The following is a 53226-nucleotide window of genomic DNA, read 5'->3' on the forward strand; positions in this document are numbered from 1 at the left end:
CCACATGTTGTGGCGGCTGCGCGGGTCCAGGCCGGTGGTGGGCTCGTCGAGGAAGATGATCCGCGGGTTGCCGACCAGGGTCATGGCGATGTCCAGGCGGCGCTTCATGCCGCCGGAGTAGGTCGAGGCGGGCTTCTTCGCGGCCTCGGTGAGGTCGAGGCGCGCCAGCAACTCGGCGGTGCTGCGGCGGCCCTCGCGCTTGGGGAGGTGGTGCAGGTCGGCCATGAGGAGCATGTTCTCCTCGCCGGTGATCAGCCCGTCGACGGCGGAGAACTGCCCGGTGACGCCGATCGCGGCGCGGACTCCGTCGGGTGAGGCGGCGACGTCGTGACCCGCGACCTGGGCCTGTCCGCCGTCGGCCCGGATGAGCGTGGAGAGGATCTTGACCGCGGTGGTCTTGCCGGCGCCGTTCGGGCCGAGCAGGGAGAAGACGGTGCCGGTCGGCACGGCCAGGTCGATGCCGTCGAGGACCGTCCTGCCCCCGTATGCCTTGCGCAGGCCCTCGGCCGCGATGGCGGGCGAGGGCGATGTCGTTGTCGTCATGCCGCAGAGGTTGCGGCAGGACGCATTCAGCCTGGTTTCACGACGGTTTCAGCACCTGGAATCGGGCGACGGGGGGTTGCTTCGACGCCCCGTTCTCGCACTGCGCCGGTCCGCCGCACCGAGCCGCCCACGCACCCTCGTGGTTGACGACCATCCGACATGAAGGCGTTTGTGCGGGCCGATGTCGAGGGTCTCGAGCGGCTGCTCACGGAGGACGTGATCGTGGAGATGCCGCCGATGCTCAACTCGTTCGCCGGCCCCGCGCTGTGGCGCGTCGTCCGCTCGCGACGGGAGAGGGTTTCCACCTCCGATGAAGCTCGAAAATCTATCGCGGCGGGAGTAGACATCGTGGAAGTCGGTGGGTATGTTTTCTCTCGTAGCCAAGCGAATCAGTGAGGCGCGACAGAGACGAACTGGCGCGCGTTGTTGAGGGTTCGACAGCAGAGTCCCGGGGCCGTGTGTTGTTCGGTGAAGGGTTCCGGAGGCTGGTTGTCGGGCCGAGGAGAAACTGAGGGCGGCCCACCGGGCCGCCGTGCGGGACGAGCAGTAACCCGGCAGTACCTGCAGTTCGGTTGTACCCGCGGTGGCATTACACGTTGCACGAGGTAGGAAGGAAGGAGTGAACGCCATCCGGATCGCCCGCTCGGTGCGGTGAGGTTGTTCGGCCGAGCGGGATCCGTTGAGACACCGGTACGAAAGGTGGTCCGCGGTCACGCAATTGCGATCCCCGCAGCCCCGCCACGTGAGGCGGGTGCGGAACAGGTAGACCGACACGTCGGTGTCGGTGGATGGTGTGGATTTCTTTCGGGGCCCTGGTGCCGTAACGGCGCCAGGGCCCCTCGACGCGTTTCCCTGTCGACTTTGACCAACGTGAACCCGGACCAACGTGAACCCGGACGAATGTGAACCCAAGACAGGCACCGATGGCTTCAGAAAATCTGTCATGTTCATGGTAGACATTCGCATACAACGTAGCTAACGTTCTCTGTGTCGGAATCGAAGGAAACGTCAAACGGACGTGGCAGATGACGAACTGCCCGTGCAGCGGCACAAGTTGGTTGAGGGATCGTCGGGGCCGGTGTGTGCGAAGGGCTCCGACGGCCGAAGGAAGCAGGACCCGTCGGCAGGTCGGGACCGAGCGGTAGTAGGGGTTTCGGCCGACGACGGGAGCAGGCAGAGGCAGGCAATCGCAGTAGATCGCAGTGCAGTTGTCGGTCAGAGGAGAAAGGGAAGGGTCCAGGCGCCATCGGGTCGCCCGCAGGCGGTGACTTCCGCCGAACGGGCACCGCGGTCCATCCGAACGGAAGGTGGTCTTCGGTCACGCATCAGCGATCCCCGCACACCCCCCTGCCGCGTGCGGCAGCCGTGCGGATACGACACCGGGCTCGGCAAGCCGGTGGATGGTGAGACAAACCCCAACCCGGACCCCGGTGCCACGGCACCGGGGTCCTCGTCATGAGCGTCGACCCGCATCCCGAACCCGGCGGAGCCCGCGAGACGGACCCCCGGGCCGTGGACCCGGTCGACGATCGGAGGCAGGCGATGGAGCAAGACGCGGGGGACATGGCCGCCCTGGCGAAGCGATTGGCCGCGGCGGCGGAGCAGTTGCTCCTGGCCGTCAAGGGCATGGACGACCTCGGTTGGTCGACGGACTCGTACAGCAGGTCCCACCTGCGCGACGTCGCGAGTTGCCTCAGCAGCAGCGCTACGCGGATCGCCGCTCTCCAGGGCCGACCCGGTTCCCGCAACGACGCGGGCGGCCCCGCGCGCTGACATACGGCAGGACCCCTGCGACAGGAATCGCCTTCGGGACCTACCGGTCGACTCGACATGTCGGGTGCTGTACGGGCAAGCGCCGGCCGGGCCACCCGACCGAGCCGGGTGTGGGCTCCGTGACAGTCCCGGAGGCCGTTTCTGTTACCTTCGGATGTTGCCGGAGCGGAGCGAGTCGACCGACGTCGTCGTGATCGACCGTTGGAGACGCGGGTCTCGAATCAGGACAGGATGCCGTGTGAAGCCTCTCTCGAACGGTGCGGCCACGACGGTCGGTCTGCTCCGGGCAAGTCGCCACGCCGTCCTGGAGGATCTTCCGGACCTGATCGCCGCGCATGCCCGACCGCTGGGTCTGGCCCGCCCGCTGGTCTACCTAGTGGACGTGCAACAACAACTGCTCCGCCTGGTCCCCGGCAGAGGGGAGCACACGCGGGCAGCGGACGTGGTCCCCGAGGCGGAGCTGCGCATCGATGCCACGCTCGCCGGCCGCGCCTTCCAGAGCGTCGAACTCGTCGAGTCGCCGGCAGGCGCCGACGACGTCGACTCCGGCGAAGCGCCCACCAGGCGTTTGTGGCTGCCCCTCGTGGACGGCGCCGAACGCCTGGGCGTCCTGGGCCTGGAAACCGACGAGACCGACGACACCGTCCTCGACAGGGCGCTCGACCTCGCGCTCCTGGTGGGCTTGCTCCTGGTGAGCAAACGCGCCTACAGCGACACCTACGAACGCCTGGTGCGCACCCGCCCGATGGGCCTGGCCGCCGAGATGCAGTGGACCCTGATGCCGCCCGGTTCCTTCGCCGGCGCACAGGCCACCGTCAGCGCGGCCATGGAACCGGCGTACGAGATGGGCGGCGACGCGTACGAGTACGCCGTCGACGGCGACACCGCCCACCTGGCCGTCTTCGACGCCATGGGCCACGACACCTCCGCCGGCCTCACCGTCGCCCTCGCCCTGGCCGGCTGCCGCAGCAGCCGCCGCCACGGCGTGGGCCTGGTCGAAACCAGCGAGGCGATCGAGACCGCGCTCGTGGAACAGTTCGGCCGCAGCCGCTACGCCACCGCGATCATCGCCGAACTCGACCTGCTCACCGGCGCCTTGACCTGGGTCAACCGCGGCCACCACCCACCGATCGTGATCCGCAACGGCCAATGGGTCGCCACCCTGGAACGCCCGCCCGCTCACCCGATGGGCACGGACATGGGCCTGCCCGTCACGTTGTACGACGAGCAGCTCGAACCCGGCGACTGGCTCCTGCTCTACACCGACGGCGTCACCGACGCCCGCAATCCCCAGGGCGAGATCTTCGGACTGGACCGCTTCGTCGACTTCGTCATCCGCCACATAGCTGACGGCCTCCCCGCCCCCGAAACCCTGCGCCGGCTCATCCGAGCGATCCGCGAATACCACCACGACCGTCTCCGGGACGATGCCACCATCCTGCTCCTGCAATGGCACGGCGCCGGCTCCTGATCGCGGCGAGCCGGGGAACATCCCGCTCCCGGCCCGTCCGGCTCATGCCGCGGGTCGGACCACGGCGAGGACATCCCATCCGTGGGCACCAGGCGCGGACTCCCGCGCCACAACCGTTGCATCCGTTGCGTCACCGATGGTGCCCAGCCGCGCGCCGACCCGCCGATCGAGCCGGCCCGCCGCCACACCCGCACCGCCGATCGAGACAGTCGCGCTCCTCGGAGGGCGGCCGCCGGGCCCGCTTGGCGTAGCGGGCGAAGGGCCGCTCGGACCCAGGCGGCGCTCGTTCGTGCGGCACGCACCGGTCCCGGGCGCCGTTTCGCCTCAGGGCGGTGGGCGTCGAGGTCGGCCCAGACGGTCTTGCCGGCCCGGTGTGTCCGAACGCCCCAGTCGGTGGTGATGGTGTCGAGGATGTGCAGTCCGAAGCCGCCTTCGTGTTCGGCACCGGTGTCGCGGCGCGTCGGCGTTCGGGGATCGGTGTCGGAGACGGACAACCGTACGCCGCGCCGGGTCCGGCGCAGGGCCAGTCGCACGTCCCCATCGGTGTGCAGTTGCGCGTTCGTCAGCAATTCCGAGGCGACCAGGACGACCGCCGCGACGCGGTCCTTGTCCCAGCCCCAGTCGGTGAGAGTGGTCCGCATCGCTTTCCGGGCTCGACCGCAAGCCCCGGTCTGTCGTGGCACGCGCCATCGGACGAGGGAACGTCGGAGTCGAGGCATGACCTTCCTCACAGGCACGTGGTGGACAGCGGACGATACTCCGGGTCGACTTTCGGCATACGGGCCCGCCGAGACCGGGAGTCCTGCCGCTGCTCTCGTCCGGACGGCCGATGAGCGCGGCATTCGAACGGGAGAGCGCGAACCCTCCCGGAATGAGGTGACCTGCCCGCTCGTACCCATCGGCGATCCTTCCCCGCGGTCGACGCCGTCGTGTCGCACGCCTGCCCGGCGACCCGGCGGCTACGCGTCACCCGATCGAATGGTTCGTCAGGTCGACAACACGGTCCACACGATTGCGGTCGTGTGGACGCGACAGCTTGGGCTCGACAGCCGGGCTCGCCGCGACCGGATCGGCGAGTACGGCTCCGACGTCGCGGTTCGTCGACGTCATGGTTCGGCCCGGCGGAGCGGACCGCGGACCATGGCGTCAACCTGGTGATCCACCGCCGCCGAGCCCACCCGGGGGCCGCGTGTGCTCCTCGGGTCAGGGTGAAACGCACGAGACGGGAATCCGCTGCACCGCGTTGTTCCCGAATCCGCCGCGATTCCAGGACTGGGTGAGCGGCTGGTCGTTACCCAGCGCATCCGTCGCCCGCACACTCAGTACGTGGCAGCCGACCGTGGCCTGCCACCTCGCGCTCCACCCCCGCCAGGCCCACCGATGATGGTCTGCCGGGGCGAGGTCCGCCATTGTCCAGGTGCGCCCGTCATCCGCGCTGACCTCGACCCGGGCAACCGCTCCGAACCCGGACCATGCCCGCCCCTCCAACAGCACCGGGCCTGGCCGTACCACCCGCGCCCTCGACATGAAGTCCGGAAAACCGGGCGGAATCATCAACGCCCGCGGGGCGATCCGCGTCACCGGCTCACCCGGTTCGTCCTGCCTTTGTCGGTACCGATAGGCCACCGCCTGTTGGAAGCCCGCGAAAGGCGCGTCGACCAGTGTGATCTCGCGTAGCCATTTCACCTGCGCCATCCCGTACCAGCCCGGCACCACCAGGCGTAGCGGGCAGCCGTGTTGCGGGGGCAGCGGCATTCCGTTCATGTCGTAGGCCACCAGCACTTCCGGCTCCGGATCGCTTCCGGTGCACACCGCCGTGGGCAGACTGCGCCGGTAATCCTGCTCGACGCCGCGCTCCACGCCGTGGTCGACCCCGCGGAAGACCGCCTCGACGGCGTCCGCCTCCACCCCGGCTTCGGCAAGCAGCAGGCGCAGCGGGACCCCGGTCCACTCGGCGGTGCCGACCGCCTCGACCAGCCACGGCTGACTGACCGGTCGGGGCGTCAGCCGTGCCCGGCCGTTGCCGGCACACTCCATCGTCACGCGATGGGTCACGGCCGGGAAGGATCGCAGCGTCCGCATGTCCAGGGTCAGTGGTGTGCGCACCCGACCACCCACCACGAGCCGCCAGTCGTCGACGCGGGCCGCGGGGATGTCGTAGTGGGTGAGCAGGTAGTGCAATCCGGGTGGGGTCACATCGTGGCGCAGAGCCTCCAGGGGCAGGCCGTGGTTGCGCGCCGCGAGCGCCAGTTCCTCCGGGCTGATCTCCTCGTCAGGACCGGCGATTCGTCCCGGGGAGCTGATGTCGCCCATGCGATGGTTCATTGATTCCATGGTGCGCTTCGGCCCGAGCCCGGGCATCCGCTGCGGAGCCACGCCGGCCCCGGATCGGGGCCGGCTCGCTCGGATGGTTCGCCGGTACAACCGACTGATCGACGAACAACCTCGGCCCGGCCCGGACTGTCAGGGCCGGGCCGGGTGTGTGCGTGCCAAGCGATGCCAAGGGCGGTGCGCGCATCGGCCCGGGCGCCGATGCCGGCGGGCGCGTCGGCCGGTGCCGTGAGGCCGCGAGTGAGCGCACCGGCGCCCGGGTGGTGTGCCGACTGTCGTGCCGGTCAGTCGGTGCCCGACTCCATGGCGGCACGGTCGAGCATGAGATCGCCGTCGCTCTCGACCCTGCCGCGGGAGGCGATGACCTCGGCGCCGCCCTGCGGCATCGCACCGATCAGCTCGGTGGAGGTGTCCTGGGCGGCACTGATGAGGGCCGCATGGGTGTGACCGACGATGCCGAGCAGGGCGTACTGCTCCAGTTTGGCGCGGGAGTCGGCGATGTCGAGGTTGCGCATGGTGAGTTGGCCGATCCGGTCCACCGGGCCGAACGCCGAGTCTTCGGTGCGTTCCATGGACAGCTTGTCCGGGTGGTAGCTGAACGTCGGGCCGGAGGTGTCCATGACCGAGTAGTCCTCGCCGCGCCGCAGCCGCAGCGTCACTTCACCGGTGACCGCCGTACCCACCCAGCGCTGCAGGGACTCCCGGATCATCAGCGCCTGGGGGTCGAGCCAGCGGCCTTCGTACATGAGGCGACCGAGGCGCCGGCCTTCGTTGTGGTACTGCGCGAGGGTGTCCTCGTTGTGGATCGCGTTGACCAGGCGCTCGTACGCGGCGTGCAGCAGCGCCATGCCCGGGGCCTCGTAGATGCCGCGGCTCTTGGCCTCGATGATCCGGTTCTCGATCTGGTCGGACATGCCCATGCCGTGGCGTCCGCCGATGGTGTTCGCCTCCATCACCAGGTCGACCGGGGTGGCGAACTCCTTGCCGTTGATCGCCACCGGGCGGCCTTGGGCGAAGGTGATCGTCACGTCCTCGGTCGTGATCTCGACCTCGGGGTCCCAGAACCGCACGCCCATGATCGGGTCGACGGTCTCGACGCCGGTGTCGAGGCGTTCCAGGGTCTTGGCCTCGTGGGTGGCGCCCCAGATGTTGGCGTCGGTGGAGTAGGCCTTCTCGGTGCTGTCGCGGTAGGGGAGGTCGTGGGCGAGTAGCCACTCCGACATCTCCTTGCGTCCGCCGAGTTCGGAGACGAAGTCCGCGTCGAGCCATGGCTTGTAGATGCGCAGGTTCGGGTTGGTGAGCAGACCGTAACGGTAGAACCGCTCGATGTCGTTGCCCTTGAACGTCGAGCCGTCGCCCCAGATCTGCACGTCGTCGGCGAGCATCGCCCGGACCAGCAGGGTCCCGGTGACGGCGCGGCCGAGCGGCGTCGTGTTGAAGTAGGCCCGCCCGCCCGAGCGGATGTGGAACGCGCCGCAGGCGAGTGCGGCCAAGCCCTCCTCGACCAGCGCCGCACGGCAGTCGACCAGGCGCGCGATCTCGGCGCCGTACGCCGACGCGCGGCTGGGCACCGAGGCGATGTCCGGCTCGTCGTACTGGCCGATGTCAGCGGTGTAGGTGCACGGGACGGCCCCCTTGTCGCGCATCCACGCGACCGCGACGGAGGTGTCGAGCCCACCGGAGAAGGCGATGCCGACACGTTCGCCGATGGGCAGAGAGGTAAGAACCTTGGACATGGAAAGAGTATGCTGCACTCCGCATGAATATGCAACGAGGGGAGTGGGGAACCGGAACTTATGGCTCAGGTCGCCGACTTGAGCTCTCGGAGACGGCCCGGCGTGCCCGGCCCGCCTCGCGCCCTCGTGACGGATCAACCGCCGGCGGGGCGTCGTCATCGAGCACTCGGCGCGGCACGCGACGACGCTCGGACGAAGCCGGCGACGCGGGCGCGCGCTCCGGGCGGGAGTTCGGTTCCGTCGTGCGGGTGTGTATGGCGAGGGGTCGACATCCCTGCGGATACTGCCGCGTCGGGTGGAGGCGGATGAGGAACGGTGGCTCCTTCGTCGCCCGGTTGGTCACCAGCCGGAGACGCGTTCCCAGAAGGTCTGAATCGTCGGTGCCGTGTTCGTGGTCAGTGCGCCGTCGACGACGTGATAGCCGCGGTGTTGGGCGGCGGTGGCGCAGGCGTGGTTGGGCAGGATGCGCAGTCGGGTGCCGACGGGCAGGTCGGGCAGGTGGGCGCCGTCGCGGGCGGTGAGGGTGCCGTGTTCCTGGCTTGCGGCCGTCATGAGCAGGCCCGATATGAGGTTGCCGTCCAGGTCGGTGACCAGGCCGTAGCCCTGGTCCTGCGACTGGGCGGCGGTGCCTCGGTCGCGGGACATGGCCATCCAGCCGCCGTCGGTGACGATCCACCCGTACTCGCGGCGGTGGCCGATGACGGTGACGACGACCGACAGGGCGAGATCCTCGATCCGGCAGATGCCGATGCCGGCCATCACCAGGTCGAAGAAGACGTAGTTCCCCGCGCGCAGTTCGGTGACTCCGTCGAGGTTCTCGGCCGCGTGGGCCGTGGGGGTGGAGCCGACACTGACGGTGGCCACGGGCATTCCGGCCGCGCGCAGCCGCTCGGCCGCGGCGACGGCGGTGTCGCGTTCGTTCTTCGCCGCCAGGCGCCGTTCCTCGGCGGTGTAGGCGAAGTAGGACTCACCCGCGTGGGCCAGTACGCCGTCCAGACATCCCGCGTCGTGCAGGACGCGGCCGATCTCGGTGAGCGCGGGGGCGTCGGGCTCGACGCCGCCTCGGTGGCCGTCGCAGTCGATCTCGATCTGAGTGGGGATGGGAACGCCGGCCCGGCGAGAGGCTTCGGCGACGAATGCCGCCTGCTCGACACTGTCCAGCAGGATCCGCAGAGTGACACCGCGGCGCAGCAGCGCGAGGACGCGCGTGAGTTTGTGGGGGTCGATCCCGACGGCGTAGGTGATGTCGATGTAACCGCCGTCGGCGAACGCCTCGGCCTCGGCCAGGGTGGAGACGGTGACCGGACAGGGCGTGTCGTGCGTGAGGCCGGCGACGTCGAGGCTCTTGGCCGTCTTCACGTGGGGGCGTAGGGCGACCCCGAGCCGGTCGGCCCGCGCCGCCAGTCGTTCGATGTTGCGCCGGGCCTTGTGGACGTCGACGACGGCGAACGGGGTGTCGGGGTCGGCCAGCGTCCGGGTGGCCTCGGGGCCGGTGGCGCTTGCGGGGGTGCTCACAGGGAGATGTCCGTCTTCTTCAGGAGGGCCAGGCCCGGATACAGGTCCTGCACTCCGATTCCGGAGCTGTCGAAGGCCGTGATGTCGTTGTCGTCGATGCGTCCCGTGGGGTGACCGGTGAGGACCTCGCCGAGCGGGGTGAGGACCGTCCGCGCGGGGGAGTGCCGGCTTTCGCCCAGGCGGCGCGCGGTCGGTGGCCGGCCGGAGGCGGATGCCGGAACGGGGCGAGTGGTCGAGCCGGCGGCGGTCACGAGGCGCCCTTCACTTGGTGTAGTTGTAGACGGTCGCCCGGGACACGCCGAGCAGGTCCGCGATGGTCTGCGCGGCATCGCGCGAGTCGAAGTGGCCCTCCTGGTGCAGTTGCCGCACGAGGGCCCTCTTGCTCTCCCTGCTCAGCGACCGAGGGGCCGCCGCGCGCTCCGCGGCCAGTTCCTCCACCGCCCGGCGCAGCTCGCGGGCGTTGCGGTCCCGGAGGGATTCCAGGGACTGGTCGCGGTGCTCGGTGTCGGTGGCCACGAGGTTCGACAGCGCGAGGGTCACCGGCGACAGCACCGACACGTCCAGGTTCAGGCAGAGGGCGGCGACGTACTCGCCGGTGGCGTTCCTGATCCCGATGGACGTGCTCTTGACCGGGCGGCCGTCGGGGAATTGATTGGGGTAGTTCTGGATGACACTGGGGTAGCTCGGGTCCTCGATCCGGGCCAGGCCCAGCTCTGTGACCGAATCCCCGACCTTGCGGCCGGAAAGGTTGTTCTCGATCGCCCGGATCGCATGCCGCGGATTCCGCAGATCGTGCAGAACCACTTCGCACAGTCCCGGAAACATCCGGCCCAGCGCGACAGCGATCCTTTCGACCTCACGGATGAGATGCTCGTCCGCCTCGGTGGGGGCCGCGGCGACCATGTCCGTGCGCTCGCCCGTCTCCGGACCGTCGATGGGTTCCATGAGGTCCTCCCAGCTTGATTATATTTATTGTCTACTGTTGGACAGCAAGTCTAAGTAGCTCGCTCGGTGGTTGTCCAGCGGGCCGTCGGTCCGCGAGGCGACCCGAGGGCGGGGGCTCTTACGTGGTGAGGTGCTGCTTGGTGTCGGAGTCGCAGGTGGTGGCCTCGGGGGTGACGCCGTGCTGCTCCTCCTCGGGGCGGCCCTTCCTGGGGAGGAGGAAGGTGATGGCGAAAAAGGCCGCCAGCAGGCACGCCTGGACGATCAGCGCGCGATGGAAGCCGCCGGTGAAGTCACCGGTCTCGGCCTGGGCGAAGAACACCGATCCGAAGATCGCGACGCCGATGGAACCGCCGACCGCTTGGACCGCCGACAGGACGCCGGAGGCGGAACCGATCTCGTCGTCGTCGACCGCGGCCAGGATGAAGCTGAACAGGGCGGCGATCACCATGCCGGCGCCGATGCCCGCCACCGCCACACCGGGAGCGATGTCCCAGATCGAGAACGAGGCGGTGTCGAGGCCGTCGAGTTCGAACCACAACACGGTGGTTCCGAGCAACTGGACCAGTGGACCGATCTGCAGCACCCTGCGCCCGATCCGGTCCGCGAGGAAGGCGCCGCTGACGGCTCCCCCGATCGCGGTGCCCACCGCGAGCGGCAGGTTGCCGAGTCCCGCGTCACCGGCGGTGAAGTGCCGGCCGATCTGGAGGTAGAGGGTCAGCACGAGTTGCGTGCCGATCAGCCCGCCGAAGAACAAGGCGATGCCGCCGAGCCCGACGGTGAAGGCGGACTTGCGCAGCAGGCCCGCCCTCACCAACGGCTCACGACCTGCGGCGGCCGTACGGCGCTGCTGCACGGCGAACAGGGCGAACCCGATCACCGAGGCGGACATGCACAGCCATGTCCACAGTGGCCAGTCGTCCTCCTGTCCCTGGTTCAGCGGCAGCACCAGGAGGGCGCAGGAGGCTGCCACCAGGACCGCGCCGACCGTGTCGATCCGCACCGCGCGGTCGCCCGCCTTCCTGGGCACGAACTTCGCGGCGATGATCAACGCCGCGAGGCCGACGGGCAGGTTGATCAGGAACACCGAGCGCCAGCCCAGGCCGAAGAAGTCGCCCTCGATGAGGAAGCCGCCCAGGATCGGGCCGATGATGCCGCCCAGACCGAGGACGGGACCGAAGATCGCGAAGACCTTGGTGAGTTCCGGGCCGGAGAAGTTCTCCCGCAGCAGGCCCAGGCCCTGCGGAAGCAGCATCGCCCCGGCGGTGCCCTGCAGCAGACGGAAGACGATCAACGACTCGATGGTCGGCGCGATCGCGCACAGCAGCGAGCATGCGGTGAAGGCCGCCAGGCCGATCAGGAACATCCGGCGCCGCCCGTAACGGTCGCCGAGCCGGCCACCCAGAACGAGACCGGCGCCCAGGGTCAGAGCGTAGCCGCCGATCACCCACTGCAGTCCGACGGAACCGGCGCCGAGAGACTCCTCCAGCGCGGGTCCGGCGACGTTGACGATCGAGGCGTCCAGGAGATCCATGATCTCCGCGGCGATCATCACCACCAGGATCAGCCACCGCCAACGGTAGGGCGCGGTGGTCTCCTCGGGGGCAAGAGGCGGATTGCGCACGCGTAATACCTCCATGGTGAAGTAATTCCACCATGAAGGTAAAGTGGCGACGGTAGGTTGTCAAAGCGGGCCGCCGGCGTGGACCGCACGGCAGGAGAGAAAGGTGGAGGGGTTCCATGGAGGAAGCGACCCGCGACGGTGTCGCGGCGCAGCGTGAGCGGCTGATGGAATCGCTGAGGATCTACGGCGGCCACTACGCCGAGCTCAGCCGGCGCTTCGCCGCCTGGCTGGGCCTGCACTCCACGGACGCGACCGCGGTACTGGAGATCGCCGCTGCCGAAGAGCGCGGCACCCCCTTGTCACCGGCACGGCTGAGCGAGCGGATCTCCCTGTCCACGGGGGCGACCACCGCACTCCTGAACCGTCTCGAAGCGGCCGGGCACATCACCCGCTTCCGCGAACACTCCGACCGGCGCATCATCACCCTGCGCAGCGGCGGGCACATCCAGGAACGGGCGGACGAGTTCTTCGGCCCGCTCGCCCGCCGCCTCGACACCGCGATGTCGCACTACCCGCCGCAACTCCTGGAACAGATCGAGTCGTTCATGACCGACCTCAACTCCACCATGGACACCCACCTCGCGGAACAGGGCACGGCGACCCCGCGTTCCCCCGACGGCCCCGGTGACCGGACTCCCTAGCCGGGGCGGCGTGGACACGGCGTCGTTTGGACCTCTGAGCCTGGCGGGAGCCGGCGGCGGTGCTCATTTCCTCGTGCTGTCGTCATCGTCATCGGGCCCGGCGGCGTTCGGGTCGCGCGGTGGTCGCAGGCTGCCGGCGGCCGGGGTGGAGGTGCCGAAGCCGGACCGGCCGAGCACGTTGAGGTTGCGGTGCTCGATCGGGGATCGCAGGTCGGGGGGTCGGCCATGGTGCGGGCCGCGATCGCGGCGCCGGGTGGTGTGGGCGGCAGACGGGACGGACGGGTTGCGTGGGCGCAGGGTGGTGAGGGCGAGGAGTCCGGTGAGGAGGTACAGGCCGGCTTGGGCGTCGAGCAGCGCGAGGGTGCCGTAGCGGTCGGCGAGGGTGCCCGCGATCAGGACGCCGACCAACTGCGCGGCGCCGGCCGAGGCGTTCCCGGCGGCGAGAACGCGGCCGATGTGGGTCGGCGGCGTATGGGTCTGAGTGATTGTGAGCAGGCCGGCCGAGGCCGCCACGCCGGGGACTCCCGCGGCGACGAACAGCCCGGCGTACAGGCCGATCGCGGTGCTCACGGTGGGCGCGGTCCAGGTGGTCAGGGAGATGAGGCCGAACGCGATGAGGCCGGAGCCGACGAGGATGTGCGGGCGCATCCGACCGCCGAGTGCGCCGAGTACGAGGCCGCCCAGTACGCCGCCGATCGCCTGGACACCGCGCAGCAGACCCACGTCGGTGCCGTCGCCGTGCAGGTGGTCCAGGACGAAGACGACGAACAGCACCATGAAGATGCCCTGGGCGAGTTGTCCGAGCGCGGCGATCGCGATCGCGGCGGGCAGCGGGCGGTTTCGTCGGACCACCCGGAGCCCGTCGAGCCATTCGCCGAGCATTCCCGGGCGTGCGACGGGGGGAAGCTCGGGACGGGCGCGGCCGCGGATGCCGGCCGTGAGCGCGGCGGCGAGCACGAACGTCACCGCGTCGACGGCGACCACTCCGGGCAGGCCCAGGAGTTGGATCGCCACACCGCCCAGGGGCGCGCCGACCAGCCGGGCGAGGTTGTCGCTGACGGCGTTCAGCGAGTTGGCGGCGGCGATGCGGTCCCGGCCGACGAGCATCGGGACCAGGGCGGCCTTGGCCGGCGTGCCCAGTCCGGCCAGGCACGATTGCGCTGCGGCGACCGCGTACACGATCCACAGCCGGTCGGCGCCGCCGGCCGCGAGCAGGGGCAGGAGCAGGAGCGCTTGGAGCAGTCCCAGCCGGACCAGGAGCCGCCGTCGGTCCCAACGGTCGACCAGGACGCCGGCGAACGGGGCGACAAGCAGGGCGGGGAGCAATTCGGCGAGGAAGACCGTGGAGGTCGCGGTCGCCGAACCGGTTTGCGTGTACACGTGCACCGGCAGGCTCGCCAACAACATCCAGTCGCCGAGATCGCCGATCAGACCGCCGCTCCACAGCAGCGCGAAGTCCCTTTCGCGCAGCGGCGATCGGGCGCTCACGTCGGTGGTTCCGGGGTGCGCAGCGCGGTCAGGCCCAGATGAACGACCCGGGCGTCCTCGGGCGCGTCCTCTCGGGTGGGCGCGATGTAGGGGCGGAGCAGGGCGTCGATCGCCGCGGTGAGTTCGGCCAGTTCGGCCGCGGTGACGCGCAGACCGTAGCCGGCCATGGTCTCCGCGTCCCGCCAGTGCGGCGGGAGTTCCTCGTGCCGGTCGACGGCCGCGTGGGCGAGTGCCGCGTCGTTGTCGATCCGTACGTGGGCGACCTCCCGTCGGGCCAGCGCGACCACCGGATCGGCGTCGGCGTCGGCCGGTGGATCGTAGATCAATCCGGTCACGGTCGCCCGCCACAGCCGTTCGCGGGCGTCTCCCGCGCTTGCCTCGACCCGCTCGACCAGACCGTATCTGGCGAGTTCCCGGAGGTGGTAGCTGCAGTTGGAGGGGGTCGCCTCGACCACGCTCGCGCACTGGGTCGCGGTCTGCGGGCCGAAGGTCATCAGGTGGGTCAGCAGGCGTTGCCGGACCGGGCCGGCCAGTGCCCGAAGGGTGTCCGCGTCCCCGATCCGCCTGCGTGCTTCCGGTGCCATCGTGGCTCCCGCCGAATTTATGAAGGATTCCCTTGATAGTTGTCGACGCATCGGGAGATGTCAACGGAAGCCGGAAGGCGGAAGCCGGAAGGCGGAAGCATCGGGAACGAGGACGTGCCACGGCCGTCCTGGGACCCCAGGGCCGGGTGACGAGCAGTGACCGACGGGACGCGGAAGCCGCCGGAAAGCAGCTTGTCGAGTCCGCGGGTGTGTTCAGTCGAGAGTCGGCATCAGCGGTGGGCCGCCCGACTCCGCCATCAAGGTGATCTTTCGCAGCAGTGCCACAAGTTGCTCCCGTTCCGCTTCGCTCAGCGGAGCCAGTAGCGCGTTCTCGGTCGCCATCTGATCGCCGATCGTGGACGACCACGCCTCGTGTCCCTTGTCGGTCAGCGTCACGAGCAGGCTCCGGCGGTCTTCCGGGGTGTGCTCCCGGGTCACGTAGCCGGACTTTGCCAGGCGGTCCAGCCGGCTCGTGAGTGTCGCCGGATGGATGTCCAGACCTTCGGCGAGCCGTGTCGGCGTCATCCGGTACGGCTCGCCGGCGGAGCGCAGCCGCCAGAGGATCTCGTATTCCCACATCTTCAACTCGCGTTGGGTGAGCCCGGCTTCCTTTCGACGCTGGAGATGGCGCACCAGCATCTGCATCCGGGTGACGACGCCCTCGACCATCGGGTCCAGATCGGGCACCTCGTGCTTCCAGTGAGCGATGTGCCGGTCGACCGAGTCGGCGGAGGGGACCTGGCCGTGCGTCGTGTCCATGGCGCCAGCATAAGGCAAGTACTACCGATTCATATAATTTGAAATCGTAGTAACGTCGAAGCCCCCGCCCCGAGGAGGTTCCGATGACCCCATGGCCCACCCCGCTCACAGGCCGCATCGACGAGCACGTCATCGACAGCGTCCTGTTGCGCGGCAATCCCCTGGGAGACGCCACACAGAGGCCGTTGTGGGTCTACACCCCACCCGGCTACGACGCCGATGCCGGGCGCCGCTACCCCGTCACCTATCTGCTGCTCGGCTACGCCGGCACCCTCCCGGTATGGCGCAACCACACCCCCTACCGCCGGCCGGTGCCCGAACTCATCGACGGGATCTTCGCCCGCGGCGAGGCACCGCCGATGATTCTGGTGTTCGTCGACGCCTGGACCACCTACGGCGGCAGCCAGTACATCGACTCGCCGGGGACCGGCCGCTACCACTCGTATCTGTGCGAGGAGATCGTGCCGTGGGTCGATGCCCACTACCGGTCGCTCGCCGACCGCGATCACCGGGCGCTGGCAGGGAAGTCGAGCGGCGGGCTCGGCGCGATGATCACATCGATGCTCCGGCCCGACCTCTTCGGCGCGTTCGCGACACACTCGGGCGATTCGTTGTCGGAGGCCCAGTACATCCCTCATTTCCTCATGGCGGCACGCCAGTTGAGAACGTACGACGGCGACATCCTCCGCTGGTGGGACGACTTCCGCGCGCGAGTGGCCTTCACCAAGGACGAGGACCTGAGGCTGCTCGAACTGCTCGGCGTCTCGGCCTGCTTCTCGCCCGCTCCGGACGGCACGCCACAGTTGCCCTTCGACCCGCGCACAGGCGCACTCCGGCCGGAGATCTGGCAGCGCTGGCTGGACTGGGACCCGGTGAGGATGGCGCCACTGCACGGCGAGGCACTGCGATCCCAGCGGGCGATCTGGATCGACGCGGGCACCCGCGACGAATGGTTCCTCGACTTGGGGGCACAGGCGTTCCGCGATGCCCTCGCCGAGGCCGGAGTGGATGGGGACGTCATACGCTTCGAGTTGTTCGACGCGGGACACCACGCCGTGGAGTACCGGATGCCGCCCGCACTCGCATGGCTCTCCCATCGGATCGCCCACCCGCGATAAAGGCTCGGGGAGCGCGCACATCCCCGTCCCCGTAGGCGCTGTTCGCCGACCGGGTCGGGGCGCGCTCGAACCGCGTCATCGGTCGGACCCGGGGCGAAGCGCGTCGCTCGGCACAACGGTCGCGACGACGCCTCGTGCGGCCGTTCCGTTCGGCCGGGTCCATCCGGCGACCAGGTGTCCGGACGAGCTCCGCGTGGCCTCGACGGGGCGCGGGACGCGGTCGACCCGAACGTCGAACCCGTCGTCCGGGCCGGTTCCGTGCACGGTGACGGTCGGATCGGGGGTGTCACTGTCGCTCTGGTGCTGCGCCGTCGCCTCGCCGCGCAGGAGCGCGCGCAACTGCGCCGTCACCACGGGGTCGTGGAAGCCGTCGTAGATCCACCGCGTGCCGAGCACCCCGTGCTCGGCAATCCCGATCAGCGCCTCGTCGGGGACGCCTTCCAGGGCCGCGCCGCGGTAGCCCATCGGCACCGCGTACGCCACCGGATCCTGCGCGGTCGTGTCCACCACGATCATGAACTCGATCCCGACCGCGCCCTGCGGATCGTCCAGACGGAACCCACCGGCATTGACCAGTTCCGGCGTTCGTCCGTCGCCCACGTACCAGCTCTGCCTCGGCAGCCAGGCGGTGAGCAGATCCAGCTTGCCGGGCGTCATGGTGGTGTGGTGGATCGAGGCCATGCGAACTCCCTCACGCGTGGGTCCGAGCCCGTCCTCCGACGGGAGATGATCGAACCTATAGGAACCTCTATCCGACGCGTGGTTGTCGAGCGCGAGCAGACGGATCCGGGGTTCCGGATCCTGAGCGAAGCGGAGTCGACCCGGTTCGCCGGGGCGACTGATCGTCGGATTTTCGGGCAGGACAGCGATGTTGGTGTGGGCTGTGCCCGGCGCATCCGAGGTGGAATCCGGACAGCCCACGACGCCCCAGCGAGATCCTGGAGTGTGAGCGATGGACAGCCCGGCACGCCGGACACCACCGGAACGCCGAACGTCGGCGGCTCAACGCCGGCAGGACCAAGCGGAACGACGCCGGAGGCGGGCGGTATTCCTACGCGAACTGGCCGAAGCCCGTGCGCTGCGGGCACGTGTGCGACCTCGACGCACACGCAACGAGCGCCTGCGGCAGATGATGCGGGCCCGCACCTTCCGCTATTGACGCCTGCCCTCCGTCGAGCGCGCGCCGGGCCGCCCACGCTCCGCGGGCGGTCGACCGTATGTCCCAGTCCACACGCCCCCTGTCTTGGACCGCACGGGACGGCATGCCGGCTGCGTTCTCGCCGACCCGCGGGTATCGGTATCGCCGTACGTGTGGGGTGCCGTTCAGGCCTCCGGGCTCGGGACCGTCGTTTCGGCGGACAGGCCGTGGGCCGTGACGAGTCGGGCGCTGCCGTCGGCCAGTCGGTAGGACAGGCCCACCACGGCCGTCTGCCCGGCGGCGACGCGCTCGGCGAGCACCCGGGAGCGATCCATGAGGAGGTCGACGCTGTGCCGTATGTGCTCGGCGATGATGTCGTCGTCACGGGTGAGCCCGGCCGCGCGGGCGGCCAGGATGCTGGGGGTGACGCGTTCGATGACGTCGCGTACGTACCCGGTGGCGGCGACACCGTCGGTCACGGCGGCACGGGCGGCCGCGACGGCGCCGCACGAGTCGTGTCCGAGGACCACGACCAGCGGGCAGTCCAGGACGCTCACACCGTATTCGATGCTGCCCAGGACCTCCGGGCCCGCCACGTGGCCCGCGGTGCGTACGACGAACAGGTCACCCAGGCCTCGGTCGAAGATGATCTCGGCGGCCAGGCGCGAGTCGGAACAGCCGAAGAGCACCGCGAACGGTCGCTGGCCGGGTGCGGTCTGCGCACGGCGCGCGGCGTCCTGGTTCGGATGCTGCGGAGTGCCGTCCACGAAGCGCCGGTTGCCGGCCAGCAGCAGCTCGACGGCTTCGGACGGGGTCAAAGCGGCGACGTCGATCATGGAGACAGGCTACGACGAGCCGGCCCGTCGGTGTGCTGGTGTCCGCCATGAGGACAGTGAGGGACGGCGGCCGCGCTCCGCTCGAGACGTGCATCCTTCCCGAAGCGGCTGCGCTGCCGCTCCCGAGCCCGGCCGCTCGGACGCTTTGCAAGCCCCGGAACTGCCGGAGCTGCTGGACCTGCCACCGGAGGCTCGGTTGCTCATCATCGGAGCAACCGGCGCGGTCGGCGCCAAGGTCCAGCGCCTCCCTGCCGTGATTACCCGGAGATGTCAACCCGCAGGCGTGTGGTGGTTCCGGTCTCGGTCGAGCGGATCTGGAACAGGTCGCAGATCTGGTTGGCGATCCACAGTCCGCGTCCGCCGTCCTGGTCGGCGGTGGGGCGATGCCGCCCCGCGAGTGGGTCGAGGACGTGGCCCTTGTCCTGGACGTCGCAGATCACGAACGTGTCCTGCCGCCACAGGGTGAGGCTGCCGCCGCCCCCTCCGTGCACGATGCTGTTGCCCGCGATCTCGCCGATCGCCAACAGCGCCTGGTTGACCAGCGGACGGGGGACATCCGACAGTTCCCGGCGGACCAGCGTTCGGACGGCGGCGAGTTCACCGGAACGGAACGCGAGCCTTTGCGCGTGGTCGGGCGCCGGGGGCAGGGCGGGACCGAGCAGGGTGGCGGCGTAGTGATCGGGCCCGGGGTGGGGGTGGTCGATGCGGGACGCGCCGTCCAGGACCTGCGGGTGGGAGTGACGAACCGCCTCGATGGTGTCCGGTTCGAGCGTGGTGGTGTCGTAGGGGCAAAGGAGTTGCCAGGGCACGCCGTCGAAGGCGAGGTTGAGGAGGGTCTCGTGGTGGCGGCATTCGACGAGTTCGGCTTCGTCGCGGCCGGCCCAGATCGGCTCGCCGATTCCGCGGAAGGTCCGAGTCCCCTGTTCCCGGGTCCACTGTTGCCAGGTCGGGATGATGCGCGCCGGGTTGCGGCCGACGCGTTCCATGTCGATCCAGGTGACCTGAATCGCGTCGCCGGCCAGTTCTTCGCGCAAGGCGCCCGCTCGGGGGTGGATCACCGCGACCGCGACCGCCTCGTCCGCGGCCAACCCCTCGCGTACGAATCCCGCCGTGCGCTCGACGAAGTCGTCCAAACCCGCGTAGAGCAGGGCGTCATGACGGAATTCTGTGACCGCGTTCATCCGGTCGTCACCCTCTCCAATGCCAGACCGGGCAGGTGTCCCCACCCCGCGAGCTCCACCAGGTCGCACAACTCCTCCGAGGCGCGGTGCAGGACCAGCCGCCGCCCCTCTTCCAGGGCGCGGGCGGTCTCTACGAGGGTGCGGACGCCGGCGATGTCGATGAACCCCAATGCCGACACGTCGACCAGGACGTCCCCCGGCTCGGCGCCCCGTTGCGCTTCCAGCGCGGACCGCACGTGCGCGCAGTTGTCGAGATCGACCTCCCCCAGGAGTCGAACTCCGGGCTGCGGCGAGCTCCGTTCGACACGAAGCACACCGTCGTCGTAGTCAACACCCACGTCTGTGTCCCTCGCTCGCCGGACGCTTGGGCGGAGCGTACCCGGGATCGGAGGATGTCGACGGCGTGGGGCCGGAAATGCAACCGAACGGGTCGACGCTGTCGCGACGATCCCACGCAGCCTCGCGTCTCGGGCCTGTGAGTGGAGACGTTCCACGAACGCGGGGCGGGGATCCCCGGGGGCGGGAGCGCGGGCCGGCCATTTCGCACGGAACCGGACTGCTTTCGTCCAAGGGAATGGCTCGGCAAACGGCGCCACTCGGGGCCTGTGCCCGGCGGGGTCGGGCACTAGAACGGGTCGGATGACCGTCGTCACCCGGGGCGACTCGGCGGCTCGGCGAGGACTTCCGAGCGCTCGGGTGTTCGGGCACGCGGGTACTCGGGCGCTCGCTCGCGAGCGGGTCGGGACGCCGGGGTTGGCTCGACCGTTTCACGGTGGGGTCAGCGGAGGCGGAGGCGGAGGCGGGGGTGGCGTGCGTCCTGTTCCACGGTCATGTGCGCGAACGAGTCGCCGGCGCCCTGGTGGCGTGCACGGACCCGGTGGCGTTCGCGGAGGGGTGCAACCGCGGTTGTCGGCGTCGACGCGGCCGGCGGCGCTCTCGTTCCGGGGCTTCTCGGCAGGTTTCTCGTGCGCGGTCATGGCGGTGTACGGCCAACACCGTCTCCGAGATTCCGCCGGTGTGGACGGGCACTCCAGGCTCAGCCGCTACGTCGGTGTTTCCTGGCAGACGACCGACGCCGGTACTTCGGCCACGTTGCGTGCCCAGGGCGTGGCGACTCGGGCCATGGCCCGCGCCGTGCCCGGGGAATTGCTCGTCCGGATGGATGGATGGATGGGTGGTTCGGATTCGAGGTTGTCCGCGTCGGGTCGGGTCCTCGGCTCGCGGACGCGTTCGTTCCCGGAACTCCGGCCCTCGCGGGATGCAGGCGCGAGGGCCGGAGGTGCCACGCGATTCGGTCCGTGGAGGAGTCGGCCGAATCGGCGTGTGTCATCGGTCGGGACCGAGGTGTGCCCGGCCGCTGTTCGGCGACCCGGTATTTGGGGTCAGCCCTGGTGTCCGCCGTGCTGGGGTGCCTGGTGGTGGTCACTCTGCTTGTGGCCGCCGTCGTGCTCGACGTCGTCGACGTTCAGGCAGGTGTTGCCGATGGCCGGGTTGAGCACGCCGACGATGTTGACGGTGTTGCCGCACAGGTTGACCGGCACGTGCACCGGGACCTGGATGTTGTTGCCGGAGGCCACGCCCGGGGAACCGACCGCGGCGCCGTCCGCCTCGGCCTCGGCGTGGGCTGCCCCCGCGCCCGCCATCACGACCGCGGCAGTGCCGGCCATCAGGACAGTGATCTTCCTGAACGAACTCACGAACTCTCCCTTATCCACAGGGACACCGGCCGATCCCGGTGCGCCCTCTCCCGACTCAACGACCCGGACCGGCGCAGGCAGCGCGCATGCCGGAAATTCACCCGAACGCCACACATCGGCCGGGCCACCCGGACAACACCCGGGCGAAGCTGCTTTCCCGCAGGCCGACTTCGCTCTCCCGAACCGCACCCGTGCGGCGTGGTGCACTTCATCGCCGTACGGGTGCGGTCGGCCGGGCTGATCCCAACCCATCCGGGGCTCATGACACGTCCGCCCACGGCACCCCATCTCCCGGGGTCGTGTCGGCGAGGTGTCGTAGCGTGTTGTGCCCACTGCTTCCGGACATCGAGGATGTGGCATGGGACTGACCGATCCCGATCCGTTTCCCACCGACCCCGACGAGTGGTTGCGGCGCGAGACCGCGCTCCAGCGGTTGCGCGATCACGGCGTCGCACGGGTCCATGGCTGTGGGGCCGGGCCCGTTTCGGTCGAGACGCTGGAACTGTTCGCCGCGCATCTCGACCTCCCGCCCCCGGAACGCGAGGCCATCGAACGTCGGTCGCTGGGAGGCGATTTCGCCTCCACGTCGGCGTCCCTCCGGCGCGCCGGGCCGTCGGACGCCGCCAACCGGTGATCCGCGGCGCGGGATCCCGGCTCCGGGTGGCGGGGCCGGGTGCGGGGTACGGGCGGGGATGCCCGCAATCGTGCTCCCCGTCGATGTCGCCCTCGCCACCCGTGTCGACCGGGTCCCCACCGACTCCGGCTGGGCCCACGAGGCCAAGATGGACGGATGGCGGGCAACCCTGCGCACCGGCCCGCGACCGCGCGTGTTCGGTCGGCACGGCACCGATCTCACCGAGCCTTTTGCCGACGTCGCCGACGCGGCCCGGTCGCTGGACACCGCGGTGCTCGACGGCGAACTCGTCGCGGTCCTGGACGACGGGAGCGTTGCGTTCGGCCGCCTGCACACACGCAGCGCGAAAGGGCTCCGGCGCGGCGCGGACTATCAGGTCGTCCTGGTGGCCTTCGACGTGCTCTCGATCGACGACGTCGACCTTCGCCGGCGGCCCTATCGGGAACGACGCGAACAACTGCTGGACCTGCTGGAGAACGCGCCCCGGCCCACGCCGATCCAGCCGGTACCCATGACCACCGACCCGACCGAGGCCCTCGCCTGGGTCGGGGCGTTCGGCGGAGGCATCGAAGGGGTCGTCTCGAAACCGCTCGAAAGCCCCTACGCGGCCGGGCGCACGGCCTCCGGGTGGGTCGAGTGGCGCGCCTCCCACGCGACGCGATGACCGTCGAATGCACCCATTCGAACGTATTCTCCGCCGCGCCCTCGGCTCGGCTCCGGCGGCGATCATCGAGATCGCCGTCCACCTGTGGGGCAACCCCGCGTCGCAGACCAAGGCCATCGAGCCGGCCCTGCAAGCCGTCGACAACCTGCGACCGATCGCCGCCCGGAACCCCACCTACCGAACGAAGTTGGCCGTCCGGCTCGTGTCGCCCGCCGCCGCGTTCGTGGCCGAAACCAACCGGAAGCCGAGCGCGATCCCGCTGGTGCGCGAGGCGATCGGCCCGTACGTCGACCTGGCCCGGACCGACCCCACCACGTACGGCCCGAAGTCGGCCGAAGCCGACAACGCCTGACCGAACCCGGACGCTGACACCCGGCCCGGGAGGCCACCACCATCCGGAAGGGGGTGGCCTCCCCTGCGTCGACATCGATGTTCGTGGAACACCTCGGCACGACATCTACGCCCGTTCCTCGCAGCGAACCCGGAGACGTCCCCGAGCCGGCTCGGCGGTCGTACCCCCGGACCCACCGCGCGAAGGCGCCCAAGACGGTTGTCTCCACGGCGGCGCGGACCAGCGGCGCGCACGGGCCGGTTCCCGCGCCGTTTCATCTCGGCCGCCAACCGCGACCGGAACCGAGGGGCTCCTCGCGGGCACGGAGCGGCGGGTCCGAGGGCGAGGCCGCAGCCGACGCACGCGCCGCCGAACCCGCCCGCCGGCGGGGCGCATCGACGGGGCGAAGCAAGGCACTCATTCACCGACCGCGTCCCTTGGGGTCGGAGCCGTCACCGCCCGATCGGTGCCGTGGGGTGCCTGGTTCGGGGTCAGCCGGTGGTGGGGGTTTCCCCGGTGAGTGCGGGGAGGTTGACGACGGTGTCGGGGGTCGGGGGCGTGACGGTGACGGGTTTGTTGTGTTCGTTCCAGTCGATGGTGCCGCCGTTGGCGGGGTTCTTGTTCTCCAATTTGATGGGGAAGGTCTCGCCCTTGGCGGGGACGTAGAGCAGTGTTTCGCCTTCTTGGGGGTCGGTCTCGCCGAAGACGATGGCGCGGGTGCCGGCGATGTCGGTGTCGGGGCGGCGTTGGACGGTGGGTCCCCAGTCGGCGACGGCCTTGTTGATGTCGCCGAGTTCGGCGGCGGCGCTGATGCCCTTGAAGCGGGGGTCCTCGACCTTGAGTTTGACGTGCTTGTCCTGGATCAGGGCGATGGCGGTGGGGTCGGTGACCTTCGCGGCCTTGGTCCAGTAGTCGGCGCCGGCCTTGAGGTACATATCCGGGCCGATGCGCATGATCTGCGCGGTCTGGCCTGCTTCGATCAGGGTGCCGGTGTAGTTGCGGGTGGTGTTGTCCACGCGCAGGTCGAAGGAGGTCTCGCCGTTGGGACCGCGCAGGGCGCCGACCGTGTGCACGGTCTTGACCTGTGCGGCGGCTGTCTGGACCTTGGTGCGCAGCGTTGCGTCGTCGAGTTTGGTGTTGTCCCGGCCCGAGTCGGGGGCGGAGGTGGCCGCGTCGCCCGGGGGCGGGGGAGCGGTGTCGCCCGCGGGGGTTCGGCGGTCGTCGTCCTTGTCGTTGTCGCCGCATCCGGCCAGGAGCAGCAGGGCCGCGAGGGCGCCGGTGGTCACCGTGGTGGCGCGGTACTTCGTGTGGATGGTCATCTTCGCCCCGAATCGATCGTTGCCGGTCGCAAGTGGACTGTTCCTGCCCCGAGTTCGATCGGACATTCCCCTTGTGTGTGGCACCGTGACGCACCCACCCGAGCACATTCGGGGCTGCGGTGTGATCGCGGAATCAGGCCCCGGTATCCCGCACCCGGCCTCCACACGACGTCGAGCGGGTGGCCGCGCGCGCGGGCTTCGCACACTGTCCACGGACCGGGTCACGCGCCGTCCCACGCCGTCGGCAGTCGCTTCGTCGGTGGATTCCGCCCGCGGTAGGTGCCTGTCGATCGCGTACAACTCCCGTAGTGGGTGTGGCTTTTGGTGCCCCGGGCAGATGTTCGGCCGACCTGCGTCACAGGATCGATCGCGGAGGTGGGGACGTGAACGAGTACGCCCGAGGGGTACCGGAGTCGCCGATGGAGTGGGGGCTGCTGGGGGTGGTTCTCGCCGTGTTCGGTGGGGCTTTTCTGATTCGCGCCCTGTGGCGCAAGAGGAACGGGCAGCCGGTCAGTACCCGGGAGGACGAGGATTCGAATCGGCCCACCGAGGGCCCCAGTGGGAGCGCGTGGAAGTGGTGGCTCGGTGCGGGAGTCGCCGCTTACGTGGTGACGGTGATCGTCCGGTCGGTGATGGGCGGGAGCGGCGTCGAGGTGTGGCTGTTCCCGGCGCTCATCTTTCCCGCCTGTAGCGTGCTTCTGCCGGCCAGAACCGCGCTCAACGCCTGGAGCGCGCGCAAGGGCGACGAGTTCCGGGCGCGCCGACGGCACGGCAAGGGCGAGGACACCGCACCCGCCGGGCGCTGAAGCCACCCACGGCGAAGCCACCCACGGCCCGCCCGCAGGCATGATCCCGACCCTCGACGTCTCTCCCGCGGCGTTCGCCGGAGGCCGCGGACGTCAATGTCGTGGTGAATTCGACCTGCTGGGCACGGAACATGGCGTGGGTGGGTTCCGTGACGAGGGCGCGGACTTCGGCCACCATGGTGGCGATCAGTTCCTCGGGACCGCGGTCGGTCCAGACGACGGCCAGTTCGACGGGCTCGGCGTCGGAAATGGGGACCCAGCGGATGTTCATGGCCGGGACCGAGTGGGCGAGCGGTTCCGGGGCCGGCCAGATGCCGCGGCCGGGGGCGACCATCCGGAGGCACTCCTCGATCTGGGCGACCCTGGGGCTGCGCGGCGCCGGTGTGCCGTCGGGTCGCGGGTCGACGATCCGGTGGCGTTCGCCCTCCGGGGAGGTGAACATGTCGGGGCACACGACGGGTTCGTCGGCGAGGTCGGCGAGAGTGACCCGATCGCGTTCGGCGAGGCGATGATCGGCAGGCAGCGCGACGGCGCTCGCCGCTCTCTACAGCCTCGTCCTCACCAAAGCCGACGCCGGCACCCTCTGGCACGGCGTCGCCGTCGACTCCGTCGGCACCCCCCACTCGCCGCCGCCGACCTCGCCGCGGGCGGCATCGGCCGCGCCGAACCCTGGCCGCTCGAACAGGCCGCCGAAACCCTCGGCCTCCCGTTCGCCCGAGCCCTTGCGTTCGACCAGTTCGCCCAAGCCCTTGCGCTCGACCAGACCGTCTCCGGCGACCGCGCCGTCCGCCTGCTCGGCTGGCGGCCCACCCAAGCCCACCCGACCACCGACCTCACCGCCGGGCTCCCGTGCCTGACATCGCACGCGCAGCGGCCCGAAATGGCCGCCGACCCACTCCTCGCGGATCCGCAGCCATTCCGCGAAGGTGGGCGGCACCGGCTCCGTGAATGGTGAGCCTGCGGACGAAGGCTCCGGCCTGCCCGCGCCGCTGCCTCCGCACCGCGGACGGCGTTGTCCTCGATCGGGTCAGTCGCGCCTTCCATCCCGACGGTCGTATTACCGGCGTTCGTCGGCGGAGGCCATGGCGGTGATGCCGTCGAGCAGGGCGCGCAGGCCGAAGTCGAAGGCGTTCGCCCTGGCCTGCGCGGCGTTGCGGTCGAAGCCGCCGTCGGCCCACGAACGGGCGATGGCGGGGTAGCGTGCCGGGTCGAAGACCTCGTCCCAGAAGACCTGGCGGGCGGACCACCAGTCGTCCTCGGACTCGCCGCTCACGGCGGAGGCCCGCGCGTGTTCGGCTTGGGCTGCCGCGGCGGCGTCGACGAAGGTGACGATCGCGTCGACCGCGGCCGGGACCTGGGGCGGCGACAGGTCCGTTTGGGAGAGTGCGGCCAGCAGGTGGTTCTGCCGGGCGAACAGGCCCGGGCCCAGGGGCGGACGGACGGTGGATACAGTGCGCAGCCACGGGTGCCGGGCGTACAGGGCGACGGTCTGGTGGGCGTAGTGCGTGACCTGGGCGCGCCACGAGCCGGAATCGGAGAGGTCCAGGGACTGCCAGGCCGCGTCGACCATGAGGTCGATCAGTTCGGCCTTGCCGGGGACGTGCGTGTACGGCGTCATCGTCCCGACGCCCAGGGCGGCGGCGACTCTGTCCATGGTCATGGCGTCGATGCCGTCCCTGTCGGCCACCGAGATTGCCGCGGCGATGATTCCGGACAGCGTGATCTTGGGTGGCCTGCCACGGCCCGACCTGGCCTTCTCTTGCCGCCACAACAGGCGCAGGGTCTCGCGGGGATCGCCTCCGCCGCTGTGTTCCATCGTGCCCCCCTATTTTCCGTAGAGTGTATGGTAATCTTTATCCGTAGGTCATACGGAAAAGGGGTGGAAGGTGCGGGTACTGGTGACGGGCGCGACGGGCACCGTGGGCCGGCTGGTCACGGCCGGACTGCGGGACGTCCAGGTCAGGGTGATGACGAGGGATCCCCGAAAAGCGCCCGCCGGAGTGGACGTGATGCGGGGCGACCTCACCCGGCCCGAGGAACTCGGGCCGGTGCTGGCCGGGGTGGACAGGATGTTCCTCTTCCCGGAACCGTCCACGGCCGAGAAGGTGGTCGAGGCGGCGAAGCGAGCGGGCGTCCGAAGGATCGTCGTGCTCTCGTCCGGCGCGGTGACCGGCGGTTTCGACACGACATTCCACCCGCCCGTGGAACAGGCCGTCGAACGGTCGGGTCTGGAGTGGACACACATCCGACCCGGCGAGTTCGCGGCGAACAAACTCGCGCTCTGGGGCCCGTCCATCCGCGCCGAACGCGTGGTGCGGGACATCAACCCGGACAGCGGGTGGTTTCCGGTGCACGAGCAGGACATCGCCGATGTGGTGATCCAGGCGTTGCTGGAGGACGGCCACGCCGGAAAGGCCTACGACATCAACGGTCCCGGCCTGATCAGCCTGCGTGACCAGGTGAAGGCAATCGCCGACGCGCTCGGCGAGGAGATCCGGTTCGAGGAGCTGACCCCGCTTCAGGCCCGCGAGGTCTATCGGGCGATGGGCGGGTTCGCCGCGGAAGCCGCGGACTTCCTGTTGGGTTTCACCGACTATGACGGCAATCCCGTGGATCCGTCGGACAACGCGGACTTCGATCCGTCGGTGCTGGGCCCACTGCCCACGGCGGAGTCCGTGACGGGCAGGCCGGCACGGACCTTCGCGCAATGGGCGCGGGATCGGGCGGAGGACTTCCGTTAGGAGGTGAACTCGACACGGTTGGGCCGGACCGGTCCGGTGCTCGGTTTCCGCGCGGTCGGCACGAAGCGTGGCGTCATCGACGGACGGCGTCGCCGAGGCAGGCGCCGCATGGATGCGGGGCGCGGCCCCGGCGGCGCCGGTCGGTGACGACACGGCCACAGTCGCCGCACAGTTCCGCGAGAGCCGGCCCGTGCAGGTTCGGCGTGCAGTCGATTTGCCTCGGCCAGGCCATGCAGCCCGGATCGCCCGAGTGCACGTTCTGCGCGCGCAGGGCGCGCACCGGTGCTCGGGCCGCACACCCGGTGGACCGGTGGCCCCGGGCATCCGTCGACGAACGGGGGCTCAAAGCTCCCTTCGCATCAGGACGCACATCGTCTCGTGGCGACGGATCGACCCTTCGGGGCCCTCCTCGTCCCAGGCGTCCGGGGCGCGGCCGTACGCGACATAGCCCAACCGCTCATACAGGGCACGAGCCCGCGGGTTGTCCTCTTCCACCGCGAGTTCGGCCCTGCGCAGGCCACGGCTTTCGATCCTTTGTTCGGAGGATCGGATCAGCAACGTCCCCAGGCCACAAGACCGAAGTGCCGGGTGCACGGCGAACTGCCACAGAGTTCCGGCCTTTTCGCGAACCCGGTAGTCGATGCCGCCGATCGCCACCGGCAGATCGCCCCCGGCACACACGGCCAGGTAGTCCACCTCCCCGGCCGCCGCGCGTATCAACTCCCGCTCCACGTACCGCAGATGGGTGGCGGAGCCCGACCAGGTGCACGCGGGCAGATCCCGCAGCCGAAGGTCTCGCACCCTGACGGGTACGACGACGGTGGGGCCGGCGGTGCCTTGGGTGGTGGTCACATCCGTGAGGATCCCGACCGAAGCGCCTGCGGGGCAACGTATTTCTCCCGCCGAGGATGGTGCCGGCCGACCCGGGGCGCACCGCGGCGGGCGATCGCTTCCCGCGAACGGCGACGCGTCCTCGGTGGGAACTCGGTGTGTCGCGAGCGGGCTTCGCGTCCCGCCGTCGGCACTCCGAAGTAATTGTCAAATCCTGTGGATCGCACGAAGTTGCGCGGTGTCGCTGCCATGCGTGGAATTACGGTCGGCCGGGGATCCGGCCGGTCGTGACTTGCGCTACGAAGCGTCTCAGTGCGCGCGGATTCCGAATTACGTGCAGGTTCGCGTTACCGGCGTCGGTCGTGATCGCCGCGAGGAGGAGCGGTCGGCTCCGGCGTCGATAGGCCCATACCCACCGCCAGAAGTCGGCGCGTTCCCGAGAGCGTCGGATCGCTCGCCAGGCGCAGCGCGAGAACGAAAAGTCCAGCAGGATGACGGTGTCCGCCGCTTGGAGCCGGACGTCGGGGACGTCGTAGGGCCCGAGGTCGCCATCCATGATCCAAGCCTCGCCTCGGACGAGTTCACGTTGGACGGCGGCCCACTGGTCGGGGGTGGTCGCTTCAAGGCCGGGTCGCCAGAAGTGCGTGTCCAGCTCGATGACGGGAAGCCCGGTGATTGCGCCCAGGCGGACCGCGAGGACTGACTTCCCTGCACCGCCACGCCCCAGGATTACGACTCGCTTCATAGCCGCCATGGTTCCAGGCCGGTTCCGGGACGCCTACTCGTTTTCGACGAGCTCGAACACCGTCGCGAGGGCTGCGGCCGGACTGCCGGGGCCGCGGGTGACCTTGGCGCGGAGCTTGACTTCGGCCTCCAACGCGGCGGCGAGCATCCGCCGGGCGCCCGCGCGGACGATTGCGTCGATCAGGAGCCGGACTCGATGGAGCCGTCCGCGTCCACTGCGCCGAACACGCGGGTGTGCCTTCCTGCCCCGCGCTGTGAACGCGGGCGTACTCGGTGACCATCACAGGATCATTCGGGAAGGTACGCCCTCGCGTACAACCCGAGACCGATCCACAGGTCTTGAGCATTTCTCGCACTCCGAATCGACGGCCCGTTGCCCACCCCGAACATCGCAACCGCCCGCTCGCAATGCCGACCGCATGCGAGGGACGAGGTCTCACTCGGAGGCCGAACGTGCGGCGATCCCGGTCACGTTCGCGCGTAGGAGATTGTGGTCCGACAGTCCGTGGACGTCTTCGACCATCACGTCGCGCACATCGCCGCCGCGCACGACCACATGGTCGATGTGCTGCGACCCGGCGCTCCGGCCGTCCGGTCGTGTCGGCGGCGCGTCCGGCGGGAGTTCGGCAACGATGAACTCCGGGCCGAGACCGTCCGCTACGGTGACGCGGTCGGCGTTGAAGTCGCCGAGCAGGATCACGGGGTCTGTCGAGTCTGCGGCCAGTTCAGCCAGGCGCGCCAGTTGCCGAGGTCGTCGCCGACCGAAGCTTACGTGCGTGGCGACCACGAGCGCCCCGTGGGTTCGTACGGCGAGCAATCCCTTCCCCGAGTCGTCGTTGAAGGCTTCGGCGGCCAACTGCCGCGACGGGCCGCGCACCAAGAGCACGAGGTACTCACCCGGGTCGTCGAGCGGTTTCGTTCCGTGGCGTGGTGCCGGGACTCGTGGATATCGCATCGCGTGGACCGTGTGGTCGGGCAAGGCGCGGCGGAGGCCGGTCAGTTGGTCGCCGCTTACCTCCTGTAGGGCGGTGACCGGTTCAGTGCGTTCGACCAACAATGCCGTGATCGCAGCGATCCGTTGCGATTCGTCCGGCCACGTTGCCGCCGTGTCTTCGCCCCAGTTCTCCGCATGAACGCGGTGTAGGACATTCCAGGTTGCCACCGTGAGCAAAAGCTCTCCTCGTCTCGTGCCACGAGTGGCACTGAATGGGCCGCGGAGGTACGCGGCCACAAGCCGAGCCCTCCGATGACCGAATCATCGCGTGTTCGCCATGGCGGCGGGTGGCCGGTCGGTTGCCCTCGCGCGCCCATGACGTCGACTGGCTTGTGCGCCTCCTCGTGCAGCCGGATCGCCCGTGCGCCCGGCGCCTGTGCGCCCGGCGCCCGTGCGCCCGTGGGACCGGCCGGAGCGGTTGTAGTGGAGGTTGGGGACGGTTTCGTCCACGCTCGGGTGCCGTGGGGCCGGTTCCTTGACGGCTAGGTGTATGGCCCACGGAGGTTGGTGACGGGTCGTACGGCGGGGCGATCGTGGCGGTGAACGAAGACGTGGGCTCGTCGGAGGAAGTGGCGATCCGTGGAGCCGCGTGAGGCGGTACGTGTCCCGGCGGCGGTGTCGAGCGGCACACATGGGATGCACCGACGCCTTGCCGTTCTCGGCGTACGTACGGATCCTCCGGGTGCGTACGGATCCTGCGGGTGCGTACGGATCTTGCGGTTCGCTGACATCACCGGCTTCCGGCACTACCGGGGGGAGGGCTTGTTCCGACCGCGCAGCATTTCCCCCAGCCGCCGTGCTTCAGGGTGTCAGTGGGCGCTGTAGAGCCTGGCCAGTTCATCGAACGCGGTCTTTGGTTCCCAGCCGTCGTCGACGACCTTGACCACGCCGAAGCTCGCCATGTCCAAGTCGTAGCGAGGATCGAGAGAGTGGGGCTTCGGCGCCATGAACTCGAACACGTAGGCGCCATAAACGCCTTCCGCTGCGAACACTCCCAGTTGTTGTGACAGGTAGTCCGCCTGCACCTGCTCATTGCGGGTGAACGTGCCTGACAGCGCGGGAGGATCCGCCGCCCAGTTGATGATGCCGTAACCGGCCGGGCCCATCTCGGCAGCGCCATCGAAGGCACAGCAGCCGAACTCGGTTATCACGATGGGCTTGCCGCTGCTGTGGAATCGCCTGAGGTTGGTGACGTAGTCGGCGTCGTTGTAGGCCATTCGGTAGTAGTTCAGTCCGACCATGTCGAAGTGGGTCCAGTCCACTTCCTCCCACAGACCGGCGCCATAGGTCAGGCGGCCGCCGAACTGTGCCCGGGCGACCTCGCGAGCACGACCGAGCACGTCGTCGAGTTGCTCATTGAACTCGGAGAAACGAGGCCACCATTCCGCCGAGGCCAACTTGGCAGATCTGTCCGCGTGAGTGTCCCCGGGAATGATGCCGGAGCCGAAGATCGTCTGTGTCAGGTGCGGATATGCCGCCACCAGCTTCGCGATCGCGTCCATCGCGGCAGCTTCGTGATCCACGTTGCACATCGACGAACCCCCTGTACCATCCCACGCGGCCGCGACGCCTCGGCGGCTCGGGCGAGACCCGCTGCTCGGGATCGGGACGCCGATGACCGCTGCGCGAACCCAGCTCCGAGCCTGGTCGATTCGCGCACGCGACCTTATCGATCGAACCCGGGTCGTGCGGGCTTTCGGGATTCCGGTTCGGCTGACTGGGGCCGCCGAGCAGTCCCGGGCCTGATCACGCGATCACCCCAACACGTTTCGGATGATGAGAGCTTGGCGTTGTGATCGACAAGTGGCCGGGCCCAGTGGAGGTGCGGCGGCCGAAGGGGTTGCTCCGGTACGAAGTTCCCGCCGAGTCGGGCCTGTTGGCGGAGCAGGACGAGGACGCGTACCCGATGGACAGCCAGGCCGCCTCTTTCGGGTCACCCTGCACCGGGAGGGCCAAGGAAATGGGTGGACTTGGGTTGTCCGACGCCGAGCCAGGGCAGGTACGCCCGCTTGTCGGGTCGTTCCGGCCCCGATGGTCGTCGTACTCGATGACCCGGACCACTTCGGCCGATTCGGTCTCCACCCGAGCACGGACTTCGGGTCGTCGGTCGGGAACCCGTCTGGAGCGCCTGTTCCGGGTTCGAACTCTGGCTGCCTAAGTCCGAAGGTGCAAGGCGAGTTCGTCGACCTTGATCCTTTCGACCAGGTCCGAGGCCGATGTGGTCCCCTATCTGCCCATGCGTTTGCTCGGTGCGGTCAAGGCCCGTGTCCTGACACGTCGTCGCTGCCGGATGTGGGCCAGAGTCATTCTTGACTGACTCGTGCATGACTTCGTTGCTCGTGGGCGCGGTTCGGTACCGTCGGGGCACGAGGGGCGCTGGGGGGTGTCCCGGACTCGGGGGAGTTGAACGAGCATGCCTGCCTTGGACGAACGGAACGGTGCGGGCTTTGCGGCGAGTCGGCCGCAGTGGTGGTGGTGCGTTCCGCTGGCGGTGACGCTCATCGGACTGCCGGTCCTGCTCTTCGCCGACTGGCACATCCTGGCGGACCTGTGGTTCGGGAACTGCGAGCACGACGACAACTCTTGCGACGGCCCATACACCGAAGCCGGGAAGCTCAGAGCCAAAGCGGTCACGTGGCTCCTGGCGGCCGGCCAGATTGCGGCGTTCTCCGCCATGTGGGGTACCGCCAAGAGCCGCAAGGCGAAGGTACGGGCGCGGCAGGCGCTCGCCCACGGCGCTCTCGTTGCGGCCCCGGTGGTGGCCGGGGCGGTGGCTTGGATCTGGTGATGTGGCCGGTTTTTGGTTGTGGGTTTCAGTGGGGTCGGGTGGATTCGGGGCGTGCGTGGGCGGTGCGTCGCCGGTCTACCGTTCCAACAGTGCGGCGACGAAGGCCGCTATGCGATCCACCCGGGAAACGCCGGGGTCGTCTCCGCACCTGCGCCGCTCGAGATGACTCGGACTCCGGGGCGGCCGGAGCCCGAGTGAAGGCGATGTTGCCCGGGACGCCGAAGCGCCCCTGGCAACGTGCTTGAGCGGCAGCGCCGGGCTCGTGTGCGAGGCGCCTGCCTGCGTGGCTTCGCCGGTGCCGACGGGTTGCGGGTGTGGTTGCTGTCGGGGTTGCGGGCCGCCCGCCGGTGGGGCGAGCGGACGGCGGGCGGCCCGGTCGGGTGTGGTCGGGGGTGTGTTCAGGGGGCGAGTATCACCGTCTTGCCGGGCAGTCGTCCGGCGCGGGCGTCGTTGTGGACGGTGGCCAGGTCGGTGGCCGGTCGGTGGGCGGCGATGTGGAGGCGGAGTGTGCCGGCGTCGATCTTGGCGGCCAGTTCGGCGAGTTGGGCTGCGTCGCTGCGGACCCACAGGCTCGCGCTGCGCACCTTCCGGGCGGGGTCCTCGGGTATGGGGCCGGCCGTGCTTGCGGCGACCCCGCCGTCGGCGACGTGGTGTGTCAGGTGCGCGAGTTCCTCCGGGGAGAGGCGCACGTGGTTGATCACGACCTGGAAGGGGCCGCCTGCGGGGGCCGGGTCCGTGGCGAGGTCGAGGGGGGCGAGGACGCGGTGTGCGCCGTAGCCGCGGAGGCGGTCGGCGTGTTGCGGGGCGTCGATCGCGGTGACGTGTGCTCCCGCGTCGACGGCGAGTTGGACGACGAGGCTGCCCACCGCGCCGCCGGCTCCGTTGATCAGGACGCTGTGGCCGGGCTCGAGTTCGGCGAGTTCGAAGGTGGTCTGCCAGGCGGCCAGGCCGGTCAGTGGCAGTGCCGCGGCGTCGACGAGTTCGATCGTGCGGGGTGCGGGGGCCAGGGATTCGGCGGGGGCGAGGACGTATTCGGCGGCGGCGCCTGCGGTGTCGAGGGGCAGCATGGCCATGACGGGGTCGCCGACCTGTGGGCCGGTGACGTCCGGGCCGAGTTCGGCGACGGTGCCCGCGAGGTCGATCCCCGGCACGTACGGGAGAGTGATCGGGATCATCTCGGCCAGGGCGCCGGCGCGGATGTGGTCGTCGACGGGGTTGAACGAGGTGGCGGCCACCCGTACCAGGACCTGTCCGGTGCCGGGGACGGGGCGGTCGACGTTCTCGTGGCGTAGGACCTCGCTGCCGCCGAACTCGTGGAAACGTATTGCCTTCATGGCACTTCCTTCGGGGTGTGCTGATGTCGTCGCCGACGGGTGCGGCGATCGGGCGGGAAGGTGGGTCACGTCGGGGCGATCAGGTCAGCTGTATCGACCGGGTGGAGTTGCCCATCACGATGCGGTCGATGGCGCTCACGGCGCTGCCGGGGTCGTCGGCGGCGCCGACGGTGAGCAGCAGCGGTACGAAGTGGTCGGCCGTCGGGTGGGCGACCGCGGCGCCCGGCGCCTTGTTGCGGTAGTCGGTGAGGGCGTCGGCGTCGCCCCGGGCGAGGGCGTCGACGGCCCATTGGTCGAAGGCCGCGGTGTCGGCGGCGAGTTCCGGCCGACGGAAGACGGCGAAGCTGTGCGTCATGAAGCCCGAGCCGAGAACGAGGATGCCTTCGTCGCGCAGCGGCCGCAGGCGTGCCCCGAGTTGGAGCAGGGCGCCGGGGTCGAGGCTGGGCATCGACAGTTGCACGACCGGGACGTCGGCCGCGGGGTACATGGCCATGAGCGGGATGAACGCGCCGTGGTCGAGGCCGCGGTCGACGAACTCGTGCACCGGCGTCCGGCCGAGCAGGCCGGTGAGCCGTCGAGCCAGATCGCCGGCGTCGGGGGTCGCGTAGGGAAGGGTCTTGTAGCGGGGGTGGAAGCCGCTGAAGTCGTAGTGGAGCGGGGTGCCGGCCGCGGCTCCGGATATCGCGACCGGTGCGCGTTCCCAGTGGGCCGAGACGACGACGATGGCCCGAGGTTTGGGCAGTGACCGGGCCCAATCGAAGAGATCTCCGAGCCACTGCGGATCGTCGAGGGTGAACGGGGCGCCGTGGCTGACGAAGAGGCTGGGCAGGGGCCCGTCGGAGGGGTTCCACTTCAGCTGCTCGCGCGCCTGTGGCAGGACCCGGGCAAGAAGATCGTCGTACGCCGCGGCCGGTGTGCGCGACGGGTGGGGAGAAGTCGGGCCCTCCGGGGAGGCCGTGCTGCTCGTGGGGGTCATCGGAATCAGCTCCTTCACTTGCCCCGGCAAGTATTTTCACTTGCCTGGGCAAGTTCGAAAGTAGCTCATGAAGAGTTGCCTGGGCAAGTGACATCAATTGCCCAGGCAAGCGATGTGGCTTGCTTGGGCAAGTATGATGAGGCTCATGGAAGCTCAGTCGCCCTGGCTCGACGACGATCAGCAGGACCTGTGGCAGGCGCTGCTGACGGTCGTCATCGCCCTCCCGGCGGCCCTGGATCGCCAGTTGCAGCGGGACGCGGGCATCTCCAATTTCGAGTACGGGGTCCTGGCCCGGCTGTCCGCGGCCGGCGAGGCCACGATGCGGCTCGGTGACCTGGCCCGCCTCTGCGACAGCACCCTGCCCCGCCTGTCGAAGGCGATGGACCGCTTCGAGGCCCGCGACTGGGTCGCCCGCCGGCCCGACCCCGGCGACGGCCGCTACACCCTCGCCACCCTGACCGACGCCGGCCGGCAGAAACTCGTCGAGAGCGCACCGGAACACGTCGCCCAGGTGAAACGACTCGTGTTCGATCCGCTCACCGCCGCGCAACGCCGCCACCTCGAGACCGCACTCACCCGCATCGCTGCCACCGTGCGCCGGGAACTCGAAGGGGGCTGAAACACCGCCCTCGGGCGGGTCATCCGACGGCTCTGCGATGCCGGGGACGCGGTGCACGGGGGAGGCGAGGACCTCGTCGGCGGCGCATTCGTGGCCGGCCGCCAGTCGACAACGGCAACGGCGCGGCAAACGGCGCGGCAGCGCCAACGGCAACGGCAGCGGCAACCGCAACTTCACGGCGCGGGCATCTCGCCCGACATTGCTTCTCCGCGGATCAGGACGTTGTGCAGGGGCAATCGGCTGGTTCGTACATCAATACGATGCCCGGGTGACGAGTGACGTGGCGACCGGTCAGCCGACCCGCAGGCAACTACCGCAGGGGGATGTGGAGTTCCCCGGCGCTCCCAGGGCCGCACGTCCCGAGCCGCGCGGGTGGGCCTGGTCACTGGCTCGATTCGGTACAACGAGACGGTGCACCGGGGCACGGCCGGCTGCGCCGAGCAGGACTGCTACCAGACCGTGCCGGGCATCGGCACGCCGCTGCTGTGGTGGACCGGCCTGATCGCGGTCGGCTACCTGCTCTTCCGCTGGGCCGGCCGCCGGGACTGGCGCGCGGGCGCGATCCTGTGCGGACTGGGCGCGGTCTACCTGCCATGGATGGCATTCCAAGAGCGCACGATCTTCCCGTTCTACGCCGTCGTGTTCGTCCCGTTCCTGTGCCTGGCGGTGACCATGATGCTCGGCGCGCTGCTCGGCCCACCCGGGGCCGGCGAACGGCGACGCGCGTGGGGCGCCGCCGGCGTGGTCGCGATCATCGCGCTGATCGCGTGGAACTTCCTGTACTTCCATCCGATCCTCACCGGCGAGACGATCGGTCGAAGCGCGTGGCTGGACCGCATGTGGTTCAGCACCTGGACCTGAGCCGAAGGGTCGCTTGTGCTCGCACGGCCGGCCCGCTGTGTGCCGGCCGGGCGGTGATGTACGCGGCCCCGCCTCCTGTGGCGAACCGAGCGACCGCACGGGTTCGCTCGGTTCGCCACAGCGAGCATCGCCGCCGCCTGGTCGCCAAAGCCTGGTCGCCGAAGCCTGGTCGCCAAAGCGCCCAACGTTTCCGCGTCGGCGTCTCGACGGCTCCGGTGCCCCGATGGCAAGCGTCGGATGTGACCGTGAAGGGGCCTGTTCCTAAGCGACCGTGAGTACGATCTTGCCCCGGATGTGCCCTCGGGCGGCGCGTTCGTGCGCTGCTCGCGCGTCCGCGAGCGCAAACGTGCTGTCGATCGCGACGCGGACCGTGCCCGTGTCGAGCAGGCGTCCCAGTTCGGCGAGCTGCGCGCCGTTCGAGCGGACCTGGGTACCTGTGACCGTGACGCCCAGCTTTGCGGTCTCCTCTTCGTCGAACTCGCCGAAGAACACGGGGAACTGGGAGCCGCCGCGCTTGAGTGTGCGCAGGAAGCGCTTGCTGTCGGGGCCGCCGACGGTGTCGAGAACCAGGTCGACGTCGCGTACGAGTTCCTCGGGACGACTCTTGGTGTAGTCGATGAACTCGTCTGCGCCGAGGTCGCTCAGGAACGACTCGTGCGCGCCGGATGCCACCGCGATGACATGGGCCCCCTTCCATTTCGCCAGCTGTAGCGCGAAGTGCCCCACGCCCCCCGCGGCGCCGTTGATGAGCACCCTCACGTCGGCGTCGAGTGGCACCGGACGATGTCTCGCCGCCTGGAAGGGCGACGGGTGATCGTGTCCTAGCTCGATCAGGAACTGCCACGCCGTCAGCCCGGCCATGGGCGTCGCGGCGGCTTGCGTGTGATCGATGCCCGCCGGCTTGAGCGCGAGGTCCGATGCAGGCGCTACCGCGTACTCGGCATATGTGCTGCCATCGAAGCTCGGGAAGCGCAGGAGGCCGAAGACTTCATCGCCGACGGAGAGGCCGTCCACATCCGCGGCGACGGCCTCGACGACGCCCGACAGGTCCGTTCCGGGAATCACGGGCAAGCTGATCTTCGGCCTCGTCTCCGGAGGCAGGTTGGACATCCCGTCGCGCAGGTACCAGTCAGGGGGGTTGATGCCGACCGCGTGCACGCGAACGAGTACCTCGCCCGGCCCCGGCTCGGGAATCGGCACCTCGTCGTAGCGCAGAACTTCAGGGCCGCCGTGCTCGTGGAGCCGGACCGCCCTCATCGTGTGTGTCGGCATCGTTTCTCCTGCCCGCGCTGCGGTATAGGCTCATTCGGATCAGCGATCCAGATAAGTGGACCACTGATCCGAATATATGGACCACTGATCCGGATAGTCAAGAGGGGCAGATGCGGGCCGACGCCAGGAAGAACCGCGACCACCTGCTCGCAGTAGCGGGCACCGCCATCGCCGAGCAGGGCGTCGACGTCTCCCTGCGCGACATCGCACGCAGGGCCGATGTCGGGCTCGCGACACTGCTGCGGCACTTCCCGACGCGCGAGGCGCTGCTCGAAGTCCTGCTCCGCACGAGGTTCGACGAACTGACGGCAAAAGCGGCCGAACTCGAGACGTCGAACTCACCCGAAGACGCTCTCGTTTCGTGGCTGCGCGACTGCGTGGCGTGGGCAACCGAGTATCGGGGCGTGACCGTGCTGATGGCAGCCGCCATCGGGGACACCGAATCCGCGCTCCATGCTTCGTGCGTCACGCTGCGCGCTGCCGGTGCGCGGCTCCTCACCCGCGCCCAGGCCGCGGGTATGGCACGGAGCGATATCGACGGCGCCGATTTGTTCGCGCTGGTAGCGGCGCTCGCGTGGCTCGGCGATCAACCCCCGCTCGCGCCACGCGCCGACCACCTCTTCGACGTTGTCGCGAGCGCGATTCTGACGAGCACAGGGAGCAGCGATGCCGAGGGGGAACACCGCCCCTCGCGTCCGTAGCTGAAATCGTCTGACACCACGCGCGAAACCGCCGCCCCAACCGGGCCGCCCCCGACCGGGCCGCCCCCGACCGGGCCGCCCCCGACCGGGCCGCCCCCGACCGGGCCGCCCCCGACCGGGCCGGGCTGCGACGGATCCGAGCTCACCGGCCACCGCTTCGTCGTGCTCGATGTGGGGTGGCTTTCCGCGCGGCTGCTCGGTTCGAGTCTCAACCCCGTTTGGTGAGGGGTCCGTTGAGTGGGAGAAGCCGATCCGCGGTGGGTGTCTCCGTCCGTTACCACGATTGCGGCGTGGAGGACGTTCGAAGCCGCGATGACGGGGCCTCCTGTGCGTGGCGCGATCTCTTGCGGCGCTGGAGCGACGAGTGGCTCGACCCGGTGTTGCACGAGCAGGAGCGGGTCGAGCCGTTCCCTGACGAGATCCGCCGAGCCCGGTGGCTGGGGGTGGATGGGGCCGCTCCTCGGGAGGTCGACGCGCTGGAGGACCGCTTGGGCGCCAAACTGCCCGCGAGTTACCGTCGGTGTTCGTCCGTGTCGCCGTCATGAAGCCGGTCGGATCCTCCGCGAGGGGCCTGGAGAGCTGTCTTCGAACCGTCCCGGTGATCGGGCCGGCTGCTCCGACGGGCTGGTCCCGATGATCGGCTGCCTGAGAGAACCACAGGATGGCCCCGTTCGGGCACCGGCGACACACGCGATCGGTGGTGCGCGTCGAGGGCATCGGGCGGCCGAGGGCCAAGACCGCGTTGTCGTTCGGAAAGGCGCTGGTCAATGCTGTGGATGTGCCGCCATGATGGGCTCATTCCGGTACACGACACGAGGAGATTGCGATGGCCGTGCCCGAACTCAGTCCCGATCAGCGCCGGGCCGCGCTGGAGGCGGCCACCGCCGCCCGCAGGGAACGAGCCGAGGTGAAGGAGGCGCTCAAGCGCGGCCGCGTGTCGCTGCGCGAGGTGTTGGCCACCGACTCACCGGCCGTTCGCAAGATGCCGGTCCGCGCGCTGCTCGAATCGCTCCCCGACATCGGGAAGGTACGCGCCGACCGACTCCTCGCCGAACTGCAGATCTCCGAGAGCCGCCGGGTCCGCGGCCTCGGGGCCCAGCAGCGCGACCGACTCCTGGAACGCCTCGCGCCCCAGGGCTGAGCGACGCAGCCCCGCCGCGTGGTCCCACCGCAGACGTCGACGCTGTGGACTTCGTTCGGTTCCGGCCTAGACCACGCTGCTGCGGAAGCCGCGGCCGGCGCCGCGTAGACGTTGAATCTCCAACATGCTCAAAGCACTCACGCCGCCGACGGCCGCGATCGAGACGACGTCCTGGACGGCTTCGGGGGTCGCGATGATGCCGTCCGAGACACGCCCCGCCACGACTGCCGCGATCATCATGAACGGGGCTGCCAGCGGGGGCAGGATCGGATGCGCGTTGCCCGCGTTGAACACCGAGCCGACCGCGAATACCGGCACCGTCAAGGCGAATCCGACCGTCGGCGGCACGAGGATCATGATCACCGGGATCCGGAGCGGGCTGTTTCCGCCCAGGTCCGCCACCACCTGCGTCCAGGCGAGCAACACGCCGGCGGCGGCCAGGACCAGAGCGGGCACCGTGGCCACCGGGCCGATCCCCTCGTTGCTCCACACCAGCCGACGCGCACGATTCCACCGTTCGCCGGGCCGGGCCAGGGACACGATCACGACGCCGAGCAGCGGCACGAGCGATGCGGCGACCAGTGCCATCGCCGCGTACTTGTTCGCCACGAGCATCAGGAACTCGCGCGCCCCGTGCGGCTCGAAGCCATAGCGCCAGGCCAGGAACAGGGTCGTTGCGGTGGTGACCACCGAGCGGACCACGCCGTACCAGGTCCACCGCGACCAACGCGCCTTCACCGCCAAGGACATGCCCACGAACGCGAACACCCAGGCGAACACGACCTGCGCGAGTCCCCACCCGAACTCCAACGACCACGCGGGCACCGTGAATCCGCCTCCCGGAGCCAAAGGACGACCGGATCGAACCCGGCCCGAGCAATCGGAACTCAGGAACCCTAACAGCGCCTCGAGTGTCCGGACTCAGCCCCCGGCCCTCGGACATGGAGGTCCGCCGACCGAAGTGCCGCGGCGGGCGAGCCGGGACGAGGAGGCACCCCACATGTCGCTCGGCCGTTTCCGGCGCGGCCTGCCCCGGTGGGGTCGACGCCCTCGACCTCCGGCGACAGCGCGCGCGTTGAGGTGTCGGCCGTATCCCGGACCGGCGCGCGGACCGCGGCGTGTGCCGGGCCGCGCGTCGGCCGCCTCGTCATGCGGCCGGGCAGCGTGCAACCGGTCAGCGTGCGGGGAGCGCCCGTCGGAAGGTCGCGGTGAGCCAGGCCGGCACCGTGATCGCGGTGCCGACGACGACCGCGTGGGCGCCCGCCGTGATCGCGGCGGCCGCGTCGACGGGGCGGTGGTAGCGGCCCTCGGCGATCACCGGGACGGACACCCGGGCGGCCACGGCCTCCACCAGGGCCAGGTCCGGGCCCTCGGTGCGCGCACGGTGGGGGGTGTAGCCCGCCAGTGTGGTCGCCACCGCGTCCGCGCCGGCGTGCTCCGCGGCTTGGGCCTCCGCCTCGGTGGCCACGTCCGCCAAGACGAGCGCGCCGACTTCGTGGACGGCGCGCACCGCATCGGCGAACGTGCCGCCGTCCGGGCGGGCCCGGTCGGTGCCGTCGATCGCGACGATGTGCGCGCCCGCCGCGACGACCGCTCTCGCGTGTGCCGTGGTCGGCGTGATGTACACGCCCTCGGTGCCGTCCTTCCACAGCCCGATCACGGGCACGTCGACGGCCGCGCACACCGCCGCGACGTCCGGGACGCCACCGATGCCGCCGCAGCGGATCGCCGCCGCGCCGCCTTCCACCCCGGCGCGGGCGATGGCCGCCATGATCGCCGGATCGCGCAGTGGGTCGTCCGGCCGGTGGACCTGGACCGAGACGATCAGGCCGCCGCGCAGCCGTTCGAGGATGTGATGCACTGTCAAGTCCGTTCCGATTTCTTGCTGTTCAGGGGAAATGCCAGGTCTTCGGGCAACAGTGCGGCGCCGATCAGCGGTGCGTCCAGACCCAGCGTCGCGGTCCGCACGGGAAGTTCGCGCAGCGGTGGCAGCACCTCGGCGCGCAGCGCGTCGGTGAGCGGCCCGATGAAGTCATCGCCGATCCCGGTCACGCCGCCGCCCAGGACCAACAGGTCCGGATCCAGGACGCAGACGAGTCCGGCGAGGGTGCGGCCCAGTACGGCGGCGGCGTGCCCGATCACCTCCCGCGCCCGTACCTCGCCCGCGGCCGCGCGGCGCGCGATCTCGCGCAGCTCCGGCCCGGGCCCGGTGGAGTGGCCGCGATAGGCGGCCTCGATGGCCGGCCCCGAGGCGACCGCCTCCACGTGTGCGATCCGCCCGCAGGCGCAGCGCCGAGTGCTCGCCGGGCCGGCCACGCTCAGGTGGCCCACCTCACCGGCCGCTCCGCGCGCGCCGCGTACGACGCGGCCGTCGAGGGCGAGGGCGCCGCCGACGCCGGTGCCGACCGACACGTACAGGATGGCGGCGTGACCGGCCGCCGCGCCGCGGCGGAGCTCGCCCAGGGCGGCCACGTTGACGTCGTTGTCGACCAACGCCGGAAGGCCCGTCGCGGCCTGGACCCCGGTCGCGATCGCGGTGCCCGCCCAGCCGGGGAGCAGGTCGGTCGCGGAGCGGACGATCCCGGTCCGCACGTCCACGGTGCCCGGTGCGCCGATGCCCACGAAGGTTGTCCCCGGGGCGAGTTCGCGCACGAGGTCGAGTACCGACGCGAGCACGCGGTCGGCTCCCGAGGTGGCCGGCGTCGCGCGCACACGTCGGTCGGTCACGGTCCCGTCGTGCTCGACCCGGGCGGCGGCGATCTTGGTGCCGCCGATGTCGACCCCGACTCGGGGCCATCCGGGCACGGTCATGCCGCGAGCAGACCGGCCCGGACCAGATGCCCGCGTACGACGGCGATCTCCGCCGTGTTCAGCGGGATCTGCGGGGCCGCGGTCACGGGGCAGTCGATGACCCCGAGCGCGTGCAGGGCTGCCTTGAACGCGCCCAGCGCCGACGAACCTCGGCCCATGCGGTCCGGTGAGCCGGCGTCGACCAGGCCGAACAGGGCGATCAGGCGCTCCTGTTCGGCTTGCGCGGCGTCCCAGTCGCCGGCCGCGGCGAGGTCTCGCAGTCGGGTGTATCCGTGCGGGTCGACGTTGCCCAGGCCCGGGACCACGCCGTGCGCGCCCATACGAAACGCGGTGTCGACGGTCAGTTCGGAGCCGGTGAGCAGGGTGAAGCCCGAGACGTCGGCGGTCTCCAGGAGCAGCCTGCGGAAGCCGCCCTCGTCGCCGCTCGAGTCCTTGACCGCCTGGATGACGCCGTCGCGGGCCAACGTCGCCAGGTGCGTGGTGCCGAGCTTGCTGTGGACCGACACCGGCAGGTCGTAGGCGATCACCGGAAGGTCGGTGACGGCACGCAACATGCGAAAGTGCGCGTCGATCTCGGCCGGGTGGGTGCGGGTGTAGAAGGGTGCGGTGGCGACGACGCCGTCCGCGCCGAGCTTCTCGGCGACCCGCACGTGGTCGGCCACTCGGAGCGTGGCGGTGTCGATCACGCCGGTCACCACGGGGACGCGGCCGGCGACGGTGCCCACGGCGACCTCCAGGACGCGGGCACGGTGGGCGTCGGGCAGGAAGGCGACCTCGCTGGTGGAGCCGAGGACGAACAGGCCGTCCACGCCGGCGTCGAGCAGATGGGCGATCAGCCGCTCCAACGAGGTGGTGTCGACTTCGAGTTCGGCGGTGAGGGGCGTGCAGACGGGGGGTACGACGCCGCGAAGTGCGGTCGGCGACGGGGTCATGCGGTCAGAGCTCCTGGAGGTGCGGAGTGGGCGCGGGGGATTTCGGGCATGGCGGGGCCGCGAGGGACGCGGGTCCGACGCGAGGTTCCACGACGAGCGCGGGATCGGGGGAGCGAGTGGGTCACATGGGGTGGTGGCAGCGGAAGAGGTGTCCGGTCCGGTCCTCGCGCGGCTCGGGCAGTGAGCGCGCGCACGTGTCGGACGCCTTCCAACACCTGGTCCGGAACGGGCATCCGCTCGGCGGGTCGACCGCCGAGGGCAGCGGCCCGGTCAGCGGGACGCGTCGCGTCTCGGTGAGCAGGCTGGGCGTCGCGGAGAACAGGGCGACGGTGTAGGGATGGCGCGGCGCGCCGGCGACGTGCTTCGCGGGGCCCTCCTCGACCACGTGACCCAGGTACATGACGGCGATCCGGTCGGCGAGGTAGCGCACGGTCTGGATGTCGTGCGAGATGAAGACCAGACCCAGGCCGAGGCGGTCCTTGAGGTCGCGCAGCAGGTTGAGGATCTGTGCCCGTACCGACACGTCCAGCGCGGAGGTGGGCTCGTCGGCGACGATCACCTCCGGTTCCAGGACGAGAGCACGGGCGATGGCCACTCGCTGACGTTGGCCGCCGGAGAGTTGTCCCGGCAGCACGTCGGCGGCACTGGGCGGCAGGCCCACCAGGTCCATCACCTCGGCGACCCGGGCCTCGCGTTGTGCCCGGGTGCCGCGCCCGTGCACGTCCAGTGGGTCGCGGAGCACTCGGCGTACGCTCAGTCGTCGGTTCAGGGCGGTGGAGGCGTCCTGGAAGACCATGCCGATGGCGCTGCCGAATTCGGATGCGCGGCGTCGGGCGGGCAGCTCCCACAGGTCCCGGTCGTGGAAGCGCACGCTGCCGGTGGTCGGTTTCTGGAGGCCGACCAGGACCCGGGCGAGGGTGGACTTGCCGCAGCCGGACTCGCCGACGATGCCGAGGACTTCGCCGCGGCGCACCTGGATGTCGGCGCCGGCGAGGGCGTGCAGGTGTGCCGGGGTGAACAGTCTGCCGCTGTTCACGCGGTGGATTACGGCCACGTCGTGGGCGGAGAGCACGATCGGCGCGGGTGGGGCGGATCCGCTCGCGGGGGTGGGGACGAGTGTCGTGTCGCTCATCGGGCGGCTCCGGTCAGCGGCGTGGCGGGGTGGTGGCAGGCCGCGGCGTGTTCGTGGACGGCGCCGGTGAGCGCCGGGCGGGTGTCGTGGCACAGGTCGCTCGCCGCCGGGCAGCGGTCGGCGAAGCGGCAGCCCGGGCCGAACTCGGCCGGGGGTGGGACCACGCCCGGGATCTGGTGCAGGCGTTCCTCGCCGGCTTCCAGGGACAACACCGAGCCGAGCAGGCCGCGCGCGTAGTGGTGTTCGGGTGCGCGCAGCAGTTCCCCGGTGCGGCCGGTCTCCACGACGTGTCCGCCGTACATGACGACGATGCGGTCCGCGAGGGAGGACACCAGGGCCAGGTCGTGCGAGACCAGCACCAGGGCGAAGCCCAGTTCGTCGCGCAGGCGCACGAGCAGGTCCACGATCTGGGCCTGCACGGTGACGTCGAGCGCGGTGGTGGGCTCGTCCGCGAGGATCAGGCGCGGGTCGCGGGACAGCGCCATCGCGATCAGCACGCGTTGGCGTTGGCCTCCGGAGAGCTGGTGGGGGTGGCTGCGCAGGACGCGTGCGGCGTCGAGGCCGACCAGTTCCAGGAGTTGGGCGGGCGTACGGGTGCCGCCCCGGCGGGTGAGCTGGGTGAGTTGGGTGCGGATGGTCAGCGCGGGGTTGAGCGAGCTGAGGGCGTCCTGGTAGACCATCGCGATCTCGTGGCCCAGGAGCGGGCGGCGTCGGCGCGGTGACATCGTGGACAGGTCGTGGCCGGCGAAGCGGATCTCGCCGCCGGATTCGGCGCCCTTGGGCAGCAGGCCCATCACGGCCAGGCTGGTCAGGCTCTTGCCGCAGCCGCTCTCGCCGACCAGGCCCACGGTCTCGCCGGGGCGTACGTCGAAGTCGACGCCGTCGACGATGCGTACGCCGCCGTGTCGGTCGGGGAAGCGCACCGACAGCCCGCGTACCGACAGCAGGGGTTCCGCGTCGGGGATGGTGCGGGCCGGCCGGTGTGCGGCGGCCTCGGCCAGGCGCGCGTCGAGATCGGCGCGGGCGCGCGGGTCGAGGGGTTCGATCCGGGCGGTCCGGCGCTCGGCGTCGACGGGGTCGGAACCGGCCGGGCCGGAGGGTGCGGCCCACGCGTCGGAGATGCCCTCGGCGAGCACGTTGAGCGCCAGCACGGTCAGCAGGATCAGCAGGCCGGGGAAGAACGTGGCCCACCAGCCGCCGGTGAGCACCAGGGTGCGGCCGTAGGCGATCACCGAACCCCACGAGGGGTCCGGGTCGGGCACGCCCGCGCCGATGAACGACAGGCTGGCCTCGAAGACGATGGCGTCGGCGACCAGGACGGTGGCGAAGACCAGGACCGGTGCCGCGCAGTTGACCGCGACGTGGCGGATCAGGATGTGCGGGCGACGGGCGCCGATCACGCGCTCGGCCGCGACGTAGTCCTCGCCGTACTGGGCGAGCACGTTGGCGCGCACCACCCGGGCCAGTGAGGGTGTGTAGAGGAAGGCGATCGAGCACACGAGCACGGTCAGCGAGCTGCCGAAGACCGCGACGAACACGGCGGCCAGGGCCACGTTGGGGAAGGCCATCACCACGTCGAGCACGCGCATGGCGCCTTCGTCGACGAACCGTCGCGAGGTCGCGGCGAGTGCGCCGATCAGGCCGCCGAGGACCAGGGCCAGTGCGGTTGCGCCCAGTCCGATGGCCAGTGACCAGCGGGCGCCGACCAGCAGTCGGGAGAAGACGTCGCGGCCGGCTCGGTCCGTTCCGAACCAGTGCTCGCCCGACGGGCCCTGCGCCGGGGTGCCGGTGGCGAGCGGGTCGTGCGGGGCGATCCACGGTGCGAGCAGTGCCACCAGGCACAGCAGGACGAGCGCGATCGAGCAAATACGCGCGGGCAGCGGCAGGCGGCGCAGCCGGCGTAGGCGGATCCCGGGGCCGGTGAGTCGGGCGACCAGCTCCTGACGCATCATCAGGCCTCCCTGGTACGAGGGTTGGCGAACAGACAGGCGAGGTCGACGGTCAGGTTGACCAGGACGAAGACGACGGCGATCACGAGCACGGTGCCCTGCACCACGGCCACGTCGCCGGAGGTGACGCCGTTGAGGATGAGCGTGCCCAGGCCGGGGAGGCCGAAGATGGTCTCGATCACGACGGCGCCGCCCAACGCGTAGCCGGCGCGCAGTCCGAGCACGGTCAGCGGGGTGACCAAGGCGTTGCGCAGGACGTTGCGGCCGACGATCACCAGCGGGGGAAGGCCGTTGCCGGCGGCGGTGCGTACGTAGTCGCGATCGAGTTCCTCGACCATCGAGGTGCGCACGATCCGGGTCAGCGACGCACCGACCGGGATCGCGATCGCGACGGCGGGCAGGAACAGGCTCTGGAACCAGGCCCCGACGCCGTCGACGGGGTTGACGTAGCCGCCGGTGGGAAACCAGCCGAGCCGCAGCGCGAACTGTTGGATGAGCAGGATACCGAGCCAGAACGAGGGTGTGGCCACGCCGGCCATGGACAACACCCGGATCACCTGGTCCGGCCAACGGTCGCGGTACAGCGCCGCGACCACACCCAGGAGCAGCGCGCCCACCGACGCGAACAACATGCCCAGGAAGGTCAATTGCAGGGTCAGCGGCAGCGCGGTGAAGATCGCGTCGGCGACCGGCTTGCTCGGCGGCGAGGTCACGCCCAGGTCGCCGTGCAGGAGATCGCCGAGGAAGGCGAAGTAGCGGACCACGAGTGGGTCGTCGAGCCCGTGCTCGGCGGCGTACGCGGCGCGTGCCGCGTCGGAGGAGCCCTCGCCCAGCGCGTTGTACGCGGGGTCGGTGGGCGAGAACCGCAGGACCACGAAGACGAACAGCGTGATCCCCAGGAGCAGGGGTGGAAGGGTGAGCAGCCGTCTGCCGGCCAGGCGCAGGATCGTGGTCATGGGGCTCTCGATGGGCTGGGAGGGTGGCCGCCCGTTCGGGCGGCCACGGTCGGCTCGGGGAGGCGGCACGGCATCGCGGGGCCGCGACGCGGACCGGGCGCTACGCGGGGGCGCTGTCCAGGAAGGACAGGCCGGTCGTGGGCAGCGGCCGGAATCCGGTCAGGGCCTTGTCGTTCCAGGCGGTGGCGAGTTTGCGGTGGAAGACCGGGTAGAGCGGGACCTGCACGGATGCCAGGTCGATCGCCTGCCCCCACAGTTCCTTGCGCTTGACCGTGTCGGACTCCGCGGCGGCGGCGTCCAGGAGGGTCCTGGCCTGCCGGCCCTCGGGGGTCTGGGACCACATGTGGCGTTTGTCGGCCCACAGGCCCACGTACCACCAGCGCATCAGCAGGTCGACGTCGTTGCCGAATACCGAGGGGTCGCCCGGCGCGGCCATGACCTGGTACTCGCCGTTGTCGATCTTGTTCTTGTACTGACCGCCGGACTGGCCGATGTCGAGTGTGGTGCGCACGCCGATTCCGTCCCAGCTCTCCTTGATCAGCGGCGCGACGTCCTTGACCCACGCGGTGTCGGTGAGCACGAGCGTGACGTCGAGTCCGCTCACGCCCGCCTCGGCGAGCAACCTCTTGGCCCGGTCCGGGTCGTAGCCGTAGACGCCGGCCGCGCGCCGGTAGTCGGGATGGCTCTCCTGGAGGAAGCTGCTCGCGGGGGTGGCGTTGCCGAGCAGCCCGGTGGCGATCATCTTGTCCTTGTCCAGCCCCCAATGCAGGGCCTGGCGCACCCGCACGTCGTCGAACGGCTTGCGGCGGAGGTTGAACATCAGGAACAGCAGCCCGAAGCTCTGCACCGAGTCGGCTCGGTGGGCCTTCTTGACCTGGGCGTAGTTGATGTACGGAACGTCCTCGATCACCCGCACCCGGTTCGAGTCGAGGGCGGTCACCCGAGCCGAGGCGTCGGCGAGCAGCAGCCAGTTCATCCCGGCGGCTCGCGCGGGTTTGGGTCCGTTGTACGCGGTGTGCTCGGCGAAGACGATCCGGTCGTCCTTGGTGGCCGAGACCATGCGGTACGGGCCCGATCCCACCGGCAGCGCGTCGAAGCGCTGCCGGTCGGCGAGCACGGCGGCCCTGGGCACGATCTTGACGACCGATATGCGCTCGCCGAACAGGGCGAACGCGAAGGAGAGCCGGAACTCGACGGTGTTCGCGTCGACCGCCCGCACCTCCCGAAGGAACGGCAGGAACTGACTGATCAGCGAGTTGTTCGCCGGGTCAAGGATCCGGGTGAAGCTGAACACGACGTCGTCGGCGGTCACCGGGGAGCCGTCGTGGAAGGTCGCCCCCTGACGCAGCGTAACCTGCCAGGTGGTCGCGTCGATCTGGCGCGGCATCGCGGCGGCCAGCGCGGCGTAGGGGCTGCGGGTGACCGGGTCGAGGTCGACCAGGCCCTCGAAGACGTGCAGGTTGGCGGCTACCGGCAGCGCGCCGGAGGCGGTCATCGGGTCGAAGCCGGTGCTCAGGGTGTACGAGAGCCCGGCGTCGATGGTCCCCTTGCCGCTTCCCTTGCCGCCGCCCTTGTCGGCGTTGCCGGTGTTGGTCGACGCGGGGCCGCACGCGGCGAGGGTGCCGGCCAGGGCGGTCGCGGCTCCCAGGGCTCCAGAGAGCCTGAGGAACTGCCGGCGGTCCAGGGCCCGGGCGGGTGAGCGGGGCTCGGCCACGACGCCTCCTGTTCGTGTCTGATGTGCCGGGTTTCTCCGTCGGTTCGCGAGAAACGCGGGAACAACCGTAGGACAATGGGACAGCCGACGTGGGATGAGGGACGTCCTACGTCTAGGCTGGGGGTGACAGTAGGAGGTCATCCGCGACGCGGTCAAGGGTTCGTCCCGATCACTCGCGGTGACGGCGCCGGGCGGCACGCGGCCGTCTGGCGGTGGATACGGTGACTTCCGCAACGGCGGACCCGGCGATGGGGGACACGATGACGGTGCGCGGCAAGCGCAAGAACGGCGTACAGGAGCAGATCAAGGAACTCATCCTGGAGCGCGGGCTGGGCGCGGGGGACTCCATGCCCACCGAGACCGAGCTGATGGAACTTCTGGGGATCAGCCGAAACTCCGTGCGCGAGGCGCTCAAGGCCCTCCAGGCGGTCGGCATCGTGGAGATCCGGCACGGCTTCGGCACCTACGTCGGACGCATGTCGCTCGGCGCCCTCGTCGACGAGTTGTCCTTCCACGGCCGCCTGGCGCCGACGGGAGACAGCCGCAGCATCACCGAGCTGATCGAGGTGCGCCAGGCCCTCGAGTCCGGTCTGATCGGACAGGTCGTCGAGATCGCCGACGCCGGCGACCTCGCGGACCTGCGCGCGGTCGCCGAACGCATGGCCCGGGAGGCGGAGGCGGGCGAGGTCTCCCCCCTGACGGACCGGCAGTTCCACGAGACGCTGTACCGACCGCTCGGCAACGACCTGATGCTGCGTCTGCTCGCCGCGTTCTGGGACGCCTACGACCGGCTCGCCGCCGACCTGCCGCCGATCGGCGAGTCGGCGTCCGACGTCGCGGCCCAGCACCGAGAGGTGTACGAGGCGGTCGCGTCTCGCGACGCCGAGCGAGCGCGCCGGGCGGTCACGGTGCACTTCACCGGCATCCGCAACCGCGCACCCGGTGGAGGCCCCACGATCCCGTGACGCGTGGCCCGCGGACCTCCTCGCGTCCGACGAGGGCCGCGCCGGGACCGCCGCGCCCGCGCGGCTCGCTCCCCCTCCCGCGAGAAGGCGTTTCGGGACCCTGACGTCCCCGTACGTCGAGGATATTCGCGGCATCGGCCGCTACGACGTGGCTGTGGCCCACGCCCACGGTGTGCGGCCGGGGCGGCCGATCCGAAGAAAATCACCCTGGCGGGCGGTCGGCTTCAGGTGTGCGGAGCGGCGGCGACGGAACGCCGGGATGGGGCAGGGGAGCGGTGAACTGCGCTGTGTGGAACCGGAATTCGACGGATTGCGGGGTGACGATCAAGGGTACGAGCGGCCCGCTCCTACCGCCCGACCTGCGGTCCGCTTCCGGGTCATCCGAGATTCATCAGGCAAACCCCTTGTTGTCCGATTAATGTGTGAATATCATGGAATCAGCCTACGGGGCGAGCGAGGGAGCTTGACCGACGGCTTTGGAGCAAGGAGCACTGCTCGGGCCAAGGTCGCAGGGCCAGGCTGAGAGGCCGGAAGGTCGAAAGGACCGGAAGGCGACCCCTAGCACCTGATCCGGACAATGCCGGCGCAGGGAGCCCACCTCGTAGGTTTTTATCCGCGCACCCCGCATCTCCGCGCACCCCGCATCGCGATTCCGATCCGCGCTCGCGCTCGCGCTTGGCCTCGGCCGGGGCGGGCGCTTTGTCGTGACCCGCTCTGGTCGCGAGCCTGAGGCGAGAGCAGTCGCCGGCGCTGCGGGAAGCCGGGGGCGGGTGGCCGAGAATCGGCAGCCACCTCACCCACCGGCTACGCGTCGACGGTGGGATATCTGCCGAGCGGTTCGTGGACCGGCTCGTCGGAAGCGCGCTCAGTTGGTGGGCAACACCCGTGCCCAGGTGCGGAGTTCGTCCAGGTGGCCGTCCACCACCAGGTTCGACTCCGCCAATATCGCCTCGAACTCAGCGTCTGTCAGCGGGCGGCAGCGGAACTCGTGTACCCAGTGAGCGTCCTGGAATTCGTATTCGATGCGCACCGCGCGCACCCCGTCTCCGATCGGCTCGGAGCTGAGGATGTTCACGGAACCGTCGGGGTGTTGGCTGATCCGGGGCAACTGGTCGTGCCAGCCGATTCCTTCGCGCTGGATCAGCACCACCCCGTCGTCGGCGACGTGTGCCCGACAGGCGTCGAGCATCGCCCGGCGGAATTCGGGCTCGACCGTGTGCACCAGATAGGACGCCAACAACACCACGTCGAAGCGCTCCTCGAGCCGCAGGTCCTCGATCGTGGACAGTACGGTCTTTGCCCCGCGCACCCGATCGAGCATCTCCGGCGACTCGTCCACCGCCGTGACCTCCCACCCGCGCTCGACCAAGGCATGGGTCACCCGCCCGGCCCCACAACCGAGTTCGAGCAGAGTGCGTGCCCCTTCACGGGCGCCGAGCGCGATCATCTCCGGCTCCTCACGCGCCGGCAGGCGGTCGTACATGTCCACGGCGCACCCATCCGGCGTGAACGCCCCTGGCCCCTCGCCGCGATACCCCTCTCGAAAACGCGCCATGACCGATCCCCTCCCCCGAACGACCCACGGTCGCTCACGAAACGGACAGCAACGCGCCCACCCAAACCGCAACGGCCCGGAGCTGTCAACGGTTTCGACACCGGGCCGGCCGATTGCGGGCATGCCGACGGGGGTGTCCGTGCCCGACCCGGGCGGTGGTGATCGGCCCCGACCCGGCGCGGCTGTGTATCGCGGGCAGGACCGGGGTGCTCGATCGACGTTCCCGCGCCGGAACCGCGCAGCCCTGACGGTGACACGGCGCATGATCCCCGGACGGCGGGGGAGCGGGTGATCCGGACCTCGGAGTACCGGGAACCGTCGGTCGGATGGGCTGACGGATCACGCCTTCCGGCTCGCCGGTCCCGGTTCGGGGATGCGTCCGCAGAGCAGGTTTCCGGGCTCGGTGGGGTCGTCGCTCATCCAGAACTGGGACCACAGTCGGGCGAATTCCGGCCGGCTCAGGTAGCCGTCGCCGTCGAGGTCGAGCAGGTCGAAGACCGCGTCCGTGTCGACGCTGCGGCCGTGCCAGGTCTCGACGAGTCGGCGGTGTTCGGTGCGAGAGATCCGGCCGTCCCGGTTCTCGTCGATGGCGTCGAAGATGGTCCGGGCGGTGGCCGTGACGGCCTCCGGCATGGAGTGCAGCCGGTCCATGAGGGCGTGGACCTCGTAAACGTCGACCCTGCCGTCGTTGTCGGTGTCGGCCGCCGACAGCTCGTCCCACCAGCCCATGAGGAGCGCCTCGACGCGGGCGCGCAGTTCCGTCCCGGGCTCCACGCCCGGCAGCCGGCCCCAGCGGTCCACCAGGGCCTCGAAGTCGTCCCGTTGCAGGTAGCCGTCCCCGTCGACATCGAACGCGACGAACATTTCCTGGATCTTGCGCTGCTGGAACACGCTGGCCATGGACGGCTCCCTCTGGACGACGGACCGATGAGTGCATCTCCACGACCTGAGGCAAGCCAACCTGAGGCAACCAGCCGGCAACCATACTGAGCTTTGCGGATTCGGTTGTTGTTGGTTCGTCATGTCAGGTCGGTTGCTGCGAGGAAGCCGTTGAGGAGCGCGGGATGGTTTTGGATGTG

At 70.1% G+C, this 53226-nt stretch carries 51 protein-coding genes and 1 pseudogene; 16 read left to right on the top strand and 36 right to left on the bottom strand.

What is annotated here, in order from left to right:
* Nucleotides 1–543: ABC transporter ATP-binding protein (locus ACZ4FV_RS38175; protein WP_465325162.1), on the bottom strand; the 543-nt coding region annotated here is incomplete at its 3' end.
* Between the two features lie 159 nt (nt 544–702).
* Here ACZ4FV_RS38175 and ACZ4FV_RS38180 point away from each other — a divergent pair.
* The 3 genes from ACZ4FV_RS38180 (at nt 703) to ACZ4FV_RS38190 (ending at nt 3787) form a co-directional block, all read left to right on the top strand.
* The gene (locus ACZ4FV_RS38180) at nt 703–939 is read left to right on the top strand and encodes a hypothetical protein (RefSeq protein ID WP_395861019.1); all 237 of its coding nucleotides are present in this window, start codon (nt 703–705) and stop codon (nt 937–939) included.
* 1059 nt (nt 940–1998) lie between these two features.
* Nucleotides 1999–2316 (top strand): hypothetical protein, encoded by a 318-nt coding sequence (locus tag ACZ4FV_RS38185; protein WP_402236110.1) that lies wholly within the window; start codon nt 1999–2001, stop codon nt 2314–2316.
* Nucleotides 2317–2554: 238 nt separating this feature from the next.
* A complete protein-coding gene (locus tag ACZ4FV_RS38190) occupies nt 2555–3787 on the top strand; it encodes a PP2C family protein-serine/threonine phosphatase (protein WP_395861023.1) in 1233 nt (410 codons plus the stop codon).
* A gap of 359 nt (nt 3788–4146) precedes the next feature.
* Here ACZ4FV_RS38190 and ACZ4FV_RS38195 read toward each other — a convergent pair.
* The 7 genes and pseudogenes from ACZ4FV_RS38195 to ACZ4FV_RS38225 form a co-directional block, all read right to left on the bottom strand.
* A pseudogene (locus tag ACZ4FV_RS38195) lies at nt 4147–4686 on the bottom strand (ATP-binding protein); the annotation flags it as partial.
* A gap of 304 nt (nt 4687–4990) precedes the next feature.
* Nucleotides 4991–6112, bottom strand: a complete 1122-nt coding sequence (locus tag ACZ4FV_RS38200) for a sulfite oxidase (protein WP_395861025.1) — start codon at nt 6110–6112, stop codon at nt 4991–4993.
* Nucleotides 6113–6402: 290 nt separating this feature from the next.
* The gene (gene argG / locus ACZ4FV_RS38205; RefSeq protein ID WP_395861027.1) at nt 6403–7854 is read right to left on the bottom strand and encodes an argininosuccinate synthase; all 1452 of its coding nucleotides are present in this window, start codon (nt 7852–7854) and stop codon (nt 6403–6405) included.
* Between the two features lie 339 nt (nt 7855–8193).
* Nucleotides 8194–9369: a DSD1 family PLP-dependent enzyme gene (locus ACZ4FV_RS38210; RefSeq protein ID WP_395861029.1), complete on the bottom strand. Its 1176-nt coding sequence runs from the start codon at nt 9367–9369 to the stop codon at nt 8194–8196.
* Entirely contained in the window at nt 9366–9620 is a 255-nt protein-coding gene (locus ACZ4FV_RS38215) for a hypothetical protein (RefSeq protein ID WP_402236116.1), read from the bottom strand. Before ACZ4FV_RS38215 ends, ACZ4FV_RS38210 begins: the two co-directional genes overlap by 4 nt.
* 10 nt (nt 9621–9630) lie before the next feature.
* On the bottom strand, nt 9631–10272 hold the full coding sequence (locus tag ACZ4FV_RS38220; RefSeq protein WP_402236432.1) for a helix-turn-helix transcriptional regulator: 642 nt from the start codon (nt 10270–10272) through the stop codon (nt 9631–9633).
* A 160-nt stretch (nt 10273–10432) separates the two neighbouring features.
* Complete coding sequence (locus ACZ4FV_RS38225) at nt 10433–11950, bottom strand: MFS transporter (protein WP_465325167.1); 1518 nt, start codon at nt 11948–11950, stop codon at nt 10433–10435.
* 101 nt (nt 11951–12051) lie between these two features.
* On the opposite strand from ACZ4FV_RS38225, the gene ACZ4FV_RS38230 reads away from it, so the two are divergent.
* Entirely contained in the window at nt 12052–12576 is a 525-nt protein-coding gene (locus ACZ4FV_RS38230) for a MarR family winged helix-turn-helix transcriptional regulator (protein WP_465325168.1), read from the top strand.
* Nucleotides 12577–12639: 63 nt separating this feature from the next.
* Here ACZ4FV_RS38230 and ACZ4FV_RS38235 read toward each other — a convergent pair whose 3' ends face one another.
* The 3 genes from ACZ4FV_RS38235 to ACZ4FV_RS38245 form a co-directional block, all read right to left on the bottom strand.
* Nucleotides 12640–14064 (bottom strand): MFS transporter, encoded by a 1425-nt coding sequence (locus ACZ4FV_RS38235; protein ID WP_465325170.1) that lies wholly within the window; start codon nt 14062–14064, stop codon nt 12640–12642.
* A complete protein-coding gene (locus tag ACZ4FV_RS38240) occupies nt 14061–14648 on the bottom strand; it encodes an ArsR/SmtB family transcription factor (RefSeq protein WP_402236125.1) in 588 nt (195 codons plus the stop codon). The genes ACZ4FV_RS38235 and ACZ4FV_RS38240 overlap by 4 nt, the downstream gene beginning before the upstream one ends.
* Nucleotides 14649–14861: 213 nt before the next feature.
* A complete protein-coding gene (locus ACZ4FV_RS38245) occupies nt 14862–15407 on the bottom strand; it encodes a MarR family winged helix-turn-helix transcriptional regulator (RefSeq protein WP_395861041.1) in 546 nt (181 codons plus the stop codon).
* Between the two features lie 83 nt (nt 15408–15490).
* On the opposite strand from ACZ4FV_RS38245, the gene ACZ4FV_RS38250 reads away from it, so the two are divergent.
* Nucleotides 15491–16525, top strand: a complete 1035-nt coding sequence (locus tag ACZ4FV_RS38250; protein WP_395861043.1) for an alpha/beta hydrolase — start codon at nt 15491–15493, stop codon at nt 16523–16525.
* 75 nt (nt 16526–16600) lie between these two features.
* On the opposite strand, the gene ACZ4FV_RS38255 is transcribed toward ACZ4FV_RS38250, so the two are convergent.
* The 5 genes from ACZ4FV_RS38255 to ACZ4FV_RS38275 all read right to left on the bottom strand — a co-directional run bounded on the left by ACZ4FV_RS38255 (nt 16601) and on the right by ACZ4FV_RS38275 (nt 21377).
* Complete coding sequence (locus tag ACZ4FV_RS38255; protein ID WP_395861044.1) at nt 16601–17206, bottom strand: maltokinase N-terminal cap-like domain-containing protein; 606 nt, start codon at nt 17204–17206, stop codon at nt 16601–16603.
* A 642-nt stretch (nt 17207–17848) separates the two neighbouring features.
* The gene (locus ACZ4FV_RS38260; RefSeq protein WP_402236129.1) at nt 17849–18499 is read right to left on the bottom strand and encodes a carbonic anhydrase; all 651 of its coding nucleotides are present in this window, start codon (nt 18497–18499) and stop codon (nt 17849–17851) included.
* 257 nt (nt 18500–18756) lie between these two features.
* Nucleotides 18757–19680, bottom strand: coding sequence for an anti-sigma factor RsbA family regulatory protein (locus tag ACZ4FV_RS38265; protein WP_465325174.1), 924 nt, complete (start codon nt 19678–19680; stop codon nt 18757–18759).
* On the bottom strand, nt 19677–20018 hold the full coding sequence (locus ACZ4FV_RS38270; protein ID WP_402236133.1) for an STAS domain-containing protein: 342 nt from the start codon (nt 20016–20018) through the stop codon (nt 19677–19679). Before ACZ4FV_RS38270 ends, ACZ4FV_RS38265 begins: the two co-directional genes overlap by 4 nt.
* A 1044-nt stretch (nt 20019–21062) precedes the next feature.
* Nucleotides 21063–21377, bottom strand: coding sequence for a chaplin (locus ACZ4FV_RS38275; RefSeq protein WP_395861052.1), 315 nt, complete (start codon nt 21375–21377; stop codon nt 21063–21065).
* Nucleotides 21378–21735: 358 nt separating this feature from the next.
* Between ACZ4FV_RS38275 and ACZ4FV_RS38280 the strand changes: the two genes are divergently transcribed.
* From ACZ4FV_RS38280 to ACZ4FV_RS38290, 3 genes are all read left to right on the top strand, one after another.
* Nucleotides 21736–22011, top strand: coding sequence for a hypothetical protein (locus ACZ4FV_RS38280; RefSeq protein ID WP_465325178.1), 276 nt, complete (start codon nt 21736–21738; stop codon nt 22009–22011).
* Nucleotides 22012–22081: 70 nt separating this feature from the next.
* Entirely contained in the window at nt 22082–22675 is a 594-nt protein-coding gene (locus ACZ4FV_RS38285) for an ATP-dependent DNA ligase (RefSeq protein ID WP_465325180.1), read from the top strand.
* A gap of 7 nt (nt 22676–22682) precedes the next feature.
* Complete coding sequence (locus ACZ4FV_RS38290) at nt 22683–23027, top strand: hypothetical protein (protein WP_465325182.1); 345 nt, start codon at nt 22683–22685, stop codon at nt 23025–23027.
* Between the two features lie 470 nt (nt 23028–23497).
* Here the strand turns inward: ACZ4FV_RS38290 and ACZ4FV_RS38295 are convergent, their stop codons facing one another.
* Nucleotides 23498–24325 (bottom strand): hypothetical protein, encoded by an 828-nt coding sequence (locus ACZ4FV_RS38295; protein ID WP_465325184.1) that lies wholly within the window; start codon nt 24323–24325, stop codon nt 23498–23500.
* A 383-nt stretch (nt 24326–24708) separates the two neighbouring features.
* Between ACZ4FV_RS38295 and ACZ4FV_RS38300 the strand changes: the two genes are divergently transcribed.
* Nucleotides 24709–25131 carry a hypothetical protein gene (locus ACZ4FV_RS38300; protein ID WP_395861062.1) on the top strand — a complete coding sequence of 141 codons (423 nt, stop codon included), beginning with the start codon at nt 24709–24711 and terminating at the stop codon, nt 25129–25131.
* Here the strand turns inward: ACZ4FV_RS38300 and ACZ4FV_RS38305 are convergent.
* The 3 genes from ACZ4FV_RS38305 to ACZ4FV_RS38315 all read right to left on the bottom strand — a co-directional run bounded on the left by ACZ4FV_RS38305 (nt 25043) and on the right by ACZ4FV_RS38315 (nt 26947).
* Nucleotides 25043–25654, bottom strand: coding sequence for a LysR substrate-binding domain-containing protein (locus tag ACZ4FV_RS38305; protein ID WP_465325218.1), 612 nt, complete (start codon nt 25652–25654; stop codon nt 25043–25045). The two genes, ACZ4FV_RS38300 and ACZ4FV_RS38305, sit on opposite strands and share 89 nt — an antisense overlap.
* A gap of 21 nt (nt 25655–25675) precedes the next feature.
* The gene (locus tag ACZ4FV_RS38310; protein WP_465325186.1) at nt 25676–26068 is read right to left on the bottom strand and encodes a hypothetical protein; all 393 of its coding nucleotides are present in this window, start codon (nt 26066–26068) and stop codon (nt 25676–25678) included.
* 120 nt (nt 26069–26188) lie between these two features.
* Nucleotides 26189–26947 carry a TetR/AcrR family transcriptional regulator gene (locus ACZ4FV_RS38315; RefSeq protein ID WP_465325189.1) on the bottom strand — a complete coding sequence of 253 codons (759 nt, stop codon included), beginning with the start codon at nt 26945–26947 and terminating at the stop codon, nt 26189–26191.
* A gap of 82 nt (nt 26948–27029) precedes the next feature.
* Between ACZ4FV_RS38315 and ACZ4FV_RS38320 the strand changes: the two genes are divergently transcribed.
* Nucleotides 27030–27872, top strand: a complete 843-nt coding sequence (locus ACZ4FV_RS38320; protein ID WP_402236151.1) for an NAD(P)H-binding protein — start codon at nt 27030–27032, stop codon at nt 27870–27872.
* Between the two features lie 342 nt (nt 27873–28214).
* Here the strand turns inward: ACZ4FV_RS38320 and ACZ4FV_RS38325 are convergent, their stop codons facing one another.
* The 3 genes from ACZ4FV_RS38325 to ACZ4FV_RS38335 form a co-directional block, all read right to left on the bottom strand.
* Nucleotides 28215–28724, bottom strand: coding sequence for a GNAT family N-acetyltransferase (locus ACZ4FV_RS38325; protein ID WP_402236154.1), 510 nt, complete (start codon nt 28722–28724; stop codon nt 28215–28217).
* 1159 nt (nt 28725–29883) lie between these two features.
* Nucleotides 29884–30678: an endonuclease/exonuclease/phosphatase family protein gene (locus ACZ4FV_RS38330; protein ID WP_402236159.1), complete on the bottom strand. Its 795-nt coding sequence runs from the start codon at nt 30676–30678 to the stop codon at nt 29884–29886.
* Nucleotides 30679–31250: 572 nt separating this feature from the next.
* On the bottom strand, nt 31251–31943 hold the full coding sequence (locus ACZ4FV_RS38335; RefSeq protein WP_465325193.1) for a hypothetical protein: 693 nt from the start codon (nt 31941–31943) through the stop codon (nt 31251–31253).
* A gap of 920 nt (nt 31944–32863) precedes the next feature.
* Here ACZ4FV_RS38335 and ACZ4FV_RS38340 point away from each other — a divergent pair.
* Nucleotides 32864–33229 carry a hypothetical protein gene (locus ACZ4FV_RS38340; RefSeq protein ID WP_402236170.1) on the top strand — a complete coding sequence of 122 codons (366 nt, stop codon included), beginning with the start codon at nt 32864–32866 and terminating at the stop codon, nt 33227–33229.
* Between the two features lie 398 nt (nt 33230–33627).
* Here ACZ4FV_RS38340 and ACZ4FV_RS38345 read toward each other — a convergent pair whose 3' ends face one another.
* Nucleotides 33628–34563 carry an NADP-dependent oxidoreductase gene (locus ACZ4FV_RS38345; protein WP_402236172.1) on the bottom strand — a complete coding sequence of 312 codons (936 nt, stop codon included), beginning with the start codon at nt 34561–34563 and terminating at the stop codon, nt 33628–33630.
* Between the two features lie 79 nt (nt 34564–34642).
* The gene (locus tag ACZ4FV_RS38350) at nt 34643–35539 is read right to left on the bottom strand and encodes a DODA-type extradiol aromatic ring-opening family dioxygenase (protein WP_402236175.1); all 897 of its coding nucleotides are present in this window, start codon (nt 35537–35539) and stop codon (nt 34643–34645) included.
* Between the two features lie 145 nt (nt 35540–35684).
* Between ACZ4FV_RS38350 and ACZ4FV_RS38355 the strand changes: the two genes are divergently transcribed.
* Both ACZ4FV_RS38355 and ACZ4FV_RS38360 read left to right on the top strand, forming a co-directional pair.
* Nucleotides 35685–36158: a MarR family winged helix-turn-helix transcriptional regulator gene (locus tag ACZ4FV_RS38355; RefSeq protein WP_465325198.1), complete on the top strand. Its 474-nt coding sequence runs from the start codon at nt 35685–35687 to the stop codon at nt 36156–36158.
* Nucleotides 36159–36569: 411 nt separating this feature from the next.
* Entirely contained in the window at nt 36570–37019 is a 450-nt protein-coding gene (locus ACZ4FV_RS38360) for a hypothetical protein (RefSeq protein WP_465325201.1), read from the top strand.
* A 261-nt stretch (nt 37020–37280) separates the two neighbouring features.
* On the opposite strand, the gene ACZ4FV_RS38365 is transcribed toward ACZ4FV_RS38360, so the two are convergent.
* The gene (locus ACZ4FV_RS38365; protein WP_402236183.1) at nt 37281–38291 is read right to left on the bottom strand and encodes an NADP-dependent oxidoreductase; all 1011 of its coding nucleotides are present in this window, start codon (nt 38289–38291) and stop codon (nt 37281–37283) included.
* A 110-nt stretch (nt 38292–38401) separates the two neighbouring features.
* Here ACZ4FV_RS38365 and ACZ4FV_RS38370 point away from each other — a divergent pair, with 110 nt between their 5' ends.
* Both ACZ4FV_RS38370 and mihF read left to right on the top strand, forming a co-directional pair.
* Nucleotides 38402–38992: a TetR/AcrR family transcriptional regulator gene (locus ACZ4FV_RS38370; protein ID WP_402236186.1), complete on the top strand. Its 591-nt coding sequence runs from the start codon at nt 38402–38404 to the stop codon at nt 38990–38992.
* Between the two features lie 826 nt (nt 38993–39818).
* A complete protein-coding gene (gene mihF, locus ACZ4FV_RS38375; protein WP_402236189.1) occupies nt 39819–40133 on the top strand; it encodes an integration host factor, actinobacterial type in 315 nt (104 codons plus the stop codon).
* Between the two features lie 66 nt (nt 40134–40199).
* Here mihF and ACZ4FV_RS38380 read toward each other — a convergent pair whose 3' ends face one another.
* From ACZ4FV_RS38380 to ACZ4FV_RS38415, 8 genes are all read right to left on the bottom strand, one after another.
* Nucleotides 40200–40958 carry a hypothetical protein gene (locus tag ACZ4FV_RS38380; RefSeq protein ID WP_402236191.1) on the bottom strand — a complete coding sequence of 253 codons (759 nt, stop codon included), beginning with the start codon at nt 40956–40958 and terminating at the stop codon, nt 40200–40202.
* Nucleotides 40959–41307: 349 nt separating this feature from the next.
* Nucleotides 41308–42000 (bottom strand): N-acetylmannosamine-6-phosphate 2-epimerase, encoded by a 693-nt coding sequence (locus ACZ4FV_RS38385; RefSeq protein ID WP_465325206.1) that lies wholly within the window; start codon nt 41998–42000, stop codon nt 41308–41310.
* Entirely contained in the window at nt 41997–42944 is a 948-nt protein-coding gene (locus ACZ4FV_RS38390) for an ROK family protein (protein ID WP_465325208.1), read from the bottom strand. The genes ACZ4FV_RS38385 and ACZ4FV_RS38390 overlap by 4 nt, the downstream gene beginning before the upstream one ends.
* On the bottom strand, nt 42941–43876 hold the full coding sequence (locus ACZ4FV_RS38395; protein ID WP_465325209.1) for a dihydrodipicolinate synthase family protein: 936 nt from the start codon (nt 43874–43876) through the stop codon (nt 42941–42943). The genes ACZ4FV_RS38390 and ACZ4FV_RS38395 overlap by 4 nt, the downstream gene beginning before the upstream one ends.
* A 121-nt stretch (nt 43877–43997) precedes the next feature.
* Nucleotides 43998–44948: an oligopeptide/dipeptide ABC transporter ATP-binding protein gene (locus ACZ4FV_RS38400; RefSeq protein WP_465325219.1), complete on the bottom strand. Its 951-nt coding sequence runs from the start codon at nt 44946–44948 to the stop codon at nt 43998–44000.
* A gap of 56 nt (nt 44949–45004) precedes the next feature.
* Nucleotides 45005–46960: a dipeptide/oligopeptide/nickel ABC transporter permease/ATP-binding protein gene (locus ACZ4FV_RS38405; protein WP_465325211.1), complete on the bottom strand. Its 1956-nt coding sequence runs from the start codon at nt 46958–46960 to the stop codon at nt 45005–45007.
* Nucleotides 46960–47913: an ABC transporter permease gene (locus tag ACZ4FV_RS38410; protein WP_395861067.1), complete on the bottom strand. Its 954-nt coding sequence runs from the start codon at nt 47911–47913 to the stop codon at nt 46960–46962. Before ACZ4FV_RS38410 ends, ACZ4FV_RS38405 begins: the two co-directional genes overlap by 1 nt.
* A gap of 100 nt (nt 47914–48013) precedes the next feature.
* The gene (locus ACZ4FV_RS38415) at nt 48014–49627 is read right to left on the bottom strand and encodes an ABC transporter substrate-binding protein (RefSeq protein ID WP_465325214.1); all 1614 of its coding nucleotides are present in this window, start codon (nt 49625–49627) and stop codon (nt 48014–48016) included.
* A gap of 221 nt (nt 49628–49848) precedes the next feature.
* Here ACZ4FV_RS38415 and ACZ4FV_RS38420 point away from each other — a divergent pair, with 221 nt between their 5' ends.
* On the top strand, nt 49849–50592 hold the full coding sequence (locus ACZ4FV_RS38420; protein WP_395861071.1) for a FadR/GntR family transcriptional regulator: 744 nt from the start codon (nt 49849–49851) through the stop codon (nt 50590–50592).
* Nucleotides 50593–51457: 865 nt separating this feature from the next.
* Here the strand turns inward: ACZ4FV_RS38420 and ACZ4FV_RS38425 are convergent.
* Both ACZ4FV_RS38425 and ACZ4FV_RS38430 read right to left on the bottom strand, forming a co-directional pair.
* The gene (locus ACZ4FV_RS38425; RefSeq protein WP_395861073.1) at nt 51458–52147 is read right to left on the bottom strand and encodes a class I SAM-dependent methyltransferase; all 690 of its coding nucleotides are present in this window, start codon (nt 52145–52147) and stop codon (nt 51458–51460) included.
* Nucleotides 52148–52486: 339 nt separating this feature from the next.
* The gene (locus ACZ4FV_RS38430) at nt 52487–53047 is read right to left on the bottom strand and encodes an EF-hand domain-containing protein (protein ID WP_402236204.1); all 561 of its coding nucleotides are present in this window, start codon (nt 53045–53047) and stop codon (nt 52487–52489) included.
* Between the last annotated feature and the right edge of the window lie 179 nt (nt 53048–53226).

Source organism: Embleya sp. NPDC025285, from assembly GCF_055558835.1.

Bases quoted from the DNA above. Each gene is read 5' to 3' on its own strand.
- ACZ4FV_RS38180 (WP_395861019.1), top strand. From the start codon at position 703: ATGAAGGCGTTTGTGCGGGCCGATGTCGAGGGTCTCGAGCGGCTGCTC.
- ACZ4FV_RS38185 (WP_402236110.1), top strand. From the start codon at position 1,999: ATGAGCGTCGACCCGCATCCCGAACCCGGCGGAGCCCGCGAGACGGAC.
- ACZ4FV_RS38200 (WP_395861025.1), bottom strand. From the start codon at position 6,112: ATGAACCATCGCATGGGCGACATCAGCTCCCCGGGACGAATCGCCGGT.
- argG (WP_395861027.1), bottom strand. From the start codon at position 7,854: ATGTCCAAGGTTCTTACCTCTCTGCCCATCGGCGAACGTGTCGGCATC.
- ACZ4FV_RS38220 (WP_402236432.1), bottom strand. From the start codon at position 10,272: ATGGTCGCCGCGGCCCCCACCGAGGCGGACGAGCATCTCATCCGTGAG.
- ACZ4FV_RS38225 (WP_465325167.1), bottom strand. From the start codon at position 11,950: ATGGAGGTATTACGCGTGCGCAATCCGCCTCTTGCCCCCGAGGAGACC.
- ACZ4FV_RS38230 (WP_465325168.1), top strand. From the start codon at position 12,052: ATGGAGGAAGCGACCCGCGACGGTGTCGCGGCGCAGCGTGAGCGGCTG.
- ACZ4FV_RS38240 (WP_402236125.1), bottom strand. From the start codon at position 14,648: ATGGCACCGGAAGCACGCAGGCGGATCGGGGACGCGGACACCCTTCGG.
- ACZ4FV_RS38245 (WP_395861041.1), bottom strand. From the start codon at position 15,407: ATGGACACGACGCACGGCCAGGTCCCCTCCGCCGACTCGGTCGACCGG.
- ACZ4FV_RS38250 (WP_395861043.1), top strand. From the start codon at position 15,491: ATGACCCCATGGCCCACCCCGCTCACAGGCCGCATCGACGAGCACGTC.
- ACZ4FV_RS38255 (WP_395861044.1), bottom strand. From the start codon at position 17,206: ATGGCCTCGATCCACCACACCACCATGACGCCCGGCAAGCTGGATCTG.
- ACZ4FV_RS38260 (WP_402236129.1), bottom strand. From the start codon at position 18,499: ATGATCGACGTCGCCGCTTTGACCCCGTCCGAAGCCGTCGAGCTGCTG.
- ACZ4FV_RS38265 (WP_465325174.1), bottom strand. From the start codon at position 19,680: ATGAACGCGGTCACAGAATTCCGTCATGACGCCCTGCTCTACGCGGGT.
- ACZ4FV_RS38280 (WP_465325178.1), top strand. From the start codon at position 21,736: ATGGGACTGACCGATCCCGATCCGTTTCCCACCGACCCCGACGAGTGG.
- ACZ4FV_RS38290 (WP_465325182.1), top strand. From the start codon at position 22,683: ATGCACCCATTCGAACGTATTCTCCGCCGCGCCCTCGGCTCGGCTCCG.
- ACZ4FV_RS38295 (WP_465325184.1), bottom strand. From the start codon at position 24,325: ATGACCATCCACACGAAGTACCGCGCCACCACGGTGACCACCGGCGCC.
- ACZ4FV_RS38315 (WP_465325189.1), bottom strand. From the start codon at position 26,947: ATGGAACACAGCGGCGGAGGCGATCCCCGCGAGACCCTGCGCCTGTTG.
- ACZ4FV_RS38335 (WP_465325193.1), bottom strand. From the start codon at position 31,943: ATGGACGCGATCGCGAAGCTGGTGGCGGCATATCCGCACCTGACACAG.
- ACZ4FV_RS38345 (WP_402236172.1), bottom strand. From the start codon at position 34,563: ATGAAGGCAATACGTTTCCACGAGTTCGGCGGCAGCGAGGTCCTACGC.
- ACZ4FV_RS38350 (WP_402236175.1), bottom strand. From the start codon at position 35,539: ATGACCCCCACGAGCAGCACGGCCTCCCCGGAGGGCCCGACTTCTCCC.
- ACZ4FV_RS38355 (WP_465325198.1), top strand. From the start codon at position 35,685: ATGGAAGCTCAGTCGCCCTGGCTCGACGACGATCAGCAGGACCTGTGG.
- ACZ4FV_RS38365 (WP_402236183.1), bottom strand. From the start codon at position 38,291: ATGCCGACACACACGATGAGGGCGGTCCGGCTCCACGAGCACGGCGGC.
- ACZ4FV_RS38370 (WP_402236186.1), top strand. From the start codon at position 38,402: ATGCGGGCCGACGCCAGGAAGAACCGCGACCACCTGCTCGCAGTAGCG.
- mihF (WP_402236189.1), top strand. From the start codon at position 39,819: ATGGCCGTGCCCGAACTCAGTCCCGATCAGCGCCGGGCCGCGCTGGAG.
- ACZ4FV_RS38390 (WP_465325208.1), bottom strand. From the start codon at position 42,944: ATGACCGTGCCCGGATGGCCCCGAGTCGGGGTCGACATCGGCGGCACC.
- ACZ4FV_RS38395 (WP_465325209.1), bottom strand. From the start codon at position 43,876: ATGACCCCGTCGCCGACCGCACTTCGCGGCGTCGTACCCCCCGTCTGC.
- ACZ4FV_RS38405 (WP_465325211.1), bottom strand. From the start codon at position 46,960: ATGATGCGTCAGGAGCTGGTCGCCCGACTCACCGGCCCCGGGATCCGC.
- ACZ4FV_RS38410 (WP_395861067.1), bottom strand. From the start codon at position 47,913: ATGACCACGATCCTGCGCCTGGCCGGCAGACGGCTGCTCACCCTTCCA.
- ACZ4FV_RS38425 (WP_395861073.1), bottom strand. From the start codon at position 52,147: ATGGCGCGTTTTCGAGAGGGGTATCGCGGCGAGGGGCCAGGGGCGTTC.
- ACZ4FV_RS38430 (WP_402236204.1), bottom strand. From the start codon at position 53,047: ATGGCCAGCGTGTTCCAGCAGCGCAAGATCCAGGAAATGTTCGTCGCG.